The sequence below is a fragment of the Flavobacterium wongokense genome, assembly GCF_021608265.1.
Lineage (GTDB): Bacteria > Bacteroidota > Bacteroidia > Flavobacteriales > Flavobacteriaceae > Flavobacterium > Flavobacterium wongokense.
Window position 1 is genome coordinate 631,417 of the sequence record NZ_JAKIHP010000002.1, and the last position, 53,287, is coordinate 684,703.

Annotated in this window: 36 protein-coding genes (1 of these 36 cut by a window edge); 17 read left to right on the plus strand and 19 right to left on the minus strand. The window is 39.3% G+C overall.

The window, feature by feature from the left end:
- The 3 genes in view from L1S31_RS09000 to ypfJ are tightly spaced (at most 42 nt apart) and all read left to right on the plus strand, a layout consistent with a single transcriptional unit that may run on beyond the window.
- Positions 1-614 carry the end of an aldehyde dehydrogenase gene (locus L1S31_RS09000; RefSeq protein WP_236464396.1) on the plus strand. It extends 715 nt beyond the left edge of the window, so the window shows 614 of its 1,329 coding nt (coding positions 716-1,329); its start codon lies beyond the left edge, outside the window; its stop codon occupies positions 612-614.
- 42 nt (positions 615-656) lie between these two features.
- Positions 657-4,610: a PAS domain S-box protein gene (locus L1S31_RS09005; protein WP_236464397.1), complete on the plus strand. Its 3,954-nt coding sequence runs from the start codon at positions 657-659 to the stop codon at positions 4,608-4,610.
- 13 nt (positions 4,611-4,623) lie between these two features.
- On the plus strand, positions 4,624-5,478 hold the full coding sequence (ypfJ, locus tag L1S31_RS09010; RefSeq protein WP_236464398.1) for a KPN_02809 family neutral zinc metallopeptidase: 855 nt from the start codon (positions 4,624-4,626) through the stop codon (positions 5,476-5,478).
- Here ypfJ and L1S31_RS09015 read toward each other — a convergent pair.
- The gene (locus L1S31_RS09015; RefSeq protein WP_236464399.1) at positions 5,475-7,010 is read right to left on the minus strand and encodes a YifB family Mg chelatase-like AAA ATPase; all 1,536 of its coding nucleotides are present in this window, start codon (positions 7,008-7,010) and stop codon (positions 5,475-5,477) included. The two genes, ypfJ and L1S31_RS09015, sit on opposite strands and share 4 nt — an antisense overlap.
- A gap of 186 nt (positions 7,011-7,196) precedes the next feature.
- On the opposite strand from L1S31_RS09015, the gene L1S31_RS09020 reads away from it, so the two are divergent.
- From L1S31_RS09020 to L1S31_RS09030, 3 genes are all read left to right on the plus strand, one after another.
- Positions 7,197-7,676, plus strand: coding sequence for a hypothetical protein (locus L1S31_RS09020; protein ID WP_236464400.1), 480 nt, complete (start codon positions 7,197-7,199; stop codon positions 7,674-7,676).
- Entirely contained in the window at positions 7,666-7,866 is a 201-nt protein-coding gene (locus L1S31_RS09025) for a helix-turn-helix transcriptional regulator (RefSeq protein WP_236464401.1), read from the plus strand. The genes L1S31_RS09020 and L1S31_RS09025 overlap by 11 nt, the downstream gene beginning before the upstream one ends.
- 82 nt (positions 7,867-7,948) lie before the next feature.
- Positions 7,949-9,145, plus strand: coding sequence for a sensor histidine kinase (locus tag L1S31_RS09030; protein WP_236464402.1), 1,197 nt, complete (start codon positions 7,949-7,951; stop codon positions 9,143-9,145).
- A gap of 2 nt (positions 9,146-9,147) precedes the next feature.
- Here L1S31_RS09030 and L1S31_RS09035 read toward each other — a convergent pair whose 3' ends face one another.
- Positions 9,148-10,050 carry a patatin-like phospholipase family protein gene (locus tag L1S31_RS09035; protein ID WP_236464403.1) on the minus strand — a complete coding sequence of 301 codons (903 nt, stop codon included), beginning with the start codon at positions 10,048-10,050 and terminating at the stop codon, positions 9,148-9,150.
- Positions 10,047-12,122, minus strand: a complete 2,076-nt coding sequence (locus L1S31_RS09040; protein ID WP_236464404.1) for a M1 family metallopeptidase — start codon at positions 12,120-12,122, stop codon at positions 10,047-10,049. Before L1S31_RS09040 ends, L1S31_RS09035 begins: the two co-directional genes overlap by 4 nt.
- An 89-nt stretch (positions 12,123-12,211) precedes the next feature.
- Here L1S31_RS09040 and recG point away from each other — a divergent pair, with 89 nt between their 5' ends.
- The 6 genes from recG (at position 12,212) to pheT (ending at position 23,287) form a co-directional block, all read left to right on the plus strand.
- Positions 12,212-14,320, plus strand: a complete 2,109-nt coding sequence (recG, locus tag L1S31_RS09045; protein WP_236464405.1) for an ATP-dependent DNA helicase RecG — start codon at positions 12,212-12,214, stop codon at positions 14,318-14,320.
- A 101-nt stretch (positions 14,321-14,421) separates the two neighbouring features.
- Positions 14,422-15,480 carry an efflux RND transporter periplasmic adaptor subunit gene (locus tag L1S31_RS09050; RefSeq protein WP_236464406.1) on the plus strand — a complete coding sequence of 353 codons (1,059 nt, stop codon included), beginning with the start codon at positions 14,422-14,424 and terminating at the stop codon, positions 15,478-15,480.
- A 3-nt stretch (positions 15,481-15,483) separates the two neighbouring features.
- On the plus strand, positions 15,484-18,570 hold the full coding sequence (locus tag L1S31_RS09055) for an efflux RND transporter permease subunit (RefSeq protein WP_236464407.1): 3,087 nt from the start codon (positions 15,484-15,486) through the stop codon (positions 18,568-18,570).
- 3 nt (positions 18,571-18,573) lie between these two features.
- Positions 18,574-19,878 (plus strand): TolC family protein, encoded by a 1,305-nt coding sequence (locus tag L1S31_RS09060; RefSeq protein ID WP_236464408.1) that lies wholly within the window; start codon positions 18,574-18,576, stop codon positions 19,876-19,878.
- A gap of 32 nt (positions 19,879-19,910) precedes the next feature.
- A complete protein-coding gene (locus tag L1S31_RS09065) occupies positions 19,911-20,774 on the plus strand; it encodes a bestrophin family protein (protein ID WP_236464409.1) in 864 nt (287 codons plus the stop codon).
- A gap of 89 nt (positions 20,775-20,863) precedes the next feature.
- The gene (gene pheT / locus L1S31_RS09070) at positions 20,864-23,287 is read left to right on the plus strand and encodes a phenylalanine--tRNA ligase subunit beta (RefSeq protein ID WP_236464410.1); all 2,424 of its coding nucleotides are present in this window, start codon (positions 20,864-20,866) and stop codon (positions 23,285-23,287) included.
- 79 nt (positions 23,288-23,366) lie between these two features.
- Here the strand turns inward: pheT and L1S31_RS09075 are convergent, their stop codons facing one another.
- Positions 23,367-23,981: a fasciclin domain-containing protein gene (locus tag L1S31_RS09075; protein WP_236464411.1), complete on the minus strand. Its 615-nt coding sequence runs from the start codon at positions 23,979-23,981 to the stop codon at positions 23,367-23,369.
- 152 nt (positions 23,982-24,133) lie between these two features.
- On the opposite strand from L1S31_RS09075, the gene L1S31_RS09080 reads away from it, so the two are divergent.
- A complete protein-coding gene (locus tag L1S31_RS09080) occupies positions 24,134-24,850 on the plus strand; it encodes a hypothetical protein (RefSeq protein WP_236464412.1) in 717 nt (238 codons plus the stop codon).
- Positions 24,851-24,859: 9 nt separating this feature from the next.
- On the opposite strand, the gene L1S31_RS09085 is transcribed toward L1S31_RS09080, so the two are convergent.
- Both L1S31_RS09085 and rpsA read right to left on the minus strand, forming a co-directional pair.
- Positions 24,860-26,083, minus strand: a complete 1,224-nt coding sequence (locus L1S31_RS09085) for a T9SS type A sorting domain-containing protein (protein WP_236464413.1) — start codon at positions 26,081-26,083, stop codon at positions 24,860-24,862.
- A gap of 90 nt (positions 26,084-26,173) precedes the next feature.
- A complete protein-coding gene (gene rpsA, locus L1S31_RS09090) occupies positions 26,174-27,943 on the minus strand; it encodes a 30S ribosomal protein S1 (RefSeq protein ID WP_236464414.1) in 1,770 nt (589 codons plus the stop codon).
- Positions 27,944-28,253: 310 nt separating this feature from the next.
- Here rpsA and L1S31_RS09095 point away from each other — a divergent pair, with 310 nt between their 5' ends.
- The gene (locus tag L1S31_RS09095; protein WP_236464415.1) at positions 28,254-29,468 is read left to right on the plus strand and encodes a cation:dicarboxylate symporter family transporter; all 1,215 of its coding nucleotides are present in this window, start codon (positions 28,254-28,256) and stop codon (positions 29,466-29,468) included.
- A gap of 2 nt (positions 29,469-29,470) precedes the next feature.
- Here L1S31_RS09095 and L1S31_RS09100 read toward each other — a convergent pair whose 3' ends face one another.
- The 13 genes from L1S31_RS09100 to L1S31_RS09160 form a co-directional block, all read right to left on the minus strand.
- Entirely contained in the window at positions 29,471-31,948 is a 2,478-nt protein-coding gene (locus L1S31_RS09100) for a DUF7619 domain-containing protein (RefSeq protein WP_236464416.1), read from the minus strand.
- 70 nt (positions 31,949-32,018) lie between these two features.
- Positions 32,019-33,272, minus strand: a complete 1,254-nt coding sequence (locus tag L1S31_RS09105) for a nucleoside permease (protein ID WP_236464417.1) — start codon at positions 33,270-33,272, stop codon at positions 32,019-32,021.
- Between the two features lie 73 nt (positions 33,273-33,345).
- A complete protein-coding gene (gene cmk / locus L1S31_RS09110; RefSeq protein WP_236464418.1) occupies positions 33,346-34,041 on the minus strand; it encodes a (d)CMP kinase in 696 nt (231 codons plus the stop codon).
- A gap of 54 nt (positions 34,042-34,095) precedes the next feature.
- Positions 34,096-35,127 carry a type IX secretion system protein PorQ gene (porQ, locus tag L1S31_RS09115; RefSeq protein WP_236464419.1) on the minus strand — a complete coding sequence of 344 codons (1,032 nt, stop codon included), beginning with the start codon at positions 35,125-35,127 and terminating at the stop codon, positions 34,096-34,098.
- Positions 35,128-35,259: 132 nt separating this feature from the next.
- Entirely contained in the window at positions 35,260-37,710 is a 2,451-nt protein-coding gene (gene lon, locus L1S31_RS09120; RefSeq protein ID WP_236464420.1) for an endopeptidase La, read from the minus strand.
- A 229-nt stretch (positions 37,711-37,939) separates the two neighbouring features.
- Complete coding sequence (locus tag L1S31_RS09125) at positions 37,940-39,115, minus strand: fibronectin type III domain-containing protein (protein ID WP_236464421.1); 1,176 nt, start codon at positions 39,113-39,115, stop codon at positions 37,940-37,942.
- 44 nt (positions 39,116-39,159) lie between these two features.
- A complete protein-coding gene (locus L1S31_RS09130) occupies positions 39,160-40,479 on the minus strand; it encodes an MFS transporter (protein WP_236464422.1) in 1,320 nt (439 codons plus the stop codon).
- 71 nt (positions 40,480-40,550) lie between these two features.
- Entirely contained in the window at positions 40,551-41,369 is an 819-nt protein-coding gene (locus tag L1S31_RS09135; RefSeq protein WP_236464423.1) for a M48 family metallopeptidase, read from the minus strand.
- A gap of 37 nt (positions 41,370-41,406) precedes the next feature.
- Positions 41,407-43,806 carry a glycoside hydrolase family 31 protein gene (locus L1S31_RS09140; protein ID WP_236464424.1) on the minus strand — a complete coding sequence of 800 codons (2,400 nt, stop codon included), beginning with the start codon at positions 43,804-43,806 and terminating at the stop codon, positions 41,407-41,409.
- A gap of 153 nt (positions 43,807-43,959) precedes the next feature.
- The gene (gene glgB, locus L1S31_RS09145; protein WP_236464425.1) at positions 43,960-45,864 is read right to left on the minus strand and encodes a 1,4-alpha-glucan branching protein GlgB; all 1,905 of its coding nucleotides are present in this window, start codon (positions 45,862-45,864) and stop codon (positions 43,960-43,962) included.
- A gap of 13 nt (positions 45,865-45,877) precedes the next feature.
- The gene (locus L1S31_RS09150) at positions 45,878-47,443 is read right to left on the minus strand and encodes a T9SS type A sorting domain-containing protein (RefSeq protein ID WP_236464426.1); all 1,566 of its coding nucleotides are present in this window, start codon (positions 47,441-47,443) and stop codon (positions 45,878-45,880) included.
- An 18-nt stretch (positions 47,444-47,461) separates the two neighbouring features.
- Entirely contained in the window at positions 47,462-49,084 is a 1,623-nt protein-coding gene (locus L1S31_RS09155; RefSeq protein ID WP_236464427.1) for a maltokinase N-terminal cap-like domain-containing protein, read from the minus strand.
- 7 nt (positions 49,085-49,091) lie between these two features.
- A complete protein-coding gene (locus L1S31_RS09160; RefSeq protein ID WP_236464428.1) occupies positions 49,092-51,032 on the minus strand; it encodes an alpha-1,4-glucan--maltose-1-phosphate maltosyltransferase in 1,941 nt (646 codons plus the stop codon).
- 76 nt (positions 51,033-51,108) lie between these two features.
- Between L1S31_RS09160 and L1S31_RS09165 the strand changes: the two genes are divergently transcribed.
- The 3 genes from L1S31_RS09165 (at position 51,109) to L1S31_RS09175 (ending at position 53,249) form a co-directional block, all read left to right on the plus strand.
- Entirely contained in the window at positions 51,109-51,972 is an 864-nt protein-coding gene (locus L1S31_RS09165; protein ID WP_236464429.1) for an alpha/beta fold hydrolase, read from the plus strand.
- A 12-nt stretch (positions 51,973-51,984) separates the two neighbouring features.
- The gene (locus tag L1S31_RS09170) at positions 51,985-52,626 is read left to right on the plus strand and encodes an endonuclease III domain-containing protein (protein WP_236464430.1); all 642 of its coding nucleotides are present in this window, start codon (positions 51,985-51,987) and stop codon (positions 52,624-52,626) included.
- Between the two features lie 77 nt (positions 52,627-52,703).
- Positions 52,704-53,249, plus strand: coding sequence for a 2'-5' RNA ligase family protein (locus L1S31_RS09175; protein ID WP_236464431.1), 546 nt, complete (start codon positions 52,704-52,706; stop codon positions 53,247-53,249).
- The last annotated feature ends 38 nt before the right edge of the window (positions 53,250-53,287 follow it).

A 53,287-nucleotide genomic window follows, 5' to 3' on the forward strand; every position in this document is an offset into this window, starting at 1 on the left:
AAGTAAAACCTGCCTTTATTGATTTACTAAAAACGGAGATTACCAATGCCTATGGTAACCCGAAGGATTCACCCGATTTTCCGCGAATCATAAATGGGAAAAACTGGTTGCGGTTAGCCCAAATGTTGCAAAACGAAAAGATACTATGTGGTGGTGAAACCAATGAAACCGATTTTTATATTGCTCCAACACTACTGGACGAACCCAAGCCGGACAGCCTCGTTATGAAAGACGAAATCTTTGGCCCGATACTTCCAATCCTGTCATTCAAAAATGAAAAGGAACTGCAGGAGATCATTACACAATATGAAAAACCATTATCGCTTTTTATTTTTACGGAAAACCAATCATTTGCCCGGAAAATAATACGTGATTTTTCGTTTGGCGGTGGCTGCATTAACGATACCGTAATTCATTTTTCAAATAGCAGGCTGCCGTTTGGAGGTGTTGGCCATAGTGGTATCGGAGCCTATCACGGCAAACGCAGTTTTGATACTTTTTCGCATCAGAAACCTGTGGTAAAAAAAGGAAATTGGCTAGATATTCCTATAAGATATGCGCCGTATAATGGAAAACTTAAAAATTTAAGGCGATTACTAAAATGGCTAAGTTAATTTCTTTATTTTTGAATTAATCCTAAACAAAACCAAACTTAATTGAACGAATTTTTTACTTTTTCAAACACCAACAATCTGATCATCATAGCGGTTTTGCTATTGTTACTTTACGGTGCCTATTTTGCGACCAGCAATTCGTTAAAAACCAAATTAAACCTCAGGAATCAATCCGAATTAGAACCAAAAGAACAGCAATTTGAATTATACCTGCTCTTCTTTGGAATTACAATTCCGTTGGTTGAAGCCATACTCGAGATTTTCCATGTCAGGAAAGCAAGTTTTTTGGTTCCCAATGTCCTTATCGGAATGGGGCTGATTACTTTTTACCTGCTTTGCACACGGACACGGTTTTTTGCGCGTCACATCAACTCGGTTTTTTTGCTTTGCTATTTTGGTTATTTCGGGCTTATCGTTCATTATCTTTTCTTTAGGGAGTTTGAGCTGATCTGTTATGTAAGCCTTGTGCTTATTTACTTCCTCTCCTATTTCGTGCTTAAGAATATTTTGCATTACTGGCTGTTTGTCATTACCTGTCTAATGCTTCTGATAAGTTCTTATGGTTTCGAATTGATTCCGCATAGTTACACCATAATACTTATTTGTGCCCTTATCTTAACGACAACAATCCATACGGCAAGGCATTTGGCACTGATTGAGACCCGAAATAAATTCCTTTTCACCAACATGATTGTGCACAAAGGAAATTCGTTGATTATCACCACAGACCGTTCCGGTCAGGTCTCGTTTTGCAGCGAATCGATCAAGGATATTCTTGGTTATAGTGCGGATGAAGTTTTGGGAATGGGATTTTGGAAACTTACCGAAGACCCTGAATTTGTTGGGGAAGACTACCATAACGATTATGTCGACGACCGCCTTTACATTAGAAAACTCAAATGCAAAAATGGCGATTACAAATACATCCAGTGGAAGGACAAGAAATATTCCGATGATGTTGTCATCGGAATTGGCCAGGACGTTACCGAACAGGTTAACATCGAAAATCAATACCGAAGCCTTATCGAATCGGCAGCCGATTTGATTTATGAAATCGATTTGACTTCTACGATAACCTATGTCAACCAGTTTACCGAAAAAACGCTGGGTTATGCGAAAGATGAAATCCTAAACAAACATTTCTTCAAATTCATAAGGCATGACTATGTTGATTATGTAGTCGATTTTTATAAAGATATTCCAAAGCAGGCCAATGAATACAACGATTTGGTTTTTCCAATTGTCAAAAAGGACCACGATTCCATCTGGGTTTCCCAAAAAGTAACGCTAAAGAAAAACGAGAATGGCGAAGTTGTAGGTTTTTCAGCTATTGCGAGAGATATTACTTTGGTAAAAAGCCTTGAAATTGAACATTACAACCGAAGCAAAAAAGTTAGGATACACAACGAAACCTTGAAAATCCTGACCTCGCAAAGTTATTCCAACAAAGACACCTTTAACGGAATCCTTCGAAACATCCTTAAGATTGCCAGTACGAATTGCAGCATTGACCGCGTTAGTTACTGGACTTTCCACAAAGAAGGCATTCGTTGTGAAAGTATGTATTACCTGAATAGCGACCGTTTTGAAAAGAATTTTGTCATCGACAGGGAACGGCATCCTGTTTATTTTAAAACGATGGAAACCGGCGTACAGATTGTGGCTTCCAATGTATACGACAACTTAGCGACACAGGAACTTTGTTTTGAATATTTCCCAAAAAACGACATCAAATCACTGTTGGACACACCAATCCTGATTAATGGGGAAATCATCGGGATTTTGTGTTTTGAAAAAATCGAAATGGCAACAGAATGGGATAATGAAGACATCAACTTCTCGCGCTCGATTGCCGATTTGATTGCCATTGCCATCGAATCACAACTGCTTTTGGAATCGGATAAAAAGCTTTCCTATAAGAGTGAAATCCTGACTGTAATCAATAAAAACACCCAGAAGTTCCTGATGTCAAAAAACACCGAGGAAATATTCCAGGGAATTTTGGGAACCATTGGAAACGTAATACAGGTTGACCGATTGTCATTCTTTGAGAATAATGCAGCCAGTAAAGCACTAATCCAAAAATACCGCTGGTCGGGTGAAACGAAATCCCTCTCTGAACTAAATCCATTAATAATGGAAGTTCCCTACGCTCAAGTGACTGACGTAATGGAATGCATGCTTCACAACAAACCTTACTTTACGATTACACGGAAAATAAAAAATGAAGTCACAAAAGAATTCTTTGAAAGACTGGATACCAAGTCGATTTTGTTCCTGCCAATCTTTGTCAAAAAAGAATTATATGGACTAATTGTATTCGTGGTAACACAAAACGAAAGGGAATGGACAACCGATGAAGTAAGTACGTTGCAGACTTTGGCCAATAACATTTCCTATGCCATCGAAAGGAACCTCAACGAAGCCATAATTAAGGAAAGTGAGGAAAAATTCAGGCTGCTTGCCAGCAACATTCCCGGAACGGTACACCTTTCGAAATATGATGACAAATGGTCAAAAATCTATTTGAATGATGAAATCAAAAAACTGACTGGTTATCCAAAAGAGGATTTCCTGCAAGGCAAAATCTATTATATCGATTTGGTGCATCCTGATGATTTAAAAATCGTAAAGGCCAAAGCCGATGAATTATTCAAAAACAAGCAAAAAATCCATTTAATCTACCGAATCATCAATAAAGCCGGGCATTATGTTTGGGTTGAGGAATTTGGCGAGCCTATTTTCAAAGATGGAGCTATAGAATATATCGTTGGTATTTTCATCGACATTACACAAAGGATGGAAGCTGAGGAAGCCATCAAGGCAAAGAATTATGCTGAAGCTGCCAACAGGGCAAAATCGGAATTCCTTGCCAATATGAGCCACGAAATAAGAACACCGCTGAATGGCATCATCGGATTTACCGAACTTTTGATGAATTCAAACCTTGAGGAAATCCAGAAAAAGTATATGGATACCATCAATCAGTCGGCCAATTCTTTAATGGAGGTTATCAATAACATCCTTGATTTCTCAAAAATCGAATCCGGGAAATTGGAGCTCAATGTAGAGAAGGTAAATGTCATTGAGATCACAAACCAGGTTGTGGATCTGATTAAATACGAAGCCAACCTGAAAAACCTTCAGATTAATTTGGAAATCGACCAAAATGTTCCAAAATATATTGAAGTTGATTACATCCGTTTGAAACAGGTCCTGATTAATTTATTGAGCAATGCAGTGAAGTTTACCGAAAAAGGTGCAGTCGATTTGAAAGTCTCCGTTTTTGAAATGATTGACGAAAATAAAATCCAGCTGAAATTCCTGGTAAAAGACACCGGAATTGGCATCAAAAAGAAAAACCAACTCAAAATCTTTGAGGCGTTTTCACAGGAGGACAATTCGACAACCAAAAAATTTGGCGGAACCGGTTTAGGGCTTTCCATTTCCAACAAACTGCTGAGCCTGATGAACAGCCAGCTGGAACTTGCAAGCACATTTGGCGAAGGAAGCGAATTTAGTTTTGTGCTTCAGGTTGCGCATTCCCACCAACAGGCTCCGGATAAGATTAAGGATGCCGTTCAAAAAATTCCTTCGGCTGAAAACATTGTAACCAACGATGAAAAGACTATCTTTATAGTAGAAGACAACAAAATCAACATGTTCCTGGCAAAGACGTTGGTAAAGCAGATTGTGCCAAATGCTACGATTTTTGAATTGGAAAACGGGAAAGATGCCTTGGAAAAAACCCAGCAATTATTGCCCGATCTGATTCTGATGGATATTCAGATGCCAGTAATGAATGGTTATGATTCCACTCAGGAAATCAGGAAGATTCCGGATGCACAAAACATTCCAATCATCGCACTCACAGCCGGAACCATTGTTGGCGAAAAGGAAAAATGCATTGAATACGGAATGAACGATTATATTCCGAAGCCAATAGACAAAGAGCATTTGATAAGGATAATGAGTCAGTGGATCAACAACAACTAAAAAACAGCATATCATGAAATGGGACAAACAAGACAGCGGGAATTTTGAAGACCGTAGAGGAATGTCAGGAGGAAAAAAAGCACTTCTTGGCGGAGGAGCCATTGGAATAATCGTTTTACTCCTCAACATGTTTGGTGGTGAAACCGGGCAAAGCATTGGTAACATTATTGAACAAACGCAGGGAACACAAACAGAGGAACAAACCCAAACCAGGGAATTATCTGCCGAAGAAAAACAACTGGGCGATTTTGCGGAATCCTGTTTTGTGTACAATACCAAAACCTGGAACACGATTTTTAATGACAATAACATGGATTTTGAAGAACCGGGAATGGTCCTTTTCGACGACGGCGTTGAAACTGCTTGTGGCAGCGCGACTTCGGCAGCTGGTCCGTTTTATTGTCCCGGCGATAAAAAAATCTACATGGATTTACGCTTTTTTGAAGAACTGAAATCGCGTTTTGGTGCCGAAGGCGGCGACTTTGCCATTGCCTATGTAATTGCGCACGAAATGGGGCATCACATCCAGAAGCTTATGGGAACATCCGATAAAGTGCGTCAACTCCAGGCCGGAAGAAGTGAAGCTGAAGCGAACAAACTTTCTGTTTGTTTGGAACTGCAGGCCGATTTTTATGCCGGAGTTTGGGCACATTACAACAAGGACTTACTAGAAGAAGGTGATATTGACGAAGCTTTAAGTGCTGCCAATGCCGTTGGTGACGATGCCATTCAAAAAAGAATGCAGGGACATGTGGTTCCCGACAGCTTTACACACGGAACCTCAAAGCAGCGTATCGAATGGTTTATGAAGGGATATAATACCGGCGATATTTCAGAAGGAGATACTTTTAAGGCGTTGTTGGATTAACCCAACCATCCATCCCGATCCAAACTCCTATACTGTATTGCTTCAGCAATATGGCTTGAATTGACTGTTTCTGAAGCTTCCAAATCGGCGATGGTCCTAGAGACTTTCAAAATCCTGTCAAAGGCTCGTGCCGAAAGGTTCAGGCGTTCCATGGCGGTTTTTAAAAGCTGTAGCGAAATTTCATCAAGTGCGCAATATTCGCGGATGTGTTTGGTATTCATCTGTGCATTGTAATGGATGTTATCAAATTCTGCAAAGCGTTGTGACTGGATTTCCCGGGCTTTCGTAACTCGTTTTCTAATCTCAATACTGCTCTCACCTTTTCGGATTTCGGTGAGTTTGTCAAACGGAACCGGCGTAACTTCAATATGGATGTCAATACGATCCAATAAAGGCCCCGAAATCCTGCTCAGATAGCGCTGCATTTCAGCTGGTGATGAACTTACAGGTGCATCAGGGTCATTGAAATAACCTCCGGGACTCGGATTCATGCTGGCAACCAGCATAAACGACGAAGGATAGGTAATGGTAAATTTTGCCCTCGAAATGGTCACTTCCCTATCTTCCAAAGGCTGTCGCATAACTTCAAGTACTTCCCTTTTAAATTCAGGCAGTTCATCCAAAAACAAAACGCCGTTATGTGCCAAGGATATTTCTCCCGGTTGCGGAAAACTTCCTCCGCCCACCAGAGAAACAGAAGAAGCAGTATGATGTGGACTCCGAAACGGACGTTGATTCATCAAACCGATGTCTTTTACCTTTCCGGCTACGCTGTGGATTTTGGTTGTTTCCAGCGCCTCGTTCATGGTCATTGGCGGCAGGATGCTTGGCAGACGTTTTGCCAGCATTGTTTTCCCTGAACCTGGCGGACCAATAAGGATAATGTTATGTCCGCCGGAAGCTGCTATTTCCATGCAACGCTTGATACTTTCCTGCCCTTTGACATCGGCGAAATCGAACTCAGGAAAATCCAAAGTCTTATAGAACTCTTCCTGTATGTTAATTATAGTGGGTTCAATGCTTCCGTTTCCTTCAAAAAAATCAATAACCTGCAATACATTTTCCACACCGTAAACATCCAAGCCCGAAACTATGGCTGCTTCCTTGACATTCTGAATCGGCAGGAACAATCCCTTAAAGCCTTCCTCCTTTGCCTTTATGGCAATAGACAAAGCACCTTTGATAGGTTGCAATCCTCCGTCAAGCGACATTTCACCCATGATTAAATACTGGTCAACGGCATCGGATTTTATCTGACCCGAAGCAGTCAGGATTCCTATTGCCAAAGTTAAATCATAGGCTGAGCCTTCCTTTCGCAAATCGGCCGGAGCCATATTGATGGTGATTTTCTTTACCGGAAGATTGTATCCGTTATTCTTTAAGGCCGCTGCAATACGGTAGCTGCTTTCCTTTATGGCATTATCGGGCAAACCGACCAAATGATAGCCAACGCCTTTATCAATATTAACTTCTACCGTGATAGTTGTTGCTTCCACTCCAAATACGGCACTGCCAAAAACTTTTACTAACATCTATGCTATTTACCACTAAAATAGCACAATCTTTCAAAAACAAGGTGGGCAAAAACTATACATTTTCATTTGGCCTAAGCCTTATTATTATTACAAAATGTAAAACAAAACAAACTTTTTGTAAAGTTTATTTGTCGATTTGTAAAATATAATATACTTTTGATTTGAAATTAAATTCATAACATCATGAAAACAAACTTTTTATTCCCAAACAAATTCAAAACATTAGGCTGGATATTATTCATCCCGTCATTTGTCATTTCGTTATTGATTTCAGTCCTGAACATTAATACAGACAGTTATTTGAAAATTAAGGTTTTTGCCTTGGTAAATGACGAAATGTTCAACAAAAACTCCTATTTTTCGATAATAGAAAATAGCGTCTTTGACGAATTATTATTATTCGGATTAATCATTGGTGGTATTTTAATTGGTTTTTCCAAACTAAAAATCGAAGACGAGTTTACTTCAAAAATACGATATGAAAGCCTGGTATGGGCATCTTATGTAAACTACGGCTTGATTCTGCTCTTTACTATTTTTATCTTTGGAATATCTTATTTAAATGTCCTTTTCTACAACACTTTTGCAATGTTGTTCTTTTTTATCATTCGTTTTCATTACCAAATTTACAAACTCAATAAAGCATCGGACAATGACGAATAATCTCAAAGTTTTGAGAGCTATTAAAAATATCTCTCAGGAAGAACTGGCAAAACAAATCCAGGTTAGCAGGCAGACCATCAATGCAATGGAAAAAGGGAAATATGTTCCTTCAACAGTTTTGGCGTTAAAACTGGCGCGCTTTTTTGAAAAACCTGTCGAAGAAATTTTTAGTCTAGACACTGAAGATTAATACAAATCTTAAACAAATCTTAAGATATTTTTTTTTTTTAATAATTGTTCATTGATATTTTTGTTTTGTTAAACATACCACGATGATAGAAGCCAAAATGCCTCTTAATGAAGCACGCCGTTTACGAATACTTGAAGAATACCAGATTTTAGATACTGAAAATGAAGCCGATTTTGACGAGATTACCAAATTAGCTTCCGAAATCTGTGAAAGTCCAATATCAACCATTACTTTCATAAATACAGCAAGGCAATGGTTCAAATCCTATGTCGGGCTTCCTAACCGTGAAGGCCCAAGAAATTTATCTTTCTGCGCCCATGCCATCAATGAAACAGAAATGTTTTATATAGAAGATGCCCGAACAGATGAACGCTTCTATGATTCTCCATTAGTACTTGGCGATCCCAATATTGTGTTTTATGCCGGAATACCATTAATCGATAAGGAAGGATATGCTTTAGGAACGCTTTGCGTCATCGATACCAAAACCAAAAAGCTAACCGAATTTCAGGAAAAAGCATTAAAAACACTGGCACATCAGGTAATGAAACTGATTGAACTGAGAAAAGTAAATCTTAAACTCCAGGCTAAAAACGAAATCCTAAAGGAAAGCTATGCCGAATTGGAGCGCTTTTCACAAGTAGTGTCTCACGATATTAAATCGCCCTTAAACAATATACTGGGACTTACCGAAATGCTCAAGGAAGAACATTGCGGAGTTACCAATACTGAAGCTAATCTGTATATTGATTTAATAAAGGAGTCATCAGAAAAACTCAAGGAGTATATTGATGCTACACTCAGAGCTTACAAAAACGGTACATTGGCGACCGATGAAAAAGAATTCTTTTACCTGAACAGCGTTCTAAAGGAATGCATCAAAATGCTGAATCCAAAAGGGGAATATGAAATCACGCTTCCCGAAAACATTGAGATTTTCAATTTCAAATCTTATTTTGAACAAATATTCCTAAACCTCATCGGGAATGCGATAAAATATAACGATAAGGAAAAAGTCGTCATCAATATTACGGTCGAAACACGTGGCGATTATTATAAAATTATCGTAAAAGACAATGGTGTTGGAATTCCGAGCGACAAACTGAGCAAGATTTTTGAAATGTTTTACACTTTGGAACAGGAAGACCGATTCAATAATAATGGAACCGGAATTGGACTTTCATCTGTAAAAAGCCTGGTGAAAAGATGCGATGGTGAAATCAGCGTGAACTCCAATCTTGGTTTTGGAAGCGAATTTATTTTAAAATTCAACCCTTAAAATTACTGTAGGTTGTCACTCATTAACTCGCTCTTGTTTTTGGCATAATCATAGCCTTGCTGCCACCATTGCTTCATTTTTTCCTTATTGAATATCAGGGCGTTGTTGGTTAAATAAGTCGGTGTATAATACAAATTCAGCTTTACATTCTTATTCTTAGCCGCCAGTTTGCCAATGGTAATGTCGTGTTTTTCAACCTGGTTCAACAAGGTCTGAAACAAGTCAATCATTAATGAAAACGGATTTTTACCAACACTTTTGGGTGTAATTTGCGTTTCGGTTTCCAAAATGACAACATCAACTTCGGTTGCACCGCGATTAATCGCTTCACGGATTGGCACAAGGCTTGAAAAACCACCATCGCCATATTCATTGTTGTTTTTGCTAACCAAACTCATAAACGGAATGTAATTGCAGGAAATCCAAATCCAATCGCAGAATTCGGCATAATTAAAATCCTTAATCGATTTATATTCTACGTCATTTTTGGAAAGATTGGTCACCGTCACAATGACATCGCAAAATGAATCCCTGAGTTGTAAAAACTCCTCTTCGCTAAAGGTTTCCTTGATATAATTATGCAGTTTTTTGCTTTCGCCAAAAGTACGTCTTCCTTTCAAAAACTGTAAAAGCACATTGAAGTGGTTGATCGTCACCACATCAACATCATTTTTATGTTTTACCACAAACGGGTTGATATCGAAAATCTTTCCCATATCAACATTGGTATACGCTCCGTAAATTTTGTCAACCTTTCCCAAAGCCAAATGCGGAATCAGCAGGCTTCCTGTTGAGCTTCCAATCAGGATGTCGTATTTGTACATTTTTTCCTGAAGTAGGTATTGCGCAACACCGCCGCCAAAAGCACCTTTGCTTCCTCCACCTGAAATTACTAAAGCCCTCATGGTTTCTCGTCTAATAACTTTTGTAATTGCACTTTTTCGTTCTCATTCAGTGTCGGAAGCAGCGATTCAAACAAAGCCCTGTAATTGGCCTGACGCAACAATTCCCTGATTTTGTCTCTTCCAAACTTGCTGAACTGCCATTTGTAATGCGTAGTTGCATTGACCAGGTTTTTAAGCACTGTTTTATCCTTCGGATTAATAAGCAACGCGCTTACAATCGCATTTTGACGCACAGGCGATTCATATTTTGGTGAAGTATAATCTATGAGTTCAGCATAATTTGCGCTTTCTTCGTTTTGATTCTGCAACGAAAATGTCAGGTACAAAATACGCAGGCTCTTGTCGTTTGCGCCAATCCAGTCTTTGGCTTTCGCCAGATATTTAGGCCTGTCATCAGGAAAATTTTTCCAAAGGTTCATAAAGGCAATTTCTTTCGTGTCATAGGATTGATCATCCAGCAATGACTCGTAATCGGATTTGAATTCCAATGGAATATCTCCTGTAAACTCGCCAACTGCCTGGCGTGTTTTAATGTCTTTGGTTTGCAGTGCCAAAAGCAGCAACTCTTTTTTATCCTGGAACGGGACTTCTTTCATCTGATAAATGATTTCTGATTTTACAGGATAAAAGATATTGGATTGAAGCAATTCCTTATAACCTTCTTTGTTTTCAGCAAATGTCTTTTTCCGTAATTGCTGTACCCTAAAAAGCACATTCATAAAATAGTTTTTAGACAATAAATCATTAGCAGTTTCAGTCGGAAAACGATAATCTTCAAGCCAGGTTTTCTTAAAATTTTCGGTGTCGAATGCCGGTGCCACTTTTTTGATTTCAGCCAAAAAATCATCGGTTTGCACATTTTGGTATTGATACTTTTTCAGATAGGCTTTAACCGCCTTTTGGAATGTTTTGGCGCCAATGGTTTCGCGCATATAATGCAAAGCCCAGGCACCTTTCTGATAAAACGAAAGCGAACTTGCTTTTTCATTCATCACCGGAATGGTATCTGTTTTGGATGCGTTTCTAAGTTGAAGCGAATTTCGATACAACTGATGGTAAAAATAATCGTCTCCAAAAACCTCACGTTCAGCAAGTAAGGCATAATAAGTTGCGAAACCTTCCTGAAGCCAATGATGCTTTCCTGATTGGGCCGTAATCAAATCACCAAACCATTGATGCGCCAATTCGTGTGCATTAATGTTGACATAATTCCTATCGTTAAAACCAATTTTATCAACCACACAATCCTGCGTAAAAAGCGTGCAGCTTGTATTTTCCATTCCGCCATACAAAAAGTCTTCAATCGGAACCTGCTTATAAATCTGCCAAGGATATTTAAACCCAATTTCCTTTTCGAGGTAATCGAATATTTTTTTGGAATAACGATACGTCGGTTCGAATTTCGCCGTGTCTCTTGGTTGGATGAATAATTGTATCGGAATGTGTGATTTGGAAGCCACAACCTTATGTCGGAAATCGCCAATAGCAACAGCCAGCAAATAGGAACTCATCGGTTTTTGCATTTTGTACTGCCAGATCATATTTTCCTTATCGGGATATTCGTGCTGCAAAACGCCGTTTGCCAAAACCTGGAATCTTTTGTCAAAGGAAATGTTCATGTTGAAAATTACTTTCTCATTCACATCATCAAAACTCGGAAACCAATGACTCGTGTTCTTCCCTTGCCCTTGCGTCCAGACCTGTTGACTACTTATCGTCGGATTGCTGAAATCGCCATTAAAATACATCGTTTGCTTTGGATGCGCTTCATAGGTAAAAGTCAAAGTATAATTGCCTTTTTTATATCCTTCAAAAAGGATTAATTGCTTTTTGGAATTGATGAACAGCGCTTCCTTTCCGTTCATTTCAACCGCATTGAACTGCATGTTCTGCGCGTCTATCTTAATCGTATCAACATCCTGCCTCACCTCTAAAACATATTTAACCGAACCAAAAACCTTCTTCTCAGTTGGATTGATGGTAATGTTTCCCTGAGCGGTCTTAAAATCTACTTTCCGGGTTTGTTGGGCAAAAGATAAAACGGTAAAAAGAAGAAAAAATAGTAGGCGCATTAGTGTGTGTTATTTGATTACGAATATACACATTTTGCTTTTTTAATTTTTAAATTAAAAAACTATCTTCGCTATACCAATTTCAGCGAATGTCTAACAATCTCCTTCAAACTCCCATTGAATACCTTAAAGGCGTTGGGCCACAGCGTGGAGAATTGCTGCGCAAGGAATTGGGAATCCACCGTTATGAGGATTTGATCAATTTTTTTCCGAATCGTTATATTGACCGCACGCGCTATTACAAGATTAACGAACTTCAGAAAAACGAAAGCGAGGTTCAGATTATCGGCAAAATCATCAACATCAAAACGGTTGAATTTGGCAAAGCCAAAAAAAGGCTCGTGGCCACTTTCGTAGATGAAACTGGGCAAATAGAGCTCACATGGTTTCAGGGATACAAATGGATACGTGAAAGTTTGAAGCTGAACGTTCCTTATGTAATTTTTGGAAAAACCAACAACTTTGGCGGACAATACAGCATGGCGCATCCCGAAATGGAATTGTTTACCGAACACGAACAAAGCCTTCGCTCAGCAATGCAGCCTGTTTATCCATCTACTGAAACACTGGTGAACCGCGGAATTTCGAACCGTGTCATCAACAAAATGATGCAGCAGTTGTTTATCGAAACACAGGCTAAGTTTACCGAAACACTTCCTTTTTATCTTTTGGACGAATTGAAATTGATTCCGAAAAATGCAGCTTTATTTAACATTCATTTTCCAAAAAGCCAGGATTTGCTATCCAAAGCGCAGTTCAGGCTTAAGTTTGAGGAATTGTTTTTCATACAACTGCAATTAATTACCAAAAACCTAGTCCGGAAGCATAAAATCAAAGGACATGCCTTTACGGTCATTGGCGAAAATTTTAATAATTTTTTCCAAAACCATCTTCCATTTGAACTGACCAATGCACAGAAAAAAGTGCTCAAGGAAATCCGGAATGATATGGGAACCAATGCCCAAATGAATCGTTTATTGCAAGGCGACGTAGGTTCCGGAAAAACAATTGTTGCCTTAATGGCGATGTTGATTGCACTCGATAATGGTTTTCAAAGCTGCCTGATGGCTCCCACTGAAATCCTGGCTAATCAACATTTCAATGGTTTAACTGAATTAGCCAAGCATTTGAAAATCAATATAAAAATACTAACTGGCTCAACCAAAACTGCAGATAGGAAAATCATCCACGAGGAACTCGAAAACGGAAGCCTGCATATTCTTATCGGGACACATGCACTCCTTGAAGACAAGGTTCAGTTCCACAATTTGGGATTGGCCATTATTGATGAGCAGCATCGTTTTGGCGTAGAACAGCGTTCCAAACTTTGGCATAAAAATGATATCCCGCCACATGTTTTAGTCATGACCGCCACTCCTATTCCACGAACGCTGGCCATGAGCCTGTATGGCGATTTGGACATTTCCGTCATAGACGAACTGCCACCGGGACGAAAGCCAATCCAAACCGTGCATCGTTATGACAGCAACCGTTTGAAAGTCTGGAAATTCATTAAGGACGAAATTGCCAAAGGGCGCCAAATTTATATCGTATACCCATTGATCAAGGAAAGCGAAACCATGGATTACAAGGATTTGATGGATGGCTACGAGAGCATCTCCAGGGATTTTCCATTGCCACAATACAGCATTTCCATTGTTCATGGTAAAATGAAACCCGCAGATAAAGACGCTGAAATGAAACGTTTCGCCGAAGGCAAAACCAATATCATGGTAGCGACAACCGTAATTGAAGTCGGCGTCAATATCCCGAATGCGAGCGTTATGATTATTGAAAGTGCGGAACGTTTTGGCCTCTCACAACTCCATCAGCTGCGTGGTCGTGTTGGCCGTGGTGCCGAACAGAGCTACTGCATTTTAATGACTTCATTCAAATTATCGAACGATAGTAAAATCAGGCTGGAAACGATGTGCAAAACGAATGACGGTTTCGAAATTGCTGAAGTCGATTTAAAACTTCGCGGTCCGGGAGACATTATGGGAAAACAGCAAAGCGGCGTTTTGCATCTTCAGATTGCCGATTTGGTAAAAGACAAGGAAATCCTTTTGGTTGCCCGAAACGAAGCCTTAAAGCTGCTTAAAAAAGATCCTGCGATGACTTTGCCTGAGCATCAGGCAATGAGGGCTGTGTTTTTGGAATTATCCAAAAAGAAAAACATTTGGAATTACATCAGCTAAAGAAATTTGTAGGCACAACTGTTAAATAAAAATTAACGGTGACGCCACTTTCATTGGTAACGAGTAGCTTTGTAGTAAACTCTACTACAATACTACGTTTCATGAAAATAAAATACATTGTCATTTCAATTCTTGCCATTCTCCTTGGCGGAATGATTGTATACCGAATCACAAAAAACAAATCTGAAAACGAAAAAGGCGGTGACAAAAAAGACAAAAAACCACCCATTGCCGTTAGCGCAGTAGTGGTTAAACCACAGGATTTTTCAAACAGCATTTCACTTTCAGGCTCTATTGAAGCCAACGAACAGATTGAAATCCACAGTGAAGTTTCGGGAATTGTAGAAAACATATCCTTTACCGAAGGAAGCCAGGTGAGCAAAGGGCAGGTTTTGTTAAAAGTCAACGATGTTGAGTTAAGAGCGCAATTGGCACAAGCCAAAACCAAGGAAAATCTTGCTTCAGAAAATGAAAGAAGAGCAAAATTATTACTTCAGAAAGAGGCTATAAGCCAGGAAGAATACGATATTGCAAGTGCCGATTACCGAACAATGAAAGCGCAAACCCAATTAATACAGGCACAAATTGGAAAAACCAGCATACGCGCGCCTTTTTCAGGGAAAATCGGGCTCAGGAATATTTCACCCGGAACTTATGTAACACCGACAACCTTAATTGCCAATCTGGTAAGCAGCAATCAGTTGAAAATTACGTTCTCGATACCCGAAAAATACGCTTCACAAATCACCAAAGGTTCTGAAATTAAGTTTACGGTTCCAAATGTGACCGATAAATTCACAGCCAAAATCTACGCATTGGAACCCGGAATTGAAATGACAACACGAACTATGAAAATCCGTGCACTGACTGAAAACTCAAGTGGTAAATTATTGCCGGGAACCTTTGCCAACATCGAACTTGCCTTAGGCAATATTAAGGATGCGATCATCATTCCAACCGAAGCCATCATTCCAATCCAGGATGGAAAAAAAGTATTCATTGCCAATAAAGGCCATGCCAAAGAAGTAAAAGTGGAAACGCTTGCACGAACCGATAAGGACGTTGTAATCACATCCGGGCTTAAAGCCGGCGACACTGTCTTAACATCCGGAATGATGTCATTGAAGGACGAAGCGGATATCAAAGTAAAAATCAAGTAAACCATGAGTTTATCGACCTTAAGCATTAAACGACCGGTTTTTACCATTGTCATCAATCTGACCATTATCCTTTTTGGGATTATTGGCTACAGCTATCTTGGCGTACGTGAGTTTCCCTCAATTGATCCCGCACAAATATCTGTTCGAACTAATTATACTGGGGCAAACTCTGATATTATTGAATCCCAAATCACCGAACCTCTTGAAAAGGCAATCAATTCCATTGACGGAATCCGAAACATAACCTCATCAAGCAATCAGGGCTCGAGCAATATTACCATCGAATTCAAACTTGAAAAAAATCTCGAAGAAGCCGCTAATGATGTGCGTGATAAGGTTTCGCAGGCCGTTCGGAGTCTGCCTCAGGACATCGATGCTCCGCCTGTTGTTTCTAAGGCCGATGCCGATTCCGACCCCATCATAACGATGACTGTTCAGAGCGACACCAAAAATGCTTTGGAACTAAGCGATTATGCCGAAAATGTCATTGCCGAGCGTTTACAGACCATTCCCGGCGTGAGCAGTGTTCAGATTTGGGGACAGAAAAGATACTCTATGCGTATTTGGATTGACCCGATAAAATTATCCTCTTACGGAGTTACCGTTTCGGACGTCAGGACAGCTTTGGAAAAACAAAACGTCGAATTACCTTCAGGGAAATTAACCGGTGCCAATACGGAGCTTACGGTAAAAACGATGGGAAATCTTTCTGATTCAAAAGAATTCAATAACATCATTATTGTTGCTGAAGACGACAAGATTGTCCGCCTAAGCGATATTGGTTATGCCGAATTAGGCCCGGAAAATTTGGAAACGCGGTTAGTAGCCTCGGGAAAACCAATGGTTGGACTTGCTGTTATTCCACAACCCGGAACCAATTACCTCGATATTGCTGAACAATTCTACAAACAATTTGACACTTTTAAAAAGGACTTGCCTGCTGATATTAAACTTAATGTAGCACTGGATAATACCCTGTTTATCAAGAAGTCAGTTGTAGAGGTTGCAGAAACTTTATTAATCTCATTGATACTGGTAATCCTGATTATATTCCTATTCTTTAGGGATTGGGCAATTGCCTTCCGCCCATTGATTGACATTCCGGTTTCGCTGATTGCTACATTCTTCATTATGTATTTATGCGGATTCTCAGTAAATGTTTTGACACTTCTGGCTATTGTATTGGCAACAGGATTGGTGGTTGATGATGGAATCGTTGTTACCGAGAACATCTTCAAGAAAGTTGAGCAAGGCATGACTCCTATTGAAGCGGCTATCAAAGGTTCGAATGAGATTTTCTTTGCAGTCATCTCGATATCCATCACATTGGCTGCGGTATTTTTACCAATCATCTTTTTGGAAGGTTTTGTCGGGAGGTTGTTTAGGGAATTCGGAGTCGTCATTGGTTCTGCCGTATTGATTTCCGCCTTTGTATCCCTGACTTTAACCCCAATGTTGAACGCCTATTTGATGAAAGGCGGCGAACAGAAGAAAACCAGGTTTTACACGTTTACCGAGCCTTATTTTGAAAGCCTGAACAAAGGATACGCCAATTCGCTAGAAAAATTCGTTCAACGAAAATGGATCAGTTTCCCAATCATCATTATGTGTATAGGATTGATAGTGTTGTTTTTCAAAATCATTCCTAAGGAAACAGCGCCTTACGATGACCGCAACCTGATTGTTGTTGGAGTTACAACTCCTGAAGGCTCTACTTACGATTACACCGACAGGTTCATGCAGGAATTATCGAAAATGATAGACGATTCCATTCCGGAGAAAAAAATAGCATTGGTCATAACAGCGCCAGGCTTCTCTTCTTCAACCGTAAACAGCGGACGTGTGCGTCTTGCCCTGAAAGACCCTGAAGACCGTGAAAGAAAGCAGGCCGAGATTGCGGAGAAATTTACCAAATGGACCAAAAAATATTCTCAGGCAAAGGTAACGGTCACCGAGCAGCCAACCATCGCTGTAAATAAGCGTGGCGGCCTTCCGATACAGTACATCATTCAGGCGCCAAATTTTGAAAAGCTGCGCGAAAAGATTCCGGAATTTATGGATTTGGCGAATCAAAATGAGACATTCTCGAATGTGGATGTGAATTTAAAATTCAACAAACCCGAAATCAATGTGACCATCGATCGTGAAAAGGCAGAAAGCCTTGGGATTTCGGTTTTGGATGTTGCGCAGACTTTGCAATTGTCTTTGAGCGGACAACGTTTCGGTTATTTTATGAGGAACGGAAAACAGTACCAGGTTATTGGCCAGTTTGACGAAAAAGACCGTGACGAGCCTTTAGATTTGACTTCAATGTTTGTTAAAAATAACAAGGGCGAACTCATTCAATTAGACAACGTTGTGAAAGTAAATGAAGAAAGTAATCCTCCTCAATTATACCATAACAACCGTTATATGTCGGCGACCGTTTCTGCTGGTTTGGCTCCAGGAAAAAGCATCAGTGACGGAATAGACGCCATGGATGAAATCAAGGCTAAAGTTTTAGACAGCAGCTTTACAACCGATTTAGGTGGAGAATCAAGGGATTTTGTAGAAAGCAGTTCAAATACCGCTTTTGCATTTGGCTTGGCTTTACTGCTTATTTATTTGATCCTTGCAGCCCAATTTGAGAGTTTCATCGATCCCTTCATTATAATCCTGACCGTGCCAATGGCCGTTGCCGGAGCTTTATTTTCGCTTTGGTTGTTTGGACAGACCTGGAATATCTTCAGCCAGATTGGAACCGTAATGCTTATTGGCCTTGTGACAAAGAACGGAATTTTGATTGTTGAGTTTGCGAATCAACTGCGGGAACAGGGCAAACCAAAACTCCAGGCTATTTTAGAAGCTTCGGAAGCGCGTTTGCGCCCAATCCTAATGACCAGTTTAGCAATTGCTTTAGGTGCTTTGCCAATTGCCTTGTCATTGGGAGCCGCATCAACTAGTAGAATTGGAATGGGAGTTGTCATTGTAGGCGGAACGATTTTCTCACTAATCTTAACGTTGTTTGTCATTCCTTCAATTTATTTAATGTGGTCAAGGCAGAAAAAACACCGCCCTGAATTTGACAATCTTGAAGCTTTAGAGAAGTAAATTATGAAAGTGAAGTTATTATATATCATTATATTATTGGGATTTGTGTCCAAAATACAAGCTCAGGAAGTATTGACCCTTGAAGACGCCGTAAAGATTGCTTTGGAAAATAATTACGAAATCAGGATTTCAAAAAATGAACTGAACATTGACAAAACAAATGTTACTGCCGGAAATGCCGGAATGCTGCCAAAAATAGGCGCTAACGTAGTCGATAACAACAGCATTCAAAATACAACACAAACGCGCTCTGACGGAACTATAAACAAACTCAACAATGCCAAAAACAATAGCCTGGTGTATGGAGTCGGATTAGATTGGACCGTTTTTGACGGATTTAAGATGTTTGCGAAACACGATCAGTTAAAGGCTGTGCAAAAATTAGGGGAAGCCGAACTGAAGCTGACCGTCATTACCAAAATCAGTGATGTGACCTCCACCTATTATGATTTGGTCCAGCAACAACAGCAGCTTTCTGCCTTAGACAGCACACTCGTAATTTCAAATCAGCGGGTTACATTGGCACAAAACAGGTTTACGATTGGGAAAGCTTCCAAACTGGAGGTTTTGAATGCGCAGGTCGATTTGAATACCGACACTACCACTTATCTGAAGCAAAAGGAATTGTATGCCAATACCAAAACCCTGCTCAATCAAATGCTGGCGCGGGATATAAAAACTGATTTCAAAGTGGTTGATGTAATTGCCGTTGATGATAAATTATTATTGCCCGAATTGATTTCGCTTGCCGAAAAACAAAATCCGCAATTGGAAGCACAGGTCTTGAATAAGAAAATTGCCGAGTTGCAATTGAAGCAGGTCAAAGCCGATCGTTATCCTGTGATTTCGGTAAACTCAGCATATAATTTCAATGAAAGTGAATCGAGCCTTGGATTTGTGACGCAATCGTCTTCCAAAGGATTGAATTACGGATTTACTGCAACCCTGAATTTGTTTGACGGTTTCAATCAGAGACGCAATGAAAAAGTGGCCAAACTTTTAATTGACAATGCCAATATCGCCATTGAGCAACAAAACCAAACACTACAGGCTACATTGACTACTTCATATCAAACCTATCTGACCAACCTGGAATTGATGAAACTCGAGCAGAAAAATGAATCCATTGCCAAACAGAATCTTGACATTACTCTCGAAAAATATAGGATTGGAACCATAACTACAATCGAAGTCAGAACAGCGCAACTGAACTATCTGAATGCCAAAGTACGTAACAGCAATGCGCAGTTCCAGGCAAAACTATCTGAGATTTCGCTCAAGGAATTGGCTGGGAATATGAGTTTTTAATGTATTTTTGACATTATTTTTTATTTGTCAAAATGATATCCTACAACACCAAAGACTGGTTTACCTTTATTTTCCGTTTCCACAAAGCCGATACGTTCAGGACACTGCTGCCGATAATGTTTGCAATTGGCGTGTATGCTGCAATTATAGGATACTTCGAAGTTGAAATCTGGAAGCTTGCCGAAAACAGTTATGTAAAAAACATCACCATCATGCACGGTATGCTTGGTTTCGTGATTTCGTTATTGCTGGTTTTCAGGACTAATACCGCTTACGATCGTTGGTGGGAAGGCAGAAGGCAATGGGGAAGTTTGGTCAACAACAGCCGTAATTTCGCCATAAAACTGGCTGTGATTTTACAAGATGAAAAAGACAGGTCTTATTTCAGGAAAATGATTCCGAATTATGCTGCTATACTTCATAAACACCTGAACAATTCAGAGGTTACCCAACAACTCTTCGATGATGTCGATTTGGAAATTGACCATCACAAACACAAACCGAATCAGGTTGCCAAAAAGCTGTTCCAAAAAATAAATGACTTATATATTGAAAAGAAAATTTCGGGTGACCAATTGATAATCCTGAATGCCGAAATTCAGTCATTCACAGAAATCTGTGGCGCCTGTGAACGAATCAAAAACACCCCTATTCCCTACTCTTACAGCGCATTTATCAAGAAGTTCATTTTCTTTTATGTGATGACGCTGCCGTTTGGGTATTCGTTTAGTTTGGGATATTACACAGCACCGGTTGTCGTTTTTATTTTTTATGTTTTGGCTAGTTTGGAGCTGATTGCCGAAGAGATTGAAGACCCATTTGGTGGCGATGAAAATGATTTGCCAACGCATAAAATGGCAGAAAACATAAAAAAACACGTCGAAGAATTATTGTAAATAAATTGTGGACAATTTAGCTGTTTGAAATTGCCTCATACCCTAATTTTACTATCTTTGCAGTCCTTGAAAAAATCAAATAAATCGATATGAAGATATCTTACAATTGGCTTAAACAATTCATTAAAATAGATTTAAAATCAGAAGATACTGCGGCAATCCTGACCGATTTAGGTTTGGAAGTGGAAGTGGTTGAAAAATACCAATCCGTTCTTGGTGGTTTGGAAGGCATTGTTGTTGGCCACGTCCTGAGCTGCGAAAAACATCCAGATGCAGATCGATTAAGCATTACAACTGTTGACCTTGGTGATGGAACTCCGGTTCAGATTGTTTGCGGCGCAAGCAATGTTGCCAAAGGACAGAAAGTCCCTGTTGCTACAATTGGAACCAAATTATTTGACAACGAAGGAATAGAATTTGAAATCAAAAAAGGAAAAATCCGGGGACAGGAAAGCCACGGAATGATTTGTGCCGAAGACGAATTAGGATTGGGCACAAGCCATGACGGAATCATGGTTTTGGATGCAAATCTTAAACCTGGTACGCCCTGCGCAAAGGTTTTCAATATAGAAAACGACGAAGTTTTTGAAATTGGCTTAACGCCAAACCGTGCTGATGCCATGTCACACTATGGTGTGGCGCGTGACTTGCGTGCAAGCCTGTTGCAGAAAAACAGCAACATCGAGTTGATTACACCTTCTGTGAGTTCGTTCCGAATTGACAAAAGAATACTTAAGATTGATGTTGATGTTAAGGACAGTAAGTTGGCGCCAAGATATTGTGGCGTTACGATTTCCGGCCTAACCGTTAAGGAATCTCCTGATTGGTTAAAGAATCGTTTGAAAGCGATTGGGCTTACGCCAAAAAATAATGTTGTTGACGTTACCAATTATATCCTTCACGATTTAGGACAACCACTGCACGCCTTTGACGCTTCAAAAATCAACGGTAAAATCATTGTCAAAACACTTCCAAACGGAACAAAATTCACCACTCTTGACGATGTTGAGAGAACACTGCATGAAGAGGATTTGATGATTTGCGACGAAAAAGGGCCACTTTGCCTTGCTGGTGTTTTTGGTGGAAAAAATTCGGGAGTTACTGAAACTACGAATTCCATTTTCCTGGAAAGCGCATATTTCAATCCGGTGAGTATTCGAAAATCGGCAAAAAGGCATTCCTTGAATACCGATGCTTCGTTCCGTTTTGAAAGAGGAATCGATCCAAACATCACAGAATTTGCCTTAAAACGTGCTGCGCTTTTGATTAAGGAAGTTGCTGGTGGCGAAATCACTTCGGACATTGTGGATATTTACCCTAAGAAAATAGAGGATTTCCCGGTGTTTTTACATTTTGACAAAACTGCCAAATTGATCGGACAGGAATTACCTAAAGAGGCTATCAAGAAAATATTGGCTTCATTGGATATTAAAGTTAACAGTGTTTCTGATGCCGGTTTGGGATTAATCATTCCGTCATATCGTGTGGATGTGCAGCGCGAAGTTGATGTTGTTGAAGAAATCCTGCGTGTGTATGGGTACAACAATATCAATTTTACCAAAAAATTAAATGCTACGGTTGCAAATTCGGCACGAACCGAAGATTATAAAGTACAAAACATTGTGGCAACACAATTGAATTCGCTTGGTTTCCATGAAATGATGGCAAACTCGCTGACTACAGCTGAGTATGTCAAACTATCCAGCATGCTGAAGGAAGACCACAATGTGATGATGCTGAATCCGTTGAGCAATGATTTGGCTGCGATGCGCCAGTCGTTGTTGTTTTCCGGACTGGAAGCGGTTTCGTATAACATCAACCGAAGAAATGGCGATTTGAAATTATTCGAATTCGGGAAAACATACCACAAAGAGCTTAATGGCTATAACGAGCCAAAGCACTTGACTTTGTTCGTTTCCGGAAACAGAATGGCAGAAAGCTGGACGACTCCTCAAAAACCTTCGGATTTCTTTTTGTTCAAAGGTTATGTAAATTCGGTTTTGACACGATTGGGAATTGGGAAAACCCAAAATGTACCGGTTGCTTCTGATGTATTCGCAGAAGGAATTGCGATTGCTTATGGTAGTGAGATTATAGTTGAATTTGGAACCGTTAAGAAATCAATCCTCAAACATTTTGATATCAAGCAGGAAGTATTGTTTGCCGATTTTAATTGGAACCTCATCCTAAAATTAATCAACAACAAAATCAAGTTTACTGATATTCCGAAATATCCTGAAGTACGCCGGGATTTGGCGCTTTTGGTAGACAATACAGTAGCATTTGACGCTATTTATAACATTGCACGCCAAACGGAAAAATCATTGCTTAAAGAGGTAAACCTGTTTGATGTCTACGAAGGCAAAAACCTTCCGGAAGGCAAGAAATCCTACGCGGTAAGTTTCACGCTGCAGGACAATACCAAAACGCTTACAGACGAACAGATTGACAAAATCATGAACAAACTGCAGAAAAACCTCGAAGTCGAAGTTGGCGCAAGTTTAAGACAGTAACCAAATAAAAAAGTCTCCCCTAACCTAAAAAGGGAGACTTTTTCTTTTATACTTATTTCGAAGTCAAGTATAAAAACTATTACATTTTTGGTGTCACTACTTCGTCAATAACGTGGATTACACCATTCGACTGATTGACATCAGCAATTGTAGCCCGGGCACTTTTACCATTTTCATCAGTGATATATAATGCATCGCCTTTCATCCATGCGGTTAAAGTACCACCGCTAACGGTTTTCAAGGTTGCTTTTCCTCCACCTTTCTTAATTGCCGCAGCAATATTGGATGAATTCATTTTTCCGGCTACAACATGATAGGTCAGGATGGTTTGCAGCATTTTTTTGTTTTCCGGTTTCAATAAGGTTTCAACAGTTCCTTTTGGAAGCCTTTCAAAAGCGGCATTCGTTGGGGCAAAAACAGTGAACGGTCCTTTTCCCTTTAAAGTTTCTACTAATTCTGCCGCTTTAACTGCTGCAACCAAAGTAGTATGGTCTTTAGAGTTCATGGCATTTTCAATGATGTTTTTAGAAGGATACATTGGCGCTCCGCCAACGGTAACTGTTTTTTCTTTTTGTGCAAAAATGGCAGTGGTTGCAAAAAGGGTTAAAGCAAAAAATGCTGTTGCAATAAATTTTGTCGTTCTACTCACAATTCTAAAATTGTTTTCTTGGTGTTCGTGAATCTTCGATTTCATAGTTAAATTTTTTAAAAGTTATGTTCTCATTTACGCCGTAAAATTGGATGCGGTTTTAATGGATTTGATTTTTCTAAAAAATTTAACAGATAGAGCGCAACACTATTCTTCGAATATTTGTAATTTAGAGTTTCTAATTATCTTGAAGTCAAATGCTTGCCAACAAATTAAATCTTGAAAGGGAATTGCTTTCCAAACGGAAAAAATTCAAACCGGAAGCAGCAATTTTAGCAGAAGTAAAAGCTCTTTTTGCTGAAAACGATTTCGCTCGTGAAAAGATTTCCCAAAAGATTTCGGCTAAAAAAGTGGCAGAATCCAATCAGCTGCAGTTTGATTTATTGGAAACCGACAGGATTTTTCATTTGGAACAAATCAAAACGGTCTGCATTGATTACCGATTGCGTTTTTTGGACAGTAATATCTTTAAAAACAACATTCCGGAAGAAGCAATTTCCAAAATTCGAATGATGGAAAAAGAGCATAATACTTCGCTCGAAGGCTTTAAAATCATTGCGCCAAGCAAATCCTTTCATTTACTGAACTACGATGACCCGTTGCTTTTCATCCCGATTGGCAATGACTATTATTATTTGATTCATCAATGGGGAACTGAGATAAATCCTTGGCGGAAATTGTTGGTATTGCCTATTAAGAACCTTTGGAATTTTACCCTGGCGAGCATTATTGTAAGCATCATCATTACGCTTTTGGTTCCCGAAAATAATTTGAGTAAGTCGGTTCCGCTGGCTTCAATCATTATATTTCTGTTTGCATTCAAATCTATCTTTGCGGTTTTTGCCTATTACTTTTTTATGATGGGCAAAAACTTCAATGAGGAAATTTGGCAGCGTCAATACTACAATAACTAAAACAAGCGATTATTCCTTTATAAACTTAGTGCTGAAATATCCATTATCCGTTTCAATCCTGAGGAGATAAGTACCTGTTGCCAAAGCCGAAACATCAATAATACGATTATTTCCCTTAGTTTTTTCCACCACTTGTGCCAGCAAGTTATAGATGGTAACGGATTTTACTTGATAATTGGATTGATTGTCAAGATTTAAGATTGTCCTTGCCGGATTCGGATAAATTGAAAAACTGGTGTGGATTTCATTGGAATCGACTGCTAAAGCGCAATTTGAATCAACGATAACTCCACTATAGCCGAAATAGTTTATCTTATCCTGTACATATTGAAAATTCTCCTGATCAACACAAATGTATTGAAGGCTTGGCAATTCCTCAATATACAAACCCGGAAACGGCGGCATATGCGGATTGTCATCAACAAAAGTAACTCCGTTTTTGGAATATATTGCAGCAAGGTTTGGATTGTAGCCACACTCAATTCGTGGCCGTACACCCGGATACATGACTGTAGTGTCTAAATCAATCAGATTGTTAAAACGGCAATTCAAAAAGAAAACCCATGAGGTTGCCAAAGCAGATTGCCCTAAACCCGTTAAATCGATTTGTGTAAGTTGGTTATTAAAGAAATCCAACTCGTATAAACTCGGTGAGTTTAAAACGTTGAGCTGGCTTAAGAAATTATCCCCACACCTTAAAGACTCCAAATGAATCAGATTTGAAGTGTCCAGATTCGTAAGCAGGTTCCGATAGCAGGAAAGGTTTTTAAGGTTTGTGCAATTCCCAACTTCTAAACTGGTTAAATCATTTTCGCCACATTCCAAGGTTTCGAGAGCTAAATTGCTATTCAAATCGAGTGTCGTCAAAGAATTACCATTACAATATAAAGTTACAAGATTCGGTAACGCACTGACAACGCTTAGATCGGTGAGATTGTTTGCAGAACATAAAAACAGTGTCAGGTTACTAAAATTATCCAGTCCGGTTAAATCTGAAATCCCCGAACCCGGCACAACAAGTCCATAAACTGTTAGTGCCTCCGATACCTCAATCTCATTGTTATGATTGGTATCGATTGTAATGTTATTTCCCTGAGCATCTTTACCAACGCCCGCACTAGGGCTTGAATCAAGAAGCCTGGCCTTAAAATTGGCATCGGGAAAATTGATTACCTGTGCATAGCTGACAGATACCAGCAAAATGAGTAGCGACAGGAAGCAGCATTTTTTCATAGCAAAAACATTGATACTCAAAGTTATGAAAATAATCCATAAAAAAAGCCCCGATTACTCGGGGCTTTTCTATTCATAAAGAATGGAGAATTATTTTTTCTCTTTCTTTTCCATTTTTGCTTTCAATCCGGCAAGGATTTCATTGTTATCTCCTAGAGTTTGAGCTGGAGCGTTAGTAGCAGCAACAGTTTCAGTAGCAGCTTTTACGTTTTTCTCTTCTTCTTCTCTAAAGATAGCAGTGTGTGAAGCAACAACTCTTTTGAATTCTTTGTTGAACTCAATTACTTTGAATTCAGCTTCTTCACCTTTTTTCAATTTTTTGCCGTCTTCTTTTTCCAAGTGACGTGTTGGGATAAACGCAACAACATCATCTCCGAAATCTACAGTAGCACCTTTGTCAACAATTTCAGCGATTGTTCCGTTGTGGATAGTTCCTACAGCGAAAGCCTCTTCATGTTTGTCCCAAGGATTAGCGGTAGTTTGTTTGTGACCTAAAGATAATTTACGTCCTTCAACATCTAACTCTAATACAACTACTTCTAATTTGTCACCTACGTTAACAAATTCAGATGGGTGTTTGATTTTTTTCGTCCAAGACAAGTCAGAGATGTAAACTAATCCATCAATTCCTTCCTCTAATTCAACGAAAATACCAAAGTTTGTAAAGTTTCTCACGATACCTGTATGTTTAGAACCTACTGGGTATTTAGTCGTAATATCTGTCCATGGATCTTGAGTCAATTGTTTGATACCTAAAGACATTTTTCTATCATCTCTATCAAGAGTCAGGATAACTGCTTCAACAGTATCACCCACTTTTACGAAATCCTGAGCCGAACGCAAGTGCGTAGACCAAGACATTTCAGAAACGTGGATCAAACCTTCAACACCTTCAGCAACTTCGATAAATGCACCGTAATCAGCGATTACAACTACTTTACCTTTTACTTTGTCACCGATTTCTAATTTAGAATCCAATGCATCCCAAGGGTGAGCGTTTAATTGTTTCAATCCTAATTGAATTCTTGTTTTCTCATCATCGAAATCAAGGATTACAACGTTTAATTTTTGATCTAATTCAAGAACTTCACTTGGGTGGTTGATTCTTGACCAGGAAAGGTCAGTAATGTGGATTAATCCGTCAACACCACCAAGGTCGATGAACACACCATAAGAAGTAATGTTTTTCACAATACCTTCCAATACTTGTCCTTTTTCTAATTGACCAATGATTTCTTTTTTCTGAACTTCGATATCAGCTTCGATAAGAGCTTTGTGAGATACTACTACGTTTTTGAATTCGTGGTTGATTTTCACTACTTTGAACTCCATCATTTTGTTTACGTATACATCGTAATCACGGATTGGCTTCACATCAATTTGTGAACCTGGTAAGAACGCCTCGATTCCGAAAACGTCAACGATCATACCTCCTTTAGTTCTACATTTAACAAAACCTTGAACAATTTCTCCAGTTTCGTTAGCAGCAATAACCCTATCCCATGATTTGATAGTTCTTGCTTTTCTGTGAGATAATACCAATTGACCTGTTTTGTCCTCACGAACGTCAATTAATACTTCTACTTTGTCACCCACTTTTAGCCCTGGGTTGTAACGGAACTCATTCAATGAAATTACACCTTCTGATTTCGCGTTGATGTCAACAATTGCGTCTCTGTCTGTAATTCTAACAACTACTCCTTCTACAACTTCCTCTTGGTCAGTTGAAATGAAAGTTTTAGTTACTAAATTTTCAAACTCTTCTAAGTTTTTCTGGTCTACTGCGTCAATTCCTTCTGCATAATTATGCCAGTTGAACTCATTTAAAAACGCTTCTTGTTCTTTGTTTAATACAGCCATGCTGATAAAATAATTTGTATGTTATGCTCTTCGAGTTTCTTGATGCGATTAAAAACACAACAGTGTTAGTTTTAAAATGTTGATACCTAATGGAAACTCTTCTTCGCCAAAAAGGTCTGCAAAATTAAACATAATTTCTTAATTACAAAACATTTACAGAAAGAAATTAGACTAACAAAAAGTTAATTTTTCAGGAGCGATTGGCTTGGGCTTCAATGGTTTCCATTTTCCTGCTGTACGCGCTACATGGTAGCTTGCTCCCATCAGGGCTGGATTGGGATTTGTATTGAAAAAATACTACATTCGGACAATGAAAAAGGAATCGCTTTTATTCAAAATCACAACCAACCTCACCTTTTGGGTTTTAATCGCCATTGTTTGTGGGGTTTTGCTTGGGCATTTCAATCCTGAAAAAGGCCAGCAGATGAAAATTGTCGGTGATTCATTCATTCAACTTATCAAGGTTTTTATAGGTCCAATTATTTTCCTGACCATCGTTTTGGGAATTGCAGGCATGGGTGATTTGAAAAAAGTAGGCCGCATCGGAATCAAATCACTGATCTATTTTGAAGTGGTAACAACCTTTGCACTCATCATTGGCGTTCTTGCGGCATACATCATCCAACCTGGGAAAATAGATAAATCGGGTTTGGACATTGAAGATGCCAGCAAATATACTTTAGGCCCAACTTCCTTCAACTGGCTGGAATTTTTCCTCAATAACTTTACACTGCAGGTTTTGGTTTTTGCAATTATCTGTGGAATTATATTGACCTATTTCAAAAAAAGACAATCAGCCATCGAAATTTTATACAAAGCTTCAGCTATCGTTTTCAAGACATTAAAATTTGTCATGTACCTCGCTCCTCTTGGCGCTTTTGGTGGAATGGCGTACACCATTGGCAAATTCGGCCTGCACACTTTAATTCCGTTGGGAAAATTAATGCTTACCGTATATATCACCATGGCAATTTTTATATTCCTGATATTGGGAAGCATTCTCCGCTATTACAAACTCAGCATTTGGGAGTTCATCAAATACCTTAAAGCCGAATTGCTCATTGTACTCGGAACCTCATCTTCAGAACCTGCGCTTCCCAATTTGATGCACAAGCTGGAAAAAATGGGATGTAGCAAATCGGTTGTTGGATTGGTAGTTCCAACAGGTTATTCCTTTAATCTTGACGGAACAGCCATTTATCTGTCCATGGCAATTATTTTCCTGGCGCAATTGTACAATGTACACCTGACTTTTGGCGAAATCCTAACGATAGTTGGGTTGTTGATGATTACTTCAAAAGGTGCTGCGGGCGTTACCGGAAGTGGTTTTATTGTTTTGGCTTCAACATTAACAGCCATTCATAAGATTCCATTGGAAGGCTTGGCTTTCCTTTTGGGCGTTGATAAATTCATGAGCGAAGCAAGAGCCATTACCAATTTTATCGGAAACGGAGTTGCAGCGGTTGTCATTTCCAAAAATGAAAATGAATTTGTGGATCCCGAGCATCCGATGGATTTGGATTAACCTTATTCTTTTGTAAACCTGGCAGTTGCTGTGCCTTTATCTGAATTAATCTTAACGAAATAAGTACCGGTTTTTAAATCCGAGACATCAATACTGTTGAGTCCATCAGCATTTGGAACAATCAGGACTAACTGCCCTAAAACATTATACACACTCATCGAGGAAAGCTGAATGCCATTTTTAACCTGGATATTCAATGCATTCTTCACCGGATTTGGATATAGCGTGATATAATTCGACAACTCAAAATCAGAATTACCCAAAGCAGCAATAATGGTTGTTGCCGTGTTGGTAACGACTGGGAAATTATAATCAAAATAGATACTGGCTGTATTGCTAAAGGTATTTCCTAAAACCAATGTTGGTTTGGTTTTGATTTTGAATAGTACATACCCATCGTTATGCGCATCATCAAAAGGCAGGTTGATGTTTTCAAAAATAAATTCCACCTTGTTGTTTTGGGAAATCCTGGTTACAAAAGAATGGCTGCCATCAAGCGGAATCAAACTGGCAACATCAAATTTAGCAGTATCAATCACATCCTTCACCACAATATTTTGTGCATTTCCTGTACCGTTATTTTCAAAACGAATCATATAATGAACAGAATCCCCTATCCTATCAGGAGCTAATGTGGTACCTTCCAGACAGGTTATATTATTTGGATCCAATGAATTGGTCACATTTTGAAGTAAAAGCGCACTGTTATTCAATGGGGTTTCATCTGTTGCACCTGTAATGGTAAAGTAGTAATTTAAAATATCTCCACCATTTACTGCAGGTGAATCTGTTGGTGAATTTAAATTAAAGTTTACGTAAATCTCTCTGGTTTCAAATGGATGCAGATTATTAAAATTCCAATTCAGTTCCCCTAAAGATTGTGTTGGCATTATCGGCGAGGCATTTAAAAAATCCAATATCGGATCGTCATAAGTCATTGCAATTGTACCCGACTGAGTATTTGTACCATTATTTTTAAAGATAATTTTATAGGCAACCAAAAATCCTGGCCTTGCTAAGGTTAAAGGCACGACTGCAATTTCTAAATCGTTGTGGATTCCATTAGCAGTAATGCAGAAATCCTGAGTAAATGGACTGGATTGCGCTGGAAAGGAAACCGATACATTGGAAGGAGAAATACTGAAATAATCTGGATTTTCCAATACAGGAATCATTGCATGTGTCCCTGCTGCAACCGGAATTGAATAACTTCCTGAAAAATTTGATATTACAGTGCCTGAAACAGTTCCGCTTGACATATTGAACTTTAAATTTGGTAAAGCTCCATCCGAGGAATCACATCCATTTCCATTCTCATCATACCTGTTATTCCCCTGAATGGTGTAGGAAACTCCGCCCGGAGTAAAACTGCAATAGCTATTTACATTGCAATTGGTGTAACCATAATTAGTAGCTTTGGTTGTCAAGTCCTGTATCAGTGCTTCGTTGGTACAGATGTATTGAATATTTGGATTGCCGCTAAAAGTGAGGTTTATGTCGGTTCTTCCCCCTTTCATAAACAGGCTTGTCAAATTATTATTGGAAACATTGAAATATGCGGTACAACCTTCAATACATCCCTGCGGCAGAACCAAATCATTTAAATTTAAAGTGGTTATGAAATTATTGGAACAATTCAGGCCTTGTAAATTCTGACAGCCTTCCAGATTTAATTCGGTAATTTGATTATTGATACAACTAAGGGTGCCTAAATTCGTCATATTGCTTAAATTCAAAGAAGTAAGCAAATTATTGCCACAGTAAAAAATTACAGGGTTCTGCCCCGTTAAATCAAGAGAAGACAATTGATTGTTGTAGCAGTTAAACTGCTGAAGGTGTGTTCCCGAAATATTTAAATTGGTCATCATATTATTAGGGCATTCCAACAAACCTAGATTAGCAAGACCCGAAACATTAAGCGATGAGATATGATTGCTTCCACAAAACAATTGTCGTAAACTGCTAAGCCCGCTAACATTCAATGAAGTAAGATTATTTGAATTACAAGCCAAATACTCTAAACTGCTATTGGTAGAAAGATTGAGATTATCAATTGGATTGCTATTGCATTCGAGGTATTTTAAATTTACCATACCCGATAAATCCAATATTGCATACTGATTATTGGAACATCCCAGGGTTTCTAAATTCACCAGGTTTGTAAAGTCAGTTGCCGTAAGGTTATTGTTGCCACAAGTGAATTCCTTTAAGTTTGAAAAATTCTCCAATCCATCAAGGTAACTGATGCTTGCATAAGAAGCATTCAGCATACTTACCTGAAGTGCTTCAGCTACCTCAATTTCGCCATCGCTGTTGGCATCAATCTTAAAGTAATTTCCCGCCAAATTCTTAGCAACATAATTAGTAGTGGCGGACTGCAGAATCCTTGCTTTGAAATTAGCATCAGGAAAATTAATGACTTGGGCATTTAACCCTAATACGAAGCAAAATACAAAAAGAATGAAGTAGCTTTTTTTCATAAAGTTGGTTGTTTCTAAATCAAATGTATGAAAAAAGCCTCTTAAATAATTTTAAAAGGCTTTAATATTTCTAATGTCTTGTATTTTTCACTTCGTCCGGATTGTGCTCATGTTTGAACATAAAAGCAAACAGGAAGGCTATGACGGCAGCATATCCTGCAAATGAAAGCCAGATGTGGTGCCAATCCCTCACACCATCGTGGGTAAAGAATTTGTCAATAATGATTCCGCTGATCAATCCGCCAAAGAAAGCACCAAAACCGTTGGACATCATCATGAATAAACCTTGCGCCGACGAACGTATTTTAGAATCGGTAGTAGTTTCAACAAACAATGAACCCGAGATGTTGAAGAAATCAAATGCCATTCCGTAAACGATGCACGACATGATAATCATCCACAAACCATCAACCGGATTTCCGTAGGCAAACAAACCGAAACGTAAAACCCACGCCAGCATTGAAATCAGCATTACCTGTTTGATTCCGAATCGCTTTAGGAAAAACGGAATTGCAAGGATAAATAAGGTCTCAGAAATTTGCGAAATCGACATGATGATGGTAGAATATTTCACTACAAATGAGTCGGCATACTCCGGAACTTTAGCGAATTCCGAAAGATAAACATCTCCATACATATTGGTCAGCTGCAATGCTCCACCAAGAAACATTGAAAACAAAAAGAACAAAGCCATTTTGTAGGTTCCAAATAATTTGAAGGCATTCAATCCTAATTTTTCTGCTACAGAAGCATCTTCGGAGATTAATTTTTGTGGTGGGCATTTTGGTAAGGTGAAGGAATAGATTCCCAAAATAAACGCTGATATTGCCGAAATGTAAAACATAGTGGCTGATGCCTTATTTCCTGTCAGGTTGGTAATCCACATCGCCGCAATAAACCCAATAGTTCCCCAAACCCTGATTGGCGGGAATACTTTTACCACATCATAATCATTGCTTTTCAAAATATTATAAGCTACTGAATTTGACAACGAAATCGTAGGCATATAACAAAGCATAGCCCCAAAAATCACATAGTAAAAAGTAGTCGGATCTGTAACTTCAGGAATGTACAATAAAAACAATCCGCCAATGATGTGCAGGACGCCATAAAGCCTTTCAGCATTTACCCATTTATCGGCAATGATTCCGGTGATGGCAGGCATTATAATCGATGAAATTCCAAGGGTAGAAAAAATGGCGCCAAATTCGGCTCCACTCCATTGTTTTGTGGCAAACCAGTAATTACCAACAGTTATCAACCAAGCTCCCCATACAAAGAATTGGAGAAAGCTCATTAAGGTCAATCTTAGTTTTATGCTCATAAAATAATAGTTTTTGGTTTTTAGTAAAAAAATAGCCAGTAAATCTACTATTTAAATTGAGATAAACAAATATTTACAACGATTTCGTCACATCGTCCACCATTTCCAAAACGGCATTGAATTGCTCGTCTTTGGTTAGATAGGAATTGTCAATTTCGATGGCGTCATCTGCTTTGCGCAAAGGAGAATCATCCCGATGTGTATCGATATAATCACGGTTTTCAACATTTTTCAGGACTTCCTCAAAAGAAACGCTTTGGCCTTTCTCCTGCAATTCCTCAAAACGCCTTTGGGCACGTGTTTCCGAGCTTGCTGTCATGAAAACCTTGAGTTCGGCTTTTGGGAAAACTACCGTTCCAATGTCACGGCCATCCATCACAATTCCTTTCCCTTTGCCCATTTCCTGTTGCTGTTCGACCAATTTTGCCCTAACTTCGGAAACCTCAGCTATAAGGCTCACAAAATTTGAAACTTCGAGTGTCCTGATTTCCTTTTCGATATTGACATCATTGAGGTACATTTCGCCAAAACCAACTTCAGGGTTGAATACAAAATGGAGTTTGATATAAGGTAGGCTGTTAATCAGCGTCTGCTTGTCAAAAAAGTCATTGGAAATATAACCGTTCTGCATCGCAAAAAAAGTTACTGCGCGGTACATTGCACCGGTATCAACATATACATAGCCTAAATGTTTGGCAAGTTGTTTGGCTAAGGTGCTTTTCCCTGTTGATGAAAATCCGTCTATCGCAATGGTAATCTTTTTACTCACAATTTTATTTTTTTTTTTGGTGTTCGTGAACCTTGGGTTTCAAACATGATGATGTTAATATCCTCCGTCAGCGAAATCTATGGTCAGGCCAAATAAACTGGTGTTGGCTGCCAAAGTGTATCGCGAATAGGAATAATTGAATTTAAGTTTGTTCATCTTTAATCCGAAACCAACCGAAATCCCGGAGAAATTTCGCTGCTCTAAGATACGCAATTCTTCGGCTCTCCTAAAGTTGTAACCCAACCTCAAATTAAAGGATTTTTCAGGAAATAGCTCAACCCCAACAATCACGTGGCGTAGTGCATTGCCAAAAACAGAAACTTTTTCAGGGGTTGAACTCCCGTCCAAACCACCTTGAGCACGGTTTGGGTTTGAAAAGGCAAGCTGCCATTGCTGCATATTTTCCAAAGTCAGGTGCCAGCGGATTGGGACATTTTCCATCAATTGGGAAACACCAATCAACACTTCCAGAGGAAGTTTTTCACGTGTTCCGGCATAAGTTGTGATTTGGGTTCCTATATTCCTGATGGATATCGCCCAGTTGACATCGTTTCGGGTATCAATAAACATCGCGCCAATATCGACTGCAGCTCCAAAGGAATTATAGGTTTCCAGCGAAGAGGAAATCAGTTTGGCATTGGCACCTAAATAAAAATCAGAAAAAGGAATGTTATAGGCATAGCCAAAAGTCAGCGCAATATCACTTCCGGTAAAGCTTGAAGTCTCAACACCATTCTCATCATAACCATCAAATTTCCCGTAATTGACATAGTTGATTCCGCCAAAAAAAGTCTGAACGTGCCGGTCGTAGGTATAGGCATAAGAAGCTGTGCCATAGGTAACTTCACCAAATAAACTTCCGTAATTCACCGAAAGCTTGTTGTCCATTTCAGGATTGATGTTTGCGGGATTGAAATGCGCCTGATTGACGTCATTGTCGTAGAAGGTAATTACTTTCCCTCCCAAAGCTGCCTGCCTTGGCGAAGTAACCAAGTTTAAAAATTGGTATATTGACTTTCCTCCAATTTGACCAAAACTGACCAAACTGGCGAGACAAAATCCAATACAAATTACTTTTTTAAACATTAAAAATTACTTATGCTATATACTATAACGGAAATGCGAAGATATTATTTTATATGGTATGAAAAAAAGTTAAAAATAAAGGCATAAGCTTCAATTCACTTATGCCTTCTGCATTTTATTTTTGAGGTAAACTTAAAGTGTTTTAGCATTTTTAACCTTTTCATTGGTCAACGCCACTGCAATCACTTCGCTCATTTCCTTTACATAATGGAATTTCAAACCTTCAATATATTCCGCCTTGATTTCTTCGATGTCGCTTTTGTTTTCGTGGCAAAGGATAATCTCCTTGATGTTGGCTCTTTTGGCAGCCAGTATTTTTTCCTTGATTCCGCCAACAGGCAACACTTTTCCACGCAGTGTAATTTCACCCGTCATGGCAAGGTTTTTCCTGATTTTCTTTTGGGTAAGTAACGACACTAAAGAAGTCAGCATTGCAATTCCTGCGCTTGGTCCGTCTTTAGGTGTTGCACCTTCCGGAACATGCAAATGAATATTATACTTGCCTATCAATTCGTTCGTCAGGCCAAATGATTCTGCATTAGCTTTGATGTATTCGTAAGCAATCGTTGCCGATTCCTTCATTACTGTTCCTAAATTCCCTGTTAGTGTTAGGCTTCCTTTTCCTGCTGAAATTAAAGATTCTATGAATAAAATATCTCCTCCAACAGAAGTCCATGCCAAACCTGTCACTACTCCTGCAACCTCATTGCTCTCCGATTTATCACGTGTCATTTTTGGTGAACCCAAAATTTTGACAATATCCTCATCGGTAAGTTTGGTGTTGTACTCCTCTTCCATCGCTACCGATTTGGCTGCGTTTCTAATAACCTGTGAAAGTTTTTGTTCCAGATTCCTAACTCCGGATTCACGAGTGTAGCCTTCCACAATTTTTTCCAATTGCTTTTTGCCAATCGACAAATCCTTTGCCTTTAATCCGTGTTCCTTCAATTGTTTTGGCAGCAAATGTTTCCGCGCAATTTCTGTTTTCTCTTCAATGGTGTAACCCGACATTCGGATCACTTCCATCCTGTCTTTTAAGGCAGGTTGAATGGTCCCCATATTGTTGGACGTTGCAATGAACATTACTTTTGAAAGATCATATCCCAATTCAAGGAAATTGTCATAAAAGTCATTATTCTGCTCAGGATCTAAAACTTCAAGTAAAGCTGAAGAAGGATCTCCGTGATGCGAATTCGACAATTTATCTATTTCGTCTAAAACGAATACAGGATTCGAAGTTCCCGCTTTTTTAATGCTTTGGATAATTCTTCCGGGCATTGCTCCAATATAAGTTTTCCTGTGGCCGCGGATTTCAGCTTCGTCCCTCAAACCGCCAAGTGATATACGAACATATTCCCTTCCCAATGCTTCTGCAATCGATTTTCCAATCGAAGTTTTACCAACACCCGGAGGTCCTGTCAAGCAAAGGATTGGCGATTTCATATCGTTACGCAGTTTTAAAACTGCCAAATGCTCGATAATTCTTTTTTTAACATCATCAAGTCCAAAATGGTCACGGTCCAAAATCGTTTGGGCGCGTTTTAAATCGAAATTGTCTTTGGAATACTGATTCCATGGCAATTCCAAAAACAACTCCAAATAACTTCTTTGAATTCCAAAATCGGGAGCCTGCGGATTCATGCGCTGCATTTTGGAAATCTCTTTCTCAAAATGTTTCGCTGTTTTTGCATCCCAATTTTTAGCTTTCGCTTTCATACGCATTTCCTCTATTTCCTGCTCATTCGAAACGCCACCCAATTCTTCCTGGATGGTTTTCATTTGCTGGTGTAGGAAATACTCACGCTGTTGCTGGTCTAAATCAAAACGGACTTTAGACTGTATGTCGTTTTTGAGCTCCAGTTTCTGAATCTCAATATTCATATAGCGCAAAGTTTCAAGTGCGCGTTCTTTAAGTACATTCACAGCCAACAAATCCTGTTTTTCCTTAACCGTAAGATTCATATTGGATGAAACAAAATTGATAAGGAACGACTGGCTTTCAATGTTTTTGATGGCAAAGGTAGCCTCGGTTGGAATGTTTGGGCTTTCTTTTATAATCTCGATTGCCAGTTCCCTGATGGAATCAGTGATGGCGTTAAATTCGGTGTCGTGCTTGCCTGGCCTTTTTTCCTCTACTTCTTTGATTGTAGCTCTTAAATAAGGTACTTCAGCAGTAACGGCATCAATTTCAAAACGTTTTTTGCCCTGAAGGATTACTGTGATATTTCCATCAGGCATTTTTAATACACGAAGGATTTGGGCTACTGTTCCAACAGGATAGATATCGTTTTTGGTTGGATCTTCATCTTCTTCGTTTTTTTGGGCCACCACACCAATAATCTTATTTCCTGCATTGGCATCGTTGATAAGCTTTATGGATTTGTCCCTTCCTGCTGAGATTGGAATAACAACTCCGGGAAATAAAACGGTGTTGCGTAGAGGTAAAATTGGCAAAGAACTGGGAAGTTCTTCATTATTCATTTCTTCCTCATCTTCGGGCGTCAAAAGAGGAATTAAATCGGTTTCGGTATCGAATTCTTGTAGTGACAAATTGTCAAAAGAAATAATATTGCGGTTTGACATAGTGTTTGATTAGGTCAAAATGACATTAAAAAATTAGTAATGCTTAACAAATGTAGGACATCTATCTTAGGAAATAAATTAAAATCGATGTACAACAGTTGATTTTGGTTAAAATCGACATAGAATCCGATATTAACGATTAGCTACCTAATCAGTCAAGTATTGTGCCATAAAAAAACCGCCTCGTTGTCATGACGAGGCGGTTTTTTTTATGATATCATAAGACTTTTTATTGGAACACAGCGTCTTCCATTTCAAAATCGAAAGAGCCATTAGTTACCTGAAAAGGTCCTGTAGGAGGATTGGTTCCATCATCCAGCATGTATGAAAAACTGAAGGTTCCCCTGATACGTTTTGTTGTTACATTGAATTCAGTAATCGTAATAGTTCCAGCCGATTCAATTTCAATAGTTGCGATAGGATTTGTAGGAGTTGAAATTATCAAGTCCACTTCCGCAGCTACTTCAGGCGCTTCAAATGCTCCGTAAAGGGTATAGGTTCCCGGTGCCCAAAATGCCTCATTTATTCTAAGATTGATTTCAACATTATTGGCCAAAGTTGGGTCTAGCGCATTTGAATCCCCTTGAATCCACAATACTTTTGAAGGATCACTTGTAGCCAATTTTGCCTTTAAACCTGTAAACGTATAAAGGAAAGGTTTCATGCCTGTAAAAGACTGGCCATTTACGGTTGCGTTCATGTAAGCAGGTGTGCCTACCGGTCCTGTACTTACTGCAGCTACGTGTGTTGGCCCAACCCATCCGCTATTTTCAGTTGCAGAGCATTTAGCCCTTACATAAAAATCAAAATTCCCGCTGGCCGAAACACCGGTTACCGTTGCAGTAGTATTACTCGAAGTGACAGTTGTTCCTGTGCCTAGTGCAAATCCAGCTGGTCCGAATTGAATTTCCCATTGTGTTTCTGTACCTCCGGCAATCCAAAGAAGATTCACATTGGTATTTACACCCGTATCCCTAACAGCAGTCAAACCTCCAGGATTATGGCAGTTTGGATTCGTCTGAACAGCTTCTACAGTTTCAGGCCCAGCCCAATTACTGCTTGAACTCTCACTACAATTTGCCTTTACATAAAAATCATAGCTGTTATTTGAATTTAAACCAGTTACAATGCAGGTTGGATTTGAGGAAACTACAGTTGTTCCTGTACCGTGCGCAAACCCTTCAAGACCATATTCAACAGTCCATGAAGTTTCATCACTTCCAGGTTCCCAAGTTAATGTAACAGCATTGCTTGCAAAATCGCTAGCTACAAAAGCAGTAGGAGTATCACAATTGCCAAAATCATCTGGGTTTAATGCACCATCGATAGGTTCATTTTCACACGAAGTGAAAGTAAAAGATGTGAGGATTAGTAGAATTCCTGTGATGAATTTAAATTTGTTCATGATAGATTTGATAAATTATTGTCCAAATATAATTTTTTTTGAATTTACCGCAATGCTTTTTTCGGAATTCTCAATAATAATAACAAGCCTATTAAGAAAAATACGCCCAAAAATACAATTGCAAATCTCGGACTTCCAGTGATTTGGTCAATTAAGCCATACACCATCATTCCGATAACAATTCCTATTTTTTCGGAGACATCAAAAAAACTGAAAAAAGAAGCCGTGTCTTCGGTTTCCGGTAAAAGTTTGGAATAAGTCGATCTTCCCAAAGACTGAATTCCACCCATTACCAATCCGACCAAACTTGCCATAACATAAAAATGCATTGGAGTAGTCATAAAATACGCCATTCCGCAAAGCAATAGCCAAAAAGCATTTAGCGCAATCAGCACGTTTATATTCCCAAATTTCGCTGAAGCTTTTGAAGTCAGAAGTGCTCCGGCTATAGCGATTAACTGGATTAAAAGAATGCATGTTATCAATCCGGTTTGGCTTTCTTCGGGACTGCTCCACTCGATTTCCTGTGCTCCAAAATAAGTTGCGACAAGCATCACCGTCTGCACCGCCATGCTGAAAACAAAAAAACTCAGCAGATATCTTTTTAATGGAATTTCAGACTGTAGCATTTTCCAGACTTTTTTGAGTTCCCTAAAACCTTTGAAAATTATCGAAAAACTGACATCCTTATTATTGGAGTTTCCTTTTGGAAGATAGAAATAAGTGTACTTACTGAAAACAATCCACCAGATTCCAACCGTCATAAACGAATAACGCATCGCTTTCATCGCTGCTTCGCCAGGCGTTCCTGAAATGTTGAAAAGCGTTGGTTTCATTATCATTGCCAAATTGATGATCAGCAGTATGACACTTCCGATATAACCCAACGAATAACCTTTGGCGCTGACTTTATCCTGTTGTTCAGGAAAAGCGATATCGGGTAAATACGAATTATAGAAAACCAAACTTCCCCAAAAACCAATCAATCCGAAAAAGTAGAACATCAGACCCAATCCGATATTCTGAATATCGAACCAATACAGCCCTATGCATGATAAGGCACCGATATAGTTAAAGATGCGCATGAATATTTTCTTGTTCCCCATATAATCTGCAATCCCGGAAAGCAATGGTGAAAAAAGTGCCACGCACAAAAAAGCTCCGGCTGTCACAAAACTGATTAGTGCCGAGTTTTTAAAACTATAACCCATCACCGTGACATAAGGATTGTCCTTGTCAAATAAAGCATTATAAAATATTGGAAAAACTGCCGAAGCAATCACAAGGCTGTAAACCGAATTAGCCCAATCATAGAAAGCCCAGGCGTTGAGTAATTTTGGGTGACCTTTTGGAAGTATTGGCATAAAAAAGCTTTTAAATAAAAAATCCCGACTTAAATCGGGATTAAATATACTCTTTTTTTGGTATTGGCATGTTATTTAAACGTTACGCCAAATTTCAAGGCTTCTGCTTTTGCCACCGGAACCAGTTTTTTTAAGTTGGCAATCCTTGTTTGGTCTGAAGGGTGTGTACTCATAAATTCTGGCGGAGCATTTCCTCCCGAAGCTTTTGACATTCTTGACCAGAAAACAACTGCCTGCTCTGGATTGTAACCCGCGATTGCCATCAGCGTTAAACCAATCTGGTCGGCTTCTGTTTCGTGGCTTCTGCTAAAAGGCAGCATTCCTCCAATTTCTGTAGTGGCACCATAAGCGGTCATTGCAATCTGTTGGGTTTCGGCACTTTTGCCTCCTGTTGCCGCAGCAACTCCAACAGCTCCTAACTGTTGCAACATTCCGGCGCTCATCCTTTGTTGCCCATGATTGGCCAAAGCATGCGAAACCTCATGTCCTAAAACGGTAGCCAAACCTGCTTCGTCTTTTGTAATAGGAAGGATTCCTGAATAAACTACAATTTTTCCGCCAGGCATACACCAGGCATTGACTTCTTTGCTTTCAACCAGTTTGTATTCCCATTGATAATCTTTCAGATAACCCTGATGTCCATTGGCATTCAGCCACTTTTCAGCGGCATTTTTGATTTTTGTCCCAACAGTTACTACTTTATTAGCATCTGCTGTTCCTGAAATTACTTTATTTTCCTTTAAGAAAGTACCGTATTGTGCAAATGCCGAAGGCAATATTTCACTGTTCGGAACCAAGGCTAAAGTACTTTTTCCTGTAAACGGATTTTCGGCACACGATATGGCTAAGCCTATCGCAACGACACCGCATAATAAAATTCTATTTCTCATAACGTTTGGTTTTAGTAACTTCAAATTTAGGAAAATATTATGCGCCGATTATATGTAATTCTGTGAAATCTTTATATAATATCAATGTGTTGCCACCATTAAACTGAAGTGAATCCAATGATATTTTTTCGTTGTCGACTTCTATTTTCTTCACTTTGAAAGGCAGTGATTTGAGATTGATCCTGAAATTGGAATAATTGGTTTCAAAGGTTCCTTCCTTATGTTGCTGAATGATAAGCTCTTTCTCTTTTCCGTTTAAGGTAAAGGTGCGAAGTGAAAATCTTCCTTTGTTATAATCATAGCCATCCTGGGCATCTTCATAAACGGTTGATTTTTCCTTTCCTAATTTATAATACACATCCAAAGTCAATTCATCAAACTGCAATTCACCCACATATTGCTGTACCGGATATTTAGGAATGATGGCTCCTTCCTTTACAAAAATAGGAATCTGGTCAAAATCGGTTTTGATCCAAAGTTCTTTTTTGCCTTCTACTAGTTCGTTTGTCCAGTAGTTGTACCAATTTCCTTTTGGGATATACATTCTGCGTCCTTGTGCATTGGGTTCCAATATTGGGCAAACCAAAATCTGGTTACCAAAAATAAATTCATCCGTTCGGTAATGTGTGTGCATGTCATCCTGATCGAAATACACCAAAGGCTTCAGCATTGGCGTTCCTTCATTGACATACTGCCAGAACATCGTGTACAAATACGGTAGCAATTGGTAACGCAATTCAACGAATTTCCTTGTGATGTCGATTACTTCTTCGCCAAACGACCAAGGTTCCTGTTCGCCATGATCTCCCGAAGAGTGTGTCCTACAGAAGGGATGGAATACTCCAAGCTGAATCCAACGAGCATACAATTCGCCCGAAGGCTGTTCCGCAAATCCACCAATGTCAGAACCTGTGAATCCCATTCCCGAGATCGACATTCGTTGCATTTGAATGTTGGCAATCCATAAATGTTCCCAGCTTGCAACATTGTCGCCAGTCCAGGACGAAGTATATCTTTGTGCTCCCGAATAAGCCGAACGCGTGATGATAAAAGGCCTTTTCGGATACGCAAAACGTTTTACACCTTCATAGGTTGCGCGTGCCATCTGCGTTCCGTAAATATTATGTGCTTTCCTGTGGCTGCACGGATTTCCATCATAATCGTGACGGACATCATAAGGAAAAGTTTTTCCCGGAACGTCCATAACTGCGGGTTCATTCATATCGTTCCAAACGCCCTTCACGCCTATTTCCGAAATCAGTTCCTTAAACAATCCTGCCCACCATTCGCGGACTTCCGGATTGGTATAATCGGGGAAATTGCATTCACCAGGCCAGACTTTTCCTTTCATATAAGGGCCATCGGCACGTTTGCAGAAATATTCATTTTTCAAGGCTTCCTGGTACACCCAGTAATCCTTATCGATTTTGATTCCGGGATCAATAATGACCACAGTTTTGAAACCATCTTTAGCCAGTTCGGCAACCATTCGTTTTGGTTCGGGGAAGTATTCCTTGCTCCAGGTGAAGCAGCGGAAACCTTCCATATAATCAATATCGAGGTAAATGGCATCGCACGGAATTCGGAGTTCCCTAAATTTGCTGGTAACTTCCTTTACTTTACTTTCCGGATAATAACTCCATTTACATTGGTGGTAACCTAGAGTCCACATTGGCGGAAGCTCCGGTTTTCCTGTTAAATGCGTATAAGTCGTAACCACATCCGACATTTTCGGGCCATAAACAAAGTAGTAATTCATTTCGCCACCTTCTGCCCAAAAGCTCGTTACATTTCGTTTTTCCTGGCAAAAATCAAAAAAAGTCCTAAACGTATTATCAAAGAAAACGCCGTAGGCTTTGTGGTGGTGCAATCCGATGTAGAATGGAACTACTTTATACAACGGCTCCTGGTCTTTATGAAATGCGTATTGGTCGGTTGCCCAGTTTTCAACACGCTTTCCTTTTAGGTTCAAATGTGTTGGCTTGTCTCCCATTCCGTAAAAACTTTCTCCGTCTTTGGAGACTTTACTCATTTTTACAATGTTGCCGCCATATTCATAATGTTCTTCCCAATGGAAACCGATTTCATCTTCGAGAATGGTAAATCCGTCAATGTCGTGAATTGATATTTTTAAATCCTTCTTATTGACTTTACAAAATACCTTGCTGGTTTTTATCAGGTAATAGGTATTTTCTTCAACAACTTCCAATTGGTTGTAACCATGCGATTGTGTTTTGTCAATGGCATACGAAAAATCATTGCTGAAATAACCTTTGGTTGTGTACCTGAAACGGATTAAACTATCGCGGAGAATGGTAATCTTTAAAATGACATTGTTAACGGTATGAAAATAAATACTGTCAACATCTTGCTCAAAACTAATTACTTTGGAAGGAAACTGGTCTCCTTTGTATTCCAATTCTTGGTTGGTAATCATATGGATTTTTTTGTGTCGAGTGCCAAATTTACAAAGATGGAACCTAAAACCTATTAAGTTGGATGAGTAGTTTTCAACTACAACGTTTGCGATTAATGATAAAAAAACAAAGCCACGGAATGTTGAGCTTCCGTGGCGAATTAATAGAACCTTTTACGAAATTTTATAGACCGAAACTCCCAACGGTGGCAAAGTCAGTTCTGCCGAATAATCCCTGTAATTCCAAGGTGTTTTATCAATTTTGATTGGTTTGGAAGCCACAACTCCGCTTCCACCATATTCGGTGCTGTCGGAATTGAAGATTTGTGTCAGTTTTCCTTTTGTCGGCAAACCAATACGGTAATTATCACGTACAACCGGAGTAAAATTGCAAACCACGATGAGGCTTTCCTTTTCGTTGTTTCCTTTGCGGATGTAACTCAATACAGCATTTTCACTATCGGTATAATTAATCCATTCAAAACCATCTACGTGGAACTGCTTTTCATACAGCGCCGGATTGTTTTTGTACAGATTGTTTAAATCGGTGATGCACTTTTTGATACCATCGTGATAGCCAAACTGCAGCAAATGCCAATCCAGGCTTCCTTCAAAATTCCATTCAGAACTTTGCCCAAACTCAGCTCCCATAAATAATAAATTCGTTCCCGGATGTGTAAACATATAGCCATACAACAAACGAAGATTGGCAAATTTCTGCCATTCATCGCCGGTCATCCTTCCTAAAATGGAATGCTTACCATAAACCACTTCATCGTGCGAAAGCGGAAGCATAAAATTTTCCGTAAAAGCATACGTCATCGAGAAAGTCAAATCATTTTGATGGTATCTTCTGTAAACACTTTCCTTTTTGAAATATTGCAACGTATCGTGCATCCAGCCCATCATCCATTTCATTCCGAATCCAAGCCCGCCAATAAATGTTGGGCGCGAAACCATTGGAAAACTGGTACTTTCCTCGGCAATGGTTTGTGTGTCGGGGAAATTGGAATAAACTGCTTCATTGAAATCCTTTAGGAAACTAATCGTATCTAAGTTTTCCCTTCCACCGTAAATGTTCGGTTCCCATTCGCCATCTTTTCTGGAATAATCCAAATAAAGCATCGAAGCAACCGCATCAACACGTAAACCGTCAGCGTGGTATTGGCTCAGCCAAAAAATCGCATTGCTGATAAGGAACGAACGCACTTCATTTCGTCCATAATTAAAAACTAAACTTTTCCAATCAGGATGATACCCTTTTCTTCGGTCGGGATGTTCGTATAAATTGGAACCATCAAAAAATCCAAGTCCGTGAGCATCATCAGGGAAATGCGATGGAACCCAATCCAAAATCACTCCTATTCCGGCCTGATGCAGTTTGTCTACCAAAACCATAAAATCCTGTGGCTTTCCAAAACGGGAAGTCGGTGCAAAATAACCAACCAACTGATAACCCCATGATGGATCGTAAGGATATTCCATTATTGGCATAAACTCAACGTGCGTGAAACCGGTTTCCTTTACGTAATCTACCAATTGATCCGCCAATTCGAGATAAGTCAAAAACTTGCCTTCCTTATTCCTGCGCCACGAACCCAAATGTACTTCGTATACCGAAAACGGCTTGTCTAAACCATTCTTGTCCTTTCGGCTGTCCATCCATTTTTTGTCTTTCCATTTATAGTCCAAATCCCAAATGACAGAAGCCGTTTGCGGTGGATGCTCGCAATACAAAGCAAATGGATCGGCTTTTTCAGTGATGATTCCGCCGTTATTGGACTGGATTTTATATTTATAGGTCGTGCCTTTTTCAACTCCTGGAATGAATCCTTCCCAAATGCCGGAAGCGTCCCAACGCACATTCAATTGGTGCTCGCCCTGAATCCAATAATTGAAATCTCCAACCACAGAAACCGAACGTGCCGATGGTGCCCAAACCGCAAAGTAAACGCCTTTTACACCGTTCACCTCAATAAGGTGTGCGCCCATTTTTTCGTATAACTTAAAATGCTTTCCTGCCTTGAATAAATCGATATCGAAATCGGTAAAAAGCGAATGTGGCTGTACTTGGTTCATTATACTGTTGTGTTTATTGTTTTATAAATTTTTCTGTCTGTTTTCCGCCTTCATAATCCAGCTCGAGGAAATAAATTCCCGGCGTTAGGCTTTCAACATTTAGCTGCGAAACAGCTTCTTGTTCTATTATTTTTTTTCCAGTGACATCAGTGACAGTTGTTTTTTTGATAACGGCATTTCCGGCATTCTGAATATTTAAAATCGATTTTACCGGATTTGGATAAATCTTTAAACCCTTGCTTTCCGGATTGGAAATATTTAAATTTTCAAATGTATATCGTGCCAGGGCGAATTCATAATTTGGGTTTAACCCCGATAATCCTCCGACTACAATTTTCCCGTCTGGCTGGACTAATAACGCGTAAGAACCATCGGCAGTGTTGTTAAAATCAGTAAGCAGAATTCCATCTCCATCAAATGTAGTATCTAAAATACCACTTGCTGTGTACCGCAGTAAAACCATATCAATTGTTGCGTTCACAGAATATCCTGTGGCCAGTATTTTGCCATCGGGCTGCAATGCCATTTCCCAAATAGTATCGCGCATAGCAGTAGCATTTACCTGTGTGATGGTACGTCCGTTAGTTCCAAATGAAGTATCGAGATTACCATTGGCGTCGTATTTCAGGATGTCAATTTTGGTATTGTCATTTGAACCAAAACCGACAATTTCCCCTGCAACAATGCTATCATCACTATTTATGACTATAGAACCAATACCTGCAGAAGCTACAGGAAAGCTAGTGATTGTTTTCCCGTTGGTTCCAAATGCCGTATCAATTGTACCATCGGTATTCAATCGTACCAAGGCCGCATTATAAACTTCAATACTGTTCTGAGCGTCAGTGTAACCTGCCAAAATAATTTTACCGCTCGATTGTAATTTTACTGAATAAATCCCATCGATGCTGTAACTGCTGATGGAATTCGAACCAATATTAATCGAAACTTTCCCATTGGTTCCAAAACCCGAATCCAAGCTTCCATCAGTATTGTATCGGGCTATGGCGAAATTTTCGTATTGACTGCCAGTGCCATCATTACCACTGCATTCACCTCCTAAAATGATCTTTCCATCAGGCTGCAATTCGATGGAACGGACAATATTACTAGCAGTACCCGTTTCAAAATCGGTAATTACGACACCATTGTTTCCAAAACCGGAATCATACGAACCATCATTATTCAAACGCACCAGCATAAAATTATAATTGAATTCAAAATCACCTTTATTTGTTGCGATTACTATTTTCCCATCGCTTTGCAATTTCAGTTTACAATTAATTGATTCGTGAAATAGCTCATTAAACACAACTTTTCCATTGGTTCCAAAAGACGTGTCCAAGGAACCATCAGCATTATAACGGCACACCAGTGTCCGGAATTCTCCCAATTCTCTTGACATTCCGCTGGCGACAATCTTTCCATCAGGCTGCAATGCGATTGAAGTGATGGCATCCTGATCATCGCTTATATGGGTAATGACTTTTCCATTGGTGCCAAAAGTTGGATCCAGTGTTTGCGAAAACCCAGTAATGCTTGTCAATAAAAATAAAAAGGCGTGTAATTTGTTTTTCATAAAAAATTTTAAAATTTATTAGTATCCCATGATACTCTGGATCCCGCGTAACGGAATTACAGCCCAACGCGGGCGTGAGTTGAGTTCGTAGCCCAACTCGTAAACTGCTTTTTCAATCAGGCAGTATTTTAGCAGGAAGTCGATTTCGTGGTTGTAACCAATGTTCAGATTTCCGTTTTGCGCTTTCTCGACATAAGTTTCCAAAAACACTCCGACGAAATAATTAAACAGGATTTCACCTGCTGTAAAAAGCTGTTCCTGGTCAAACGGATATTTGTCCTTATTGTTGAAAATCGTTGCGTAAATCGCATAATGGAACGAGCGGAACAAACCGGCAACATCCTTTAGTGGCGGCTGTTTTACCTTTCGGTCTCGAATGGTACTTTCGGGTTCGCCTTCAAAATCCAACAAATAAAAATCATCACCATTGACCAATATTTGCCCCAAATGATAATCCCCGTGAATACGAATGCGCTCCGATTTCATTTTCGTCCAGTCGAAATCCACAAAATGCTTACGAACCAGTTTTTTGTTTTCCATAAACTGATGCGCCAATTCCAAAGCCAGTCCGTCTAATTTATGCAGGCTGTTTTCAATAATGTTCAATCGGTTTTGAAATTGATACAGCATTCTGTTCTTCAACCAAACGGTGTAATCGCCATTATAGGTTGTTGGTGTAAATGCGGTATCGTGTATGTCGCCACCAAGCGCAATGTGCATTTCGGCTGTGCGTTTGGCAAGTGTTTGTATGCGAAGGAATAAGCTGAGTCCAACCCAGTCAATGATTTCGGGCGGAATTTCGTTGATTTTCAATCTTTTGAAAAGTGGAATTGAAGGTAGTTTTTCAATTTTGATTTTCTTGGTTTTCAGGTTGGTGAAAACGCCATCAACTTCTTCGAGCATAAATTTCCACGCATCGCCCTGATTCGGAACCAATTCCTGCATCAGTCCTAATGTAATATTGCCTTCGGGCAAATCCAAATTGATGCTTCCGGTATACGCAGGCGAACTTTCAAAATGCATTCTTTCTGTTAGGAAACGGCTGATTTCATAATCGGGATTCGTACTGACATAAATGCGGCGGAATATCTTTAAAACAAAGGCATCGTTATAGATAATCGAAGTGTTGCTTTGTTCCAATCCCATGAATTTGGAACTTTTGTATTCCTTGTCTTCAAACTTGGTTCCTTTGTGGAAAACCAATTTGAATTCCTTGCTTACTTTAGATTGGACAATGTTCTCAAACAACAACTTCCTGAAATCTTCCTGATGTAATGCATCCACCAGAAAACCCTGCTGGCTGCCCATTTTTACAGGTGCAATAATCGTACTCGTATCGAGTTCCTCTTCGGCCATGAAAGCCAACGGCATAAAATAATGTTGGTAAAATGCTTCCTTGAAATTTACTTCCAAAAGTACACCATAATAGCTGTTTTTTTTAGAGGTAATCTTGAAATGGTCAACCACTTCGATATACTTCAGCGTACTTGCTTTTCCACCATACCAACGCTTATTGATGATGTAATTTTCTAAAATATCGGATGAGAATACTTTGATAAACTCTTCATCTTCAAAAGCTGTTTTCCAGTCGGTCTTGAAAATAAAGGGTGTTGAAAAAGTATCTTGGTTGGCATTTTCCATTTTAAAGTTATTTTAAAATTTTAAACAAATGAAATGGCAGCGATGGATGAAGCTCAACATAATTCCATTCCTTATCCCAAATATAACTGTTTCCTGTAATCAGCTCTACGACACGGATTGGCTGTCCAGGCTGGATTCCCAATTGTTGCAAAGGCAGCTGAACCCAGGATTGTTTGGCATAATAGGGATCGATGCTGCATACCATCAGGGTTTCGTCGAGTTTGTCGTCATCAAATTTGTAATACGCAATCACCTGATCGTTATCGGTACCGCAAAATTGGATGTTATTGGTTTGCTGCAGTGAAGGCTGTTCGTGCCTGATTTTATTCAATCTTGATATAACTGTGATGAGTTTGTTTTGAATGCTCCAATCCCAGTTCACAACTTCATATTTCTCAGAATTGTGGTATTCCTCTTTTCCCGGCATGGCTTCCGAAACCATGTATTCATAAACCGGTCCGTAAATTCCAACGCTCGAGCTCAGTGTTGCAGCTAAAAAGTACTTGTGAAGGTATACACTTTCATGTCCGCTTTGCAAAGCATAAGGCAGAATATCCGGAGTATTGGGCCAGAAGTTTGGGCGGAAAAATTCCTTTTGTTCCGTTTTGGTTAATTCGTCAAGATATTCAATCAACTCCGCTTTCGTATTCCTCCAGGTGTAATACGTATAGGATTGTGTAAAGCCTTGTTTGGCAAGCTCATGCATAATTTTAGGACGTGTGAATGCTTCTGCCAAAAACAAAACATCGGGATGCTTTTTCTTTACTTCGGAAATAAGCCAGCCCCAGAAATAGAAAGGTTTTGTATGCGGGTTATCCACCCGAAACACTCGGATGTCGCATTCCTCAACCCAGAACAAAGCCACATCCAGCAACTCTTTCCAAAGGTTTTTCCAATCACCGCTTTCAAAATAAATCGGCTGGATGTCCTGGTATTTTTTTGGTGGATTTTCGGCATACTGTACTGTTCCGTCAGGACGCCATTTGAACCATTGTGGAAAATCCTTAACATAAGGATGATCCGGTGCAGCCTGCAATGCGTAATCCATTGCGACTTCAATATTTAATTTTTTTGCGGTTTTGACCAACGATTTAAAATCGTCAATGCTTCCCAATTCAGGATGCGTGGCTTTGTGGCCGCCATGTTTGGAGCCAATTCCCCAAGGCGAGCCCACATCTCCTTTTTGTGCATTGGTAGCATTGTTTTTTCCTTTTCGGTTTACTTCTCCAATAGGATGGATTGGCGGAAAATATAAGGTATCAAATCCCATTGCGGCTACTCTTGGCAGGAGTTTTTCGCAATCCTTAAAGGTTCCGTGCTTTCCTTTTTCCTGCGAAGCTGAACGCGGGAAAAATTCATACCACGTGCTGAATAATGCTTTCTTTCTATCTACATAAATCTTTAATTCGTGAGAAGCATTTGCCAATGTCCGCGTTGGATATTGTTTGAAAATATGATGCAATTCCGCAGACAACGCTATTGCAACAGCTTTATCGTATTGTTTCGGATCTTGAAATGCTTTAATGGCGGAATTTAAATAGGTTTTCTCTTCTTTGCTCACTTCCTTTAAAATGGCTTCGCAATATTCGGCACCTTCGAGCAATTCCGATTTTACTTGTTGGTTATCTTCAATTTTTCGCTGTGTTCCGTGCTGCCAGTTCAATGCATAATCAACCCAACCTTCCACAAAATAGGAATAAAACCCTTGTTTTTCTACCTTAAATTCTGCAATCCATTCATCATTCCCGGTTTCAACCATCCTGATTTCCTGCCATTTTTTATCTTTTTCGTGTTTGAATTTCACGCTGCAGGCCACAACATCGTGACCATCTGAAAAAACATTTGCGGTAACTGTTACTCTTTGACCAACAATTCTTTTGATAAAAAAAGCTCCACCGTCAAGTTGTGGAGAAACATTTTCAATGATAATTCGGGTTTGGTTTTGCATTTTAATTGTAATTTTAGGAAGTTGTAATTTAGATAAAAATATTATAGGTTGTAAATTGCAGTATAATTTTATGGAAATGACAAAAAAAGCAGACATACCCAATCAAACATTGCAAATTCCGAAAGTAATTACACGAACTGCTAAATTTTTACAAGCTATTTCCCCAAAACTGGCGACACTTTTTGCCGCAAAACTCTTTACAACTCCGCTAAAACACAGGATTCCAAAGAGGGAATTGGATATGGAGAAAAATAGCCGTCAGGAAAAACTTTTCGTTCCAAAAATCAACAAAGAAATAAACATCTATCACTACGGCGAAACCAAGCGCAAAGTATTGTTGGTCCACGGTTGGTCAGGACGCGGGACACAGCTGGTAAAGATTGCCGACGAATTATTGAACAAAGGATTTTCAACCATTAGTTTTGATGCTCCGGCACATGGAAAATCAGGCAGTAAAACCACGCTGATGCCCGAATTCATTGCCTCTATTCTTGAAATCGAAAAACAGTTTGGCCCATTCGAATTTGCAGTCGGCCATTCGTTGGGCGGCATGTCAATCTTGAATGCGATAAAACAAGGATTAAAGATAAAAAAAGCCGTAATCATCGGAAGTGGTGATATCATTCAGGATATTTTGGATGACTTTGTCTTAAAGATGGAGCTCAAGCCTGGAATAGCTTCAATGATGAAAGCCTATTTTGAAAAAAAACACCAGGTTGCTATGGAAAGTTATTCAGCGAGCCTTGCAGCACGATCGGTGGAAATCCCGGTTCTGGTAATCCACGACGAAAATGATGAAGATATCAATCTCAAAGCGGCACATAACATCCATCAGCATCTAAAAAACAGCAAGCTGCTTATTACCAAAAAACTAGGCCATCGAAAAATCCTTGGCGATAAAAATGTCATTGAAAATATAATTAACTTTATTTCAAATTAAAACAACAGCATTATGGCAAAAGAAACCACAGATTGGGCAGAAGTTTTTAAACCATTAATCCAAAAGTATAAAAACAAAAAACATCCTTTAGATTATCAAAACCTTTATCAGTTACTGGTCATGGTGGTTTTATCGGCACAGGATTCCGATGCCAATATCAATAAAATAGCACCACCGCTTTTCGAGGCATTCCCCAATATGAAAGCATTGTCGAAAAGCTCTATTGAAGAACTCATCCCATACATATCGAAAGTTAGAAATTTTGGCACAAAAGCAAGCTGGCTAATCGAAATTGCGCAAACCCTCAAAGAGGATAAAAACATCCCAACAAAAATGGATGAATTGGTTGCCCTTAAAGGCATCGGAAGAAAATCGGCAAACGTCATCATGCGCGAAGCCGAAGTCCCTGCAGAAGGAATCGTCTGCGATTTGCATGTCATAAGAGTGGCGCCACGCATCGGAATCGTACCCGAATCCAAAGACGGAAACAAGGTCGAAAAGGAGTTGATGAAAGTGCTGCCTAAGGAAATCTGGGGCGAAATCGGAATGGCAATATCCTTTTTGGGAAGGGAAACCTGTCGTCCAACAAACCCAAAACATAGCGAATGTGTGGTAAGCGACCATTGCGAATATTGCAAACTGCATAACTCCTAATTTGTGGGCGTGCCCCTTCGGGTCGCGCTATCCGCAGTGCACGGCACTTGCTCCTATCGCTCACGCTAACTATCGATATGAAAGAAATTCCGCTTTATTCATTGGTTATTTTTCCAAATCACCCACAATCCGATTTGGTAAAATCCTATAAACAATTATTAAAAAACAAGATAGGTTGGTTTGGTAGCGCCAATGCTGCCGCTCACATTACGGTAATTCAATTTTCCAATGAAATGGAATTCCAGCTTTATATTGCGCAAATCAGGGAATATTGTAAAAGCATTGTCCCTCAAAACGTAAGGCTTAATTCGCTGGGAAGTTTTGACCAATCCGGCGCATTTTTCATCGCTCCTGACGAAGTCTCAAAATCCTATCTTGATAACATTATCATCAATATTCATGAATTTCTAGGTTTCAAAATTGATAAAAAAAACGCCAATGCCCATATGAGCATTGCAAGACAACTTCATGGAGATAAAATGAAAGTGGCCTTTGAACTTTTCAAGACTATAGCTATTGATTTGCAATTTAATTGTGATTCTATATATGTTCGTAAATTCAACGAGCAGACAAAACAATATTCAGATATAGTTGAGAAAATTAGCTTTGGCAAAACCCTATAAAACAAAAAACCCTGTCCAACTAAATGAACAGGGTTTTC

What these genes read in the sequence shown, in the direction of transcription:
- L1S31_RS09165 (WP_236464429.1), top strand. Translation starts at nt 51,109, where the DNA reads ATGACAAAAAAAGCAGACATACCCAATCAAACATTGCAAATTCCGAAA.
- L1S31_RS09095 (WP_236464415.1), top strand. Translation starts at nt 28,254, where the DNA reads ATGAAAAAGGAATCGCTTTTATTCAAAATCACAACCAACCTCACCTTT.
- L1S31_RS09135 (WP_236464423.1), bottom strand. Translation starts at nt 41,369, where the DNA reads ATGAGAAATAGAATTTTATTATGCGGTGTCGTTGCGATAGGCTTAGCC.
- L1S31_RS09060 (WP_236464408.1), top strand. Translation starts at nt 18,574, where the DNA reads ATGAAAGTGAAGTTATTATATATCATTATATTATTGGGATTTGTGTCC.
- L1S31_RS09040 (WP_236464404.1), bottom strand. Translation starts at nt 12,122, where the DNA reads ATGCGCCTACTATTTTTTCTTCTTTTTACCGTTTTATCTTTTGCCCAA.
- L1S31_RS09155 (WP_236464427.1), bottom strand. Translation starts at nt 49,084, where the DNA reads ATGGAAAATGCCAACCAAGATACTTTTTCAACACCCTTTATTTTCAAG.
- L1S31_RS09075 (WP_236464411.1), bottom strand. Translation starts at nt 23,981, where the DNA reads ATGAAATCGAAGATTCACGAACACCAAGAAAACAATTTTAGAATTGTG.
- rpsA (WP_236464414.1), bottom strand. Translation starts at nt 27,943, where the DNA reads ATGGCTGTATTAAACAAAGAACAAGAAGCGTTTTTAAATGAGTTCAAC.
- L1S31_RS09170 (WP_236464430.1), top strand. Translation starts at nt 51,985, where the DNA reads ATGGCAAAAGAAACCACAGATTGGGCAGAAGTTTTTAAACCATTAATC.
- L1S31_RS09105 (WP_236464417.1), bottom strand. Translation starts at nt 33,272, where the DNA reads ATGAGCATAAAACTAAGATTGACCTTAATGAGCTTTCTCCAATTCTTT.
- L1S31_RS09015 (WP_236464399.1), bottom strand. Translation starts at nt 7,010, where the DNA reads ATGTTAGTAAAAGTTTTTGGCAGTGCCGTATTTGGAGTGGAAGCAACA.
- L1S31_RS09020 (WP_236464400.1), top strand. Translation starts at nt 7,197, where the DNA reads ATGAAAACAAACTTTTTATTCCCAAACAAATTCAAAACATTAGGCTGG.
- pheT (WP_236464410.1), top strand. Translation starts at nt 20,864, where the DNA reads ATGAAGATATCTTACAATTGGCTTAAACAATTCATTAAAATAGATTTA.
- L1S31_RS09125 (WP_236464421.1), bottom strand. Translation starts at nt 39,115, where the DNA reads ATGAACAAATTTAAATTCATCACAGGAATTCTACTAATCCTCACATCT.
- L1S31_RS09160 (WP_236464428.1), bottom strand. Translation starts at nt 51,032, where the DNA reads ATGCAAAACCAAACCCGAATTATCATTGAAAATGTTTCTCCACAACTT.
- L1S31_RS09100 (WP_236464416.1), bottom strand. Translation starts at nt 31,948, where the DNA reads ATGAAAAAAAGCTACTTCATTCTTTTTGTATTTTGCTTCGTATTAGGG.
- porQ (WP_236464419.1), bottom strand. Translation starts at nt 35,127, where the DNA reads ATGTTTAAAAAAGTAATTTGTATTGGATTTTGTCTCGCCAGTTTGGTC.
- L1S31_RS09140 (WP_236464424.1), bottom strand. Translation starts at nt 43,806, where the DNA reads ATGATTACCAACCAAGAATTGGAATACAAAGGAGACCAGTTTCCTTCC.
- L1S31_RS09085 (WP_236464413.1), bottom strand. Translation starts at nt 26,083, where the DNA reads ATGAAAAAATGCTGCTTCCTGTCGCTACTCATTTTGCTGGTATCTGTC.
- L1S31_RS09030 (WP_236464402.1), top strand. Translation starts at nt 7,949, where the DNA reads ATGATAGAAGCCAAAATGCCTCTTAATGAAGCACGCCGTTTACGAATA.
- L1S31_RS09130 (WP_236464422.1), bottom strand. Translation starts at nt 40,479, where the DNA reads ATGCCAATACTTCCAAAAGGTCACCCAAAATTACTCAACGCCTGGGCT.
- L1S31_RS09175 (WP_236464431.1), top strand. Translation starts at nt 52,704, where the DNA reads ATGAAAGAAATTCCGCTTTATTCATTGGTTATTTTTCCAAATCACCCA.
- ypfJ (WP_236464398.1), top strand. Translation starts at nt 4,624, where the DNA reads ATGAAATGGGACAAACAAGACAGCGGGAATTTTGAAGACCGTAGAGGA.
- L1S31_RS09150 (WP_236464426.1), bottom strand. Translation starts at nt 47,443, where the DNA reads ATGAAAAACAAATTACACGCCTTTTTATTTTTATTGACAAGCATTACT.
- recG (WP_236464405.1), top strand. Translation starts at nt 12,212, where the DNA reads ATGTCTAACAATCTCCTTCAAACTCCCATTGAATACCTTAAAGGCGTT.
- lon (WP_236464420.1), bottom strand. Translation starts at nt 37,710, where the DNA reads ATGTCAAACCGCAATATTATTTCTTTTGACAATTTGTCACTACAAGAA.
- glgB (WP_236464425.1), bottom strand. Translation starts at nt 45,864, where the DNA reads ATGAACCAAGTACAGCCACATTCGCTTTTTACCGATTTCGATATCGAT.
- L1S31_RS09080 (WP_236464412.1), top strand. Translation starts at nt 24,134, where the DNA reads ATGCTTGCCAACAAATTAAATCTTGAAAGGGAATTGCTTTCCAAACGG.
- L1S31_RS09025 (WP_236464401.1), top strand. Translation starts at nt 7,666, where the DNA reads ATGACGAATAATCTCAAAGTTTTGAGAGCTATTAAAAATATCTCTCAG.
- L1S31_RS09065 (WP_236464409.1), top strand. Translation starts at nt 19,911, where the DNA reads ATGATATCCTACAACACCAAAGACTGGTTTACCTTTATTTTCCGTTTC.
- L1S31_RS09035 (WP_236464403.1), bottom strand. Translation starts at nt 10,050, where the DNA reads ATGAGGGCTTTAGTAATTTCAGGTGGAGGAAGCAAAGGTGCTTTTGGC.
- L1S31_RS09050 (WP_236464406.1), top strand. Translation starts at nt 14,422, where the DNA reads ATGAAAATAAAATACATTGTCATTTCAATTCTTGCCATTCTCCTTGGC.
- L1S31_RS09055 (WP_236464407.1), top strand. Translation starts at nt 15,484, where the DNA reads ATGAGTTTATCGACCTTAAGCATTAAACGACCGGTTTTTACCATTGTC.